General features: G+C 44.2%; 32 protein-coding genes and 1 pseudogene. 10 read left to right on the top strand and 23 right to left on the bottom strand.

Annotated features, from left to right (window positions below):
* Both BMY70_RS30405 and BMY70_RS30400 read right to left on the bottom strand, forming a co-directional pair.
* Positions 1–353: pseudogene (locus BMY70_RS30405) on the bottom strand (transposase); the annotation flags it as partial.
* Between the two features lie 559 nt (positions 354–912).
* Complete coding sequence (locus BMY70_RS30400; protein ID WP_090342467.1) at positions 913–5,052, bottom strand: hybrid sensor histidine kinase/response regulator transcription factor; 4,140 nt, start codon at positions 5,050–5,052, stop codon at positions 913–915.
* Positions 5,053–5,139: 87 nt separating this feature from the next.
* On the opposite strand from BMY70_RS30400, the gene BMY70_RS30395 reads away from it, so the two are divergent.
* From BMY70_RS30395 to BMY70_RS30375, 5 genes are all read left to right on the top strand, one after another.
* Positions 5,140–8,226, top strand: a complete 3,087-nt coding sequence (locus BMY70_RS30395) for a SusC/RagA family TonB-linked outer membrane protein (protein WP_229209836.1) — start codon at positions 5,140–5,142, stop codon at positions 8,224–8,226.
* 21 nt (positions 8,227–8,247) lie between these two features.
* Complete coding sequence (locus BMY70_RS30390) at positions 8,248–9,753, top strand: RagB/SusD family nutrient uptake outer membrane protein (RefSeq protein ID WP_090342464.1); 1,506 nt, start codon at positions 8,248–8,250, stop codon at positions 9,751–9,753.
* A 243-nt stretch (positions 9,754–9,996) separates the two neighbouring features.
* A complete protein-coding gene (locus BMY70_RS30385) occupies positions 9,997–12,540 on the top strand; it encodes a hypothetical protein (protein WP_090342462.1) in 2,544 nt (847 codons plus the stop codon).
* Positions 12,541–12,625: 85 nt separating this feature from the next.
* Positions 12,626–15,586 (top strand): glycosyl hydrolase 115 family protein, encoded by a 2,961-nt coding sequence (locus BMY70_RS30380; protein ID WP_090342458.1) that lies wholly within the window; start codon positions 12,626–12,628, stop codon positions 15,584–15,586.
* Positions 15,587–16,012: 426 nt separating this feature from the next.
* Positions 16,013–16,897 (top strand): alpha/beta hydrolase family protein, encoded by an 885-nt coding sequence (locus tag BMY70_RS30375; RefSeq protein WP_090342454.1) that lies wholly within the window; start codon positions 16,013–16,015, stop codon positions 16,895–16,897.
* Between the two features lie 20 nt (positions 16,898–16,917).
* On the opposite strand, the gene BMY70_RS30370 is transcribed toward BMY70_RS30375, so the two are convergent.
* The 13 genes from BMY70_RS30370 to BMY70_RS30310 form a co-directional block, all read right to left on the bottom strand.
* Positions 16,918–17,121 (bottom strand): hypothetical protein, encoded by a 204-nt coding sequence (locus BMY70_RS30370; RefSeq protein WP_090342449.1) that lies wholly within the window; start codon positions 17,119–17,121, stop codon positions 16,918–16,920.
* Entirely contained in the window at positions 17,099–18,175 is a 1,077-nt protein-coding gene (locus tag BMY70_RS30365; RefSeq protein WP_090342446.1) for an NADH:flavin oxidoreductase/NADH oxidase, read from the bottom strand. Before BMY70_RS30365 ends, BMY70_RS30370 begins: the two co-directional genes overlap by 23 nt.
* Before the next feature lie 73 nt (positions 18,176–18,248).
* Positions 18,249–18,638 carry a nuclear transport factor 2 family protein gene (locus BMY70_RS30360; RefSeq protein ID WP_218148694.1) on the bottom strand — a complete coding sequence of 130 codons (390 nt, stop codon included), beginning with the start codon at positions 18,636–18,638 and terminating at the stop codon, positions 18,249–18,251.
* 1 nt (position 18,639) lies between these two features.
* Positions 18,640–18,999 (bottom strand): nuclear transport factor 2 family protein, encoded by a 360-nt coding sequence (locus tag BMY70_RS30355; protein ID WP_090342442.1) that lies wholly within the window; start codon positions 18,997–18,999, stop codon positions 18,640–18,642.
* Positions 19,000–19,371: 372 nt separating this feature from the next.
* Positions 19,372–20,415, bottom strand: coding sequence for an NAD(P)-dependent alcohol dehydrogenase (locus BMY70_RS30350; RefSeq protein WP_090342437.1), 1,044 nt, complete (start codon positions 20,413–20,415; stop codon positions 19,372–19,374).
* A gap of 91 nt (positions 20,416–20,506) precedes the next feature.
* Positions 20,507–21,151 carry an NAD(P)H-binding protein gene (locus BMY70_RS30345; RefSeq protein ID WP_090342434.1) on the bottom strand — a complete coding sequence of 215 codons (645 nt, stop codon included), beginning with the start codon at positions 21,149–21,151 and terminating at the stop codon, positions 20,507–20,509.
* A gap of 18 nt (positions 21,152–21,169) precedes the next feature.
* Positions 21,170–22,033 (bottom strand): AraC family transcriptional regulator, encoded by an 864-nt coding sequence (locus BMY70_RS30340; RefSeq protein ID WP_090342430.1) that lies wholly within the window; start codon positions 22,031–22,033, stop codon positions 21,170–21,172.
* A gap of 209 nt (positions 22,034–22,242) precedes the next feature.
* Positions 22,243–23,151, bottom strand: coding sequence for an alpha/beta hydrolase (locus BMY70_RS30335; protein ID WP_177197172.1), 909 nt, complete (start codon positions 23,149–23,151; stop codon positions 22,243–22,245).
* Between the two features lie 16 nt (positions 23,152–23,167).
* The gene (locus BMY70_RS30330; RefSeq protein WP_177197171.1) at positions 23,168–24,130 is read right to left on the bottom strand and encodes an alpha/beta fold hydrolase; all 963 of its coding nucleotides are present in this window, start codon (positions 24,128–24,130) and stop codon (positions 23,168–23,170) included.
* A gap of 90 nt (positions 24,131–24,220) precedes the next feature.
* Positions 24,221–26,419, bottom strand: a complete 2,199-nt coding sequence (locus BMY70_RS30325; protein ID WP_229209835.1) for an alpha-galactosidase — start codon at positions 26,417–26,419, stop codon at positions 24,221–24,223.
* Between the two features lie 26 nt (positions 26,420–26,445).
* Positions 26,446–29,088 carry a PQQ-dependent sugar dehydrogenase gene (locus BMY70_RS30320; RefSeq protein ID WP_177197170.1) on the bottom strand — a complete coding sequence of 881 codons (2,643 nt, stop codon included), beginning with the start codon at positions 29,086–29,088 and terminating at the stop codon, positions 26,446–26,448.
* A 95-nt stretch (positions 29,089–29,183) separates the two neighbouring features.
* Complete coding sequence (locus tag BMY70_RS30315) at positions 29,184–30,494, bottom strand: serine hydrolase domain-containing protein (RefSeq protein ID WP_090342411.1); 1,311 nt, start codon at positions 30,492–30,494, stop codon at positions 29,184–29,186.
* Positions 30,495–30,627: 133 nt separating this feature from the next.
* The gene (locus tag BMY70_RS30310; protein ID WP_229209834.1) at positions 30,628–31,767 is read right to left on the bottom strand and encodes a glycoside hydrolase family 26 protein; all 1,140 of its coding nucleotides are present in this window, start codon (positions 31,765–31,767) and stop codon (positions 30,628–30,630) included.
* Between the two features lie 490 nt (positions 31,768–32,257).
* Between BMY70_RS30310 and BMY70_RS30305 the strand changes: the two genes are divergently transcribed.
* The 4 genes from BMY70_RS30305 to BMY70_RS30290 all read left to right on the top strand — a co-directional run bounded on the left by BMY70_RS30305 (position 32,258) and on the right by BMY70_RS30290 (position 36,185).
* Entirely contained in the window at positions 32,258–32,617 is a 360-nt protein-coding gene (locus BMY70_RS30305) for an XRE family transcriptional regulator (protein WP_229209833.1), read from the top strand.
* 603 nt (positions 32,618–33,220) lie between these two features.
* Positions 33,221–33,787: an ABC-three component system protein gene (locus BMY70_RS30300; RefSeq protein WP_090342403.1), complete on the top strand. Its 567-nt coding sequence runs from the start codon at positions 33,221–33,223 to the stop codon at positions 33,785–33,787.
* 3 nt (positions 33,788–33,790) lie between these two features.
* Entirely contained in the window at positions 33,791–34,297 is a 507-nt protein-coding gene (locus BMY70_RS30295; protein WP_310590666.1) for an ABC-three component system middle component 5, read from the top strand.
* Entirely contained in the window at positions 34,284–36,185 is a 1,902-nt protein-coding gene (locus BMY70_RS30290; protein WP_090342395.1) for an AAA family ATPase, read from the top strand. The genes BMY70_RS30295 and BMY70_RS30290 overlap by 14 nt, the downstream gene beginning before the upstream one ends.
* 85 nt (positions 36,186–36,270) lie before the next feature.
* Here the strand turns inward: BMY70_RS30290 and BMY70_RS30285 are convergent, their stop codons facing one another.
* The 8 genes from BMY70_RS30285 to BMY70_RS30250 form a co-directional block, all read right to left on the bottom strand.
* Positions 36,271–36,480: a JAB domain-containing protein gene (locus BMY70_RS30285; protein ID WP_090342391.1), complete on the bottom strand. Its 210-nt coding sequence runs from the start codon at positions 36,478–36,480 to the stop codon at positions 36,271–36,273.
* Positions 36,481–36,582: 102 nt separating this feature from the next.
* Positions 36,583–37,233, bottom strand: coding sequence for a DUF1349 domain-containing protein (locus BMY70_RS30280; protein WP_090342388.1), 651 nt, complete (start codon positions 37,231–37,233; stop codon positions 36,583–36,585).
* A gap of 12 nt (positions 37,234–37,245) precedes the next feature.
* Positions 37,246–40,845 (bottom strand): VCBS repeat-containing protein, encoded by a 3,600-nt coding sequence (locus tag BMY70_RS30275; protein ID WP_090342384.1) that lies wholly within the window; start codon positions 40,843–40,845, stop codon positions 37,246–37,248.
* 118 nt (positions 40,846–40,963) lie between these two features.
* Entirely contained in the window at positions 40,964–42,493 is a 1,530-nt protein-coding gene (locus BMY70_RS30270; RefSeq protein WP_177197169.1) for a RagB/SusD family nutrient uptake outer membrane protein, read from the bottom strand.
* Between the two features lie 25 nt (positions 42,494–42,518).
* Positions 42,519–45,701 (bottom strand): SusC/RagA family TonB-linked outer membrane protein, encoded by a 3,183-nt coding sequence (locus tag BMY70_RS30265; protein WP_090342377.1) that lies wholly within the window; start codon positions 45,699–45,701, stop codon positions 42,519–42,521.
* Between the two features lie 79 nt (positions 45,702–45,780).
* Entirely contained in the window at positions 45,781–48,843 is a 3,063-nt protein-coding gene (locus tag BMY70_RS30260; protein WP_090342371.1) for a glycosyl hydrolase, read from the bottom strand.
* A 473-nt stretch (positions 48,844–49,316) separates the two neighbouring features.
* The gene (locus BMY70_RS30255) at positions 49,317–51,083 is read right to left on the bottom strand and encodes a sensor histidine kinase (protein WP_090342368.1); all 1,767 of its coding nucleotides are present in this window, start codon (positions 51,081–51,083) and stop codon (positions 49,317–49,319) included.
* 28 nt (positions 51,084–51,111) lie between these two features.
* Positions 51,112–51,558: a helix-turn-helix transcriptional regulator gene (locus tag BMY70_RS30250; RefSeq protein WP_090342364.1), complete on the bottom strand. Its 447-nt coding sequence runs from the start codon at positions 51,556–51,558 to the stop codon at positions 51,112–51,114.
* Positions 51,559–51,609: 51 nt separating this feature from the next.
* Here BMY70_RS30250 and BMY70_RS30245 point away from each other — a divergent pair.
* Positions 51,610–51,808, top strand: a 199-nt coding sequence (locus tag BMY70_RS30245; protein ID WP_218148693.1) for a hypothetical protein, incomplete at its 3' end; no start/stop codon positions are given.

The following is a 51,808-nucleotide window of genomic DNA, read 5'->3' as shown; positions in this document are numbered from 1 at the left end:
CAACTTCACACAGCGGCAAGCCCTCTGGATCGAAACACGATAATTGGATACAAGCCAATTGGCCATTTCCTTCTTATACGGCGGCTTCACAATTTTTTTTTAATAACGTCCTGAAGCATCTGCTTGTCCAAACTCAGATCCGCCACCAATTTTTTTAGCTGTATATTTTCCTCCTCTAACTGCCGTAATTTTCTGAGCTCAGTAACTCCAAGCCCGCCGTACTTCTTTTTCCAGGCAAAAAATGTTGCCTGTGATACACCCATCTGCCGACAGATGTCTTCAACCCGCGTTCCTGACTCAGATTGTCTGAGTGCATAAGCGATCTGGACTTCGGTAAATTTCGATTTTTTCATAGTAACAAATTACGTTTTTGATCTGTATTTGCCACCAAAAATCTCTAGTTTTAAACTGTCTCGTTTGCCGGGGGGAGGTCAATTAGTCACAGATCCCAAAGCAAGACAAAAAAACCAGAGAATTCGTAATTTCAAAATTGCAGCTTACGTACCCAAACTTGTTAACAAAAAATATCGAGTTATTATTTGATTGACCCTATGCCACCATTTCTCCCTGTACACTACTTATCAAAAATAAATTAATTTGAGTTTAAAACCTCGGTTGCTGACTTTAAAACCATACTTGCCTTATCCACAATCTGTTAGATTTATTCACGAAATTAGCAAATAAGCCATCCAAGCATTTGTCCAAAGACTATTTAACCGAAAAATTTTAAAGTTATTATACAAATATAAACAAAAGTGAGCTCTACTAACATATTACAGCTTCAAAGAACGCTATTCGCTGTTGGCGCTTCCTGCACGCTTTAATTTTGCAAAAACGCTTCCCGATTTACAGCAAATCTCCATTTCGTTTCCTGCCATTAAAAAACAGGTATTCATTCGTCAGCCTTAAAAATCAAATCTGCTCAGTGTTAAATGTCTTACCTGCCTTCTTGATATACTCCTTAGGGCTTATACCAAACTCTTCCCGAAAACACTTTGAAAAATAAGAAAGATTGGAAAATCCGACATCATACATCACCTCTGAAACATTACCCTCCTTGTTTTCTAAAAGCAGCGAAGCTTTCTTAATCCGGTACTTTTTAATAATTTCATTAGCCGAAAACTGCGTCAGTGATTTAAGTTTTCTGGACAAATGCGCCGAGCTCATACCCACCTCAGAGGCCAGTATTTCTACATTAAATTCAGGATCAGCGATATGAGCCTCCACGCTGCTCATGACTCTTTTCACAAACTTTTCATCCACATTCTCTTTCCCATCTTCACCCGTCGGTGTCACGATCAGCTTATGCTGAAAATAAGCTGCCAGCTCCTGTTTTCTTTGCAGAAGATTGTCGATCTGTGCATCCAGCAAATCTATCTCAAACGGTTTGGTGATGTACGCATCGGCTCCTGTTCTGATCCCTTCAATTTTCTGAGAGGTCAGACTTCTTGCGGTCAGTAATATCACAGCCGTCCGGCTGGTTTTAGGATTCGCTTTGATCATTTTACAAAACGTCAGACCATCCATCACGGGCATCATCACGTCCGAAATAATTACATCAGGCAGATACCTGACAGCCATTTTCAGACCTTCTTCTCCCTCGCCTGCGATCACAAAACGGTATTTCCTATGGAGTGTCAATCGGATAAAATCAATCATATCCGGATTGTCTTCTACGATCAGCAGAAGTGGCTTATCCAATCCGGAATTCGTTATTTCCAGTTCTTTTGGGTGGATCGGGGCAGCCTGGAACATCGGGTAAGCGCCAGTATCATTTATTTCCCCAACCATTTGCTCAGCATTGCCTTTTGGCAACCAAACTGTGAAGACACTTCCTTTTCCCGGTACGCTTTCAAGGTTTATTTCGCCTCCATGCATTTTCACATATTCCAGTGTAAGAGCCAGTCCGATACCTGAACCCATTTCCCTTTTTCTTGACTCGGCAGTTTGATAAAAACGCTCGAAAATACGCTTCTGATCTTCTGCTGAAATACCTGTTCCAGTGTCGAAAACGTGGATTTTCACAGCATGGTCAGCAGGCTGAGCGGTATTTATGATTTCAACATCTAGTGAAATAGTACCTCCTTTTGGTGTAAATTTAAACGCATTTGAAAGCAGGTTCAATACCATTGTCTCCACCTTTTCTGCATCCGCAAATATCTCAAATTGTGCTGTGCTGCTTGCGAATGTATAACAGACCTCATGCCTTGCTGCCTTGTCTGCAAAATGAGAATACAGCTCCCGCAACAAGCCGACAATTTCAACCTTGGATGTGTTCAGATGTAATTTATCATCCTGCATTTTCTTAAAATCCAGTACCTGGTTCACCACCCGCAGCAATCGGTGCGAATTCTTTTCAGCCAGCGAGATAAGTTTAAAATTAGCATCATCCAATTTCCCGTTTTTCATAATCTGGTGAATCGGGGGGAGTATCAGACTGATAGGCGTGCGCAGTTCGTGGGAAATATTCGTAAAAAATTGTTCCTTGGTCTGCTCGATTTCCTCAGCATGCGCTATTTCCAGTCGGCTTATTTTCAGTTCATTTTCCAATTTAATTCTGGCTGAATATATTTTAAAAGCAAAATAAACTCCGGCGGCTGTTAACAGCGCATACAATGCCAGGAAACCTTTGCTCAAATAAAATGGGGGATTAATGGTGATCCGGGTTGCGCTGGTTTCGTGGCTCCATATTCCGTTATTGTTCGTACCTCGTATTTTGAATGTGTATATTCCGGGCGAAAGATTAGAATAGACGGCAAAATTCTTGTTGCCTGAAGTAGTGATCCAGTTTTCGTCAGCACCTTCCAGCTTGTAGGAATACGTATTTACTTCGGGCTGCCAAAAGTGCAATGCAGCAAATTGCAGTTCAAGCGTTCGCTGGCTGTAATCAAGCTCAATCCGTGGTGTGAAGGAAACAGCGCTGTCCAGGATCACCCGGTTATTGACTTTTTCACCAATTTCGATCAGCTTGTTATTTAATAATAAACCGGTGAGAACAACCTTTGGCTGATAACCATTTGCAATCGCTTTATCAGGCGAAAACGAGATGTACCCATTATCTCCACCAAAAAACAGTTCGCCTGAGACTGACTGCGCAACGCAGCCTGCATAAAAACTTTTGAGCGGCAGGTTTTTATTCAAAGGATAGAATTCGACCTGCTGACTCGCAGGTTTAAATTTTTCGAGGGCAGCATTGGTAGCAACCCAGATGTTTCCATTCCGATCCTCAATGATAGAAGACCTGGCCGTGTTATGATTTTGAATCGGGTGGAAAGATGATTGGTTGGAAGCTGGATTATATGATACCAGGCCATTCTCTGTCGCAGCCCAAATAATACCGCTTTTGGCCATAAAGAAGCTGTTGACCGTTTTACGATCAGCGATCCGGGCAAATGAAATAATCCTTTTCTTGATACGTGTTTTCAGATCTAACCTGAAAAGCTCATCAAATTCAATCAGCCAGAGCGATTCTTTTCCGTAAACAAACTTTTCCGTTTCTACTTTCGAGATCAGCTCAAATTGAACGTCCTTAATTACCTTTAAGCTATTGGTGGCCCGAAAAATACCACCCTCCCAGGTTCCTACCAGCAGTGTCCCGTCCGGTGTTTCTACAAAGTTATTAATGTAATTGGAAGAAAGCCCGTTGCTCTTGTTTGCTGTAACAGACTGCATAAATTGCTTTTTGTCATCCCAAACATTAATCCCTGCAACGGTACCAATCCAGATTCGGCCGTCACGGTCCTCATGCAGAACCGTTACATTGTTGATCAGAATCCGGCTTTGAGAAGGAGAATCAATATTAAAATTTCGACTTTGTCCGGTCCTGGGATCAAAACGGATCACTCCATGTAATGTGCCGATCCAGTAAACACCATCCTTACTCACCAGAAAAGACTTTACCTGATTTCCGATTGTTTGCCCTCCAACCTGCTGGGTTACATGGTGATACTGGTATAGATTATCCAGCTGATTTACCTTGCTGATCCCGTTAGAGGTAACTAGCCAGAGCACACCAGCCTGATCTTCAAATATTTGCCAGATGACATTGTTAGCTACGGAATAAGGTGATTGCGGGTTGTGAAAATAGCGCTGGTTGCTGTTCGTATTCGGATCATAGATATTAAGTCCAAAATCAGTTCCAAGCCAGACCTTGTGATCTTTGCCGGAGTAAATAGTTTTGACTACGTCGTTGCTCAGTCTAACCTGATCACTTTTATTTTCACTTTTCCCGGTTATCGTGTTGAAGCGGCAAAGGCCGGTATCCGTCCCGACCCAGATCATAGAATCATTATCTGCAATAGCTTTGATATCACAAATCAGATTATTTTTAAAATCCGGTGTACTTTTTCTTTTCAGATTAAAGACTGTAAAAGTCCGGGTTACCGGATCCAGCCTATTAAGCCCATTGTATGTGCCTACCCAAAGTGTTCCTCTTTTGTCCTGAAATATTGAACGAACCGTGCTGTGGCTGAGACCGCTGTTTTTTGGTGTTAGAGTGATGAAAGAACTGTTCATTCGGTTGTATTTAATCAGGCCCGTCATCGTACCGATCCACAGATTACCTCCGCGGTCTTTTGAAATGCACCGTATGTTTGTGTTACTTCCCGTGTAAACCCGTGTTACTTTAAAACTAACCGTATTAATCTTGCACAATCCATTGACGGTACCTATCCACAGATCGTCTCCGTCAGCATAGATGGTTTGTACGCCATTGCTGGGAATGGAATGTACCGAGGTCGCTTTTTTGAAAACCCTGAAATCATATCCGTCATACCGGGCCAGACCGTCTCCTGTAGCGATCCAAATGAAGTTTCTTTGATCCTGAGCAACGCCATTTATCAGGTTGGTCGGCAAACCTTCACGAATGGAAAGCGTGCTGAAAAATCTTTCCTGCGCCTGCGAATGCAAGCAAGTCAGAACTAAATAAAAAACAATTACCCACTTCGCGCAAATCTTACCGTCCCGAAACATTCCTTTTGAAGTAAAAACTGACTTTTTAAACAAAAAATATAATAAATACCAGACAAATGTCGGAAAATTATCGCTTTTCATCAGATTATTTCTTATCCAATCTGCATACTAAAACTACCTTGCAACCACAAATTTTAATGTTTAATATAAACTTAATCCATCTATTTTATGAAAATAAAATTACTGCTTTTGCAGATTTTTCTGATGGCTATCTGTACAACAGTGTCAGCACAGCAGACGGTCATAAAAGGAAAAGTGACAGACAATGCCGGCGGCGGCCTGCCCGGCGTAAACGTGGTTTTAAAGGGAAACACGAATGGAACCTCGACAGACCAAAATGGTGATTACTCCCTAACCCTTTCAAATGCAGTTGCCGGCGATCAGATTTTGGTGTTTTCTTTTATAGGATATGTTAAACAGGAAATAGCGATCGCTAACCGGAATGTTATAGATATTAAATTACAGCCGGATACGCAGAATTTGGATGAGGTAGTGGTTGTAGGTTACGGTACTACTGCGAAAAAAAACTTAACCACAGCAATTTCCAAGGTAGATCCCGCCAAAATTCCGACATCGGCTAATAATAATATTTCCGAACTATTATTTGGCCGCGCGGCAGGTTTGCAGGTGACACAGCAAAGTTCACAGCCGGGTGGAAATATCTCAGTTTCAATTCGTGGGAAAGGAAATCCCTTGCTAGTCATCGACGGCGTGGTATATCCGGGAAATAGTATGGAGCCCAGCAACGGTTCAGTGGAAATTCAAGGCGTTAACCGCGGTGGACTGGCGGGCTTGAACCCGAATGACATTGAATCCATTGAATTTCTGAAAGATGCAAGTGCGGCCATTTATGGTGTATCGGCGGCCAATGGCGTAATGATCATTACAACAAAAAAAGGGAAAGCGGGAAGGATGAGTGTAAGCTACGACGGCAGCCGTTCTTTTTCAAGAAATATGCCTTATCTGAAGCCATTGAATGCGTCGGACTACATGCTCTATTTCAATCAGTTGAACAAAGACAAATACCAGTCGGACCGGAATATGACGCCATTTGGACCGGTGGCTGCTGATCTGAGCGGCTACACGCAGAAATTCACCGATGAACAAATACGGAACGCGGGAGAAGGAACGGACTGGCTGGGACAGGTTTTACGGCCGGGAAGCATTGATAATCATAATATAAGCGTCAATGGCGGCACTGAAAAAGCGACTTACTTTTTTTCCGGCAACTATTTCAATCAGGTAGGATCAATGAAAAAGTCCGATCTGACGCGGTTTTCGGGCAGGCTGAATGTATCGTTTGTTTTGAGCAAAATATTCAGACTTAATGTAAATGCGAACGCCAACCGGAATGCCTACTCCAATCCGCAGGCGGGCTGGCAAACGGGCGGTTCGGGCACGCAGGGCTTCAATGCATTACAGGCAGCCCTGGCCTATCCGTCATCCGTTCCCGTGTACAATGCCAACGGCACATACAGCCAGTTCGCTCAGACTGGTAATCCGGTTTCCCTGTTGGATATCAAGGATAAAACAAAATCACAGGGCTTGCTGGCCAATACCTCGCTTGATATCGACATTATCCCGAATACGCTGACCGCCAAATTATTATACGGAAACAACAGTGAATATTCGATTCGCGACTTTTACATTCCGGTAACAGTTTTCTGGGGGCAACTCTACAAAGCAAGAGCTTCACTAGCTGAAACACGCAGACAGAACCAGACGATGGAAGCGACCATGTCGTACAAAAAATCATTCGGCGACTGGCTTAATCTGGATGTAGTTACCGGCGTGGGTCAATATCTCGAAGATTTTTCAGGTTTCAGTGTAGAAACTTCGGATATGCAGGATGCGATCAATACCGACAACCTCGCCTCTGCTACGGGCCCTAAAATAATCGGATCTTACAGAGGCGTTAACAAGTTGCGCTCATTTTTTGTCCGCAGTAATTTCGACTTCCTGGATCGCTACCTGCTCTCGCTGACCGTGCGCCGCGATGGTGCTGATAAGTTTTTCCCCGACAATAAATATCAATACTTCCCCTCAGTATCTGCGGGCTGGAAGATTAATAATGAGGCATTTATGCAAGGAATTCAGACGATCAGCACATTGAAGCTACGTGCCAGTTACGGTATGACAGGCGAACGGCCGGGCAGCGTTGCGTATGGTGCTTATGGCGCTGATCCGAATGCCGTGACATTCAACAACGGCTCGGTGGTATACTTCCCTTATCGTCTCACCGCATTTGACAATCCAAACCTGCGCTGGCCGATTACGAAAACATTCAATGCCGGTCTGGATTTTGGTTTGTTTAAGGAGCGTATAACGGGTTCTGTCGATGTTTTTACTGAAAACCGTACCCGACTGCTTAGCAGTGCGACCACCCAGCAATTGTCTATCATTTCGACTTCTCCGATCAATGGCGGGCATCAGCGGCGCAAGGGTTTTGAATTCAGCATCAATACTGAAAATATCAAAACCAAGGATTTTAGCTGGAATACCACATTGAATGTAACGCATTTCAAAAACCGTTGGGTTACACGTTTCCCGAACGATCCTCCGGCTCAGTATGGCAATGTAAACGATCCTGTCGGTGGCGATATTATTTATGTGTATCAAACAAACGGCATCCTGCAGGCAGGACAGGAAGTGCCTGCATGGCAACCCACAACCGCAAGGAAACCTGGAAATCCGATTTTTGTGGATAATAACGGCGATGGAAAACTGGATTTCAACGATGTAAAAAGCTACTCGGGAATTCCCAAAGCGATCGTCGGATTTGGTAACAATTTCACTTACGGCAAGTTTGACCTGAGCGTATTCTTTTACGGACAGTACGGTGCCTGGGGGAATGATTTCACCACGCTGTGGGGTGACCCGGTAAGTTTGCTGTCCAGCAACCAAAGTGGTACCGAGCGGATCAAAGATGCATGGAGCACGTCAAATCCTACGGGTACTTTACCTGGCGCGGCATACAATGAAGGTGCAATCGCATTGGACGCCGGCCTCGACACGCGGCTTGTAAAAAGAGACTTCCTTCGCTGCCGGAACATTACGCTGGGTTACACCATCAATTCCGGTGGCCTGACCAAATACGTTAAAAGCCTTCGTGTTTTCGCTGATGTACAAAATGCGTTTATACTGACTGGCTTTAAAGGCGTTGATCCGGAGATTCAGGCGAGCTCTATCAAGGGCGGCCCGGCTCCTTATCCGATGGTAAGAACCGTATCCCTTGGTTTGAGAGCTAATTTTTAACATTCCGATATTCAGAATTATATGAAAAAGATATTTATTGCCGGTATACTGGCTGCCAGCTTATCCATTACCAGCTGCGAGAAAAATTTCGATCCGGTGATCACCGGCGTACTCTCCCCCGCCAACTTTCCAAAAACGGAGGCAGATTTTAAACTTTACGCTTTGCAGGCCTACAAACCCTTCGGTTCCAAATGGGGGTACAGCGATGTAGCGTACCAGAACATGTTTTTTAGTCCGGAATATGGTCACCTGGCCATATTTGATCTCCCAACGGATCAGATGAATGTATTTACCGAATGGGGCGGACTCTGGGAATTTTTTAGCAAAGGAGATTTTACATTTCTCAGAACGCAGGGCAAGCAAAGCCATTTTGAAAAAGTGCGTTACGTAACCCGGATGACACAGGTTATTTCTGATATTGAAAAAGCAACAATCAGCGATGCCGCAAAAAACAGGTTCATCGCCGAGGCCAGAATGGGCCGTGCCTGGACAATGTACTACCTGCTTCATATGTACGGCCCGGTCCCTGTTATATTTGATGCGGCAAAAATTAACACCGATGCCGAAAGTGAACTGACCCGTCCATCAAGAGAGACTTATGTATCGCTTATTGCCGCTGATCTTAATTTTGCGGCTGCAAATCTGGAATTAAGTCCGTCGGAATATGGCAGGTTCAACAAAGGCTTGGCACTGGGTATGCTGACTCGTTTATATCTTAATGAAAAAAATTGGGCGGAGGCCGAAAAAGCGGCGCGGGCAACAATTGCATTAGGTAAGTACAGCCTGGTGTCCGATTATGCCGGCTTGTTCCGCGAATCGACGGAAGTGAATACGGAAACAATCTGGGCTGTCAACTGCGATCCGATTGCACCCACGAACGGCGAAGGTGGCGGCAATTTTAATGCAATGGCACTGTATTGTCTTCCAAACGATTTCAAAAGTATCAAACTTGGAGGTGGCTGGGCTAATCCGAGCGGCGTATTTTGTCCTACCTGGGCATTTTATGATACGTTTGATGCGGCTGACAAACGCAGAAACCTGTTGGTTGCAACTTATACAGACAAAACAGGAAAAGAGCGAAACCGCACCAATATGCGGGGCCCGGTTTTGAGAAAATATCCTGACGAGTCGTCTCCGGGTGCTGATGTACAGGGAAATGACATGCCGGTATTAAGGTATGCCGATGTATTGCTGATGCTGGCTGAGGCGATCAACCAGGTATCAGGTCCGACGGCAGAAGCAATTGCGCTTGTCAATGAAGTAAGAACCAAACACGGTGGGGTCGCTGCATTATCTGCCACGGCTACGGCTTCGAAAGCTGCTTTCAACGACGCCATTCTTCAGGAAAGAGGATTTGAATTTTATTTTGAAGGTATCCGTAAGATCGACCTGGTTCGTCATGGAAAATGGGCTTCGGCCCTGGAAGCAGCCGGGAAAGTCAACCACGGCCCATCTGAGCTTTTTCCTATACCACAATATGTGATTAACGTCGGTGCAGGGAAAATTGAACAGACGAAAGGGTATTGAAGAGCGTGGTCATTTGTTGTCATGTTTGGTCAGGAATTGTCAGGTATAATTTTCGGCATGAGTTATGCTAAATAAAAGTATGTTAGTCATTTGTAGTCAGGAATTGTCAAGTGTTGTTTCTAGCACGAATGACAAACCCTGAAAACAAATGACCATACCTGACTAACCCTGACAAAAACTGACAACAAATGACCACACCTGACCACAAATGACTAATCCTAAACACTTAACTTTTCCATAAACATGAAGCTTGCCATTACCTTTCTGGTATTCATTTTTTTTGTTACACCAGTCGCTTATTCTCAAAAGTCGAATGATGTGTATGTTGATAAAGATGGCGTGATGCGCTGGGGTAACACGAAGGAGGAAGTAAAAGGGTTTGGGGTCAATTACACCGTTCCCTTTGCATATGCCTACCGCGTGGCGAAGCAATTGAATGTATCTCCGGAAAAGGCTATTGATGATGATGTTTACCACTTTTCCAGGCTGGGTTTCGACCTTTACCGCGTTCACGTCTGGGACACAGAAATCAGCGATACGCTGGGTAACCTGCTTGTAAATGAGCATTTAAAACTGCTGGATTATGCATTAAAAAAAATGAAAGACCGCGGTATCAAGTTTGTGCTGACGCCCATCGCCTACTGGGGAAACGGCTGGCCGGAAAAGGATGAAAAAACGCCGGGATTTTCAAGAAAATATGGCAAAGCAGCTTGTCTGACAAATCCGGATGCCATTAAGGCACAACAAAATTACCTGTATCAGTTCCTGAATCATGTCAATCCTTACACCGGCATTGCCTACAAAAACGAACCGGACCTGATTGCCTTTGAAATTAGTAACGAGCCGCAGCATGGCGGAAAAGCCAGCGACGTAACAGCATTTATCAACGGAATGGTAAGCTCCATGCGGAAGACCGGCTGTAAAAAACCGGTTTTTTATAACATCAGCCACAGCATCCATCTCGCACAGGGTTATTTTGATGCTGACATTCAGGGCGGTACATTTCAATGGTATCCCACAGGTTTGCAGGCTAAACACGAAATAATGGGAAATTTGCTGCCAAACGTGGATGACTACAAAATTCCATTCGCCGCCAATCCGAGGTTTAAACAAATGGCGAAGATCGTTTATGAATTCGATGCTGCGGATGTAGGGCGGTCTTACATATACCCCGCCATGGCGCGCAGTTTCAGGACAGCCGGTATGCAGCTCGCCACGCATTTTGCCTATGACCCAACATTCTTCGCCTATGCCAATACAGAATATGACACGCATTACATGAATTTGATTTACACGCCCCAGAAAGCGTTAAGCCTTAAAATCGCATCGGAAGTTTTTCACAATATTCCGCTTTATAAAGACTTCGGCAAATTCCCCGCAGATACATCTTTCGGTAATTTCAGGGTCAGTTACGGGCAGGATCTGGCAGAAATGGTTACGAAGGAAAAATTTATTTATACCAATCATACCGCAACTATTCCTTCAAACCCGGGAGCTTTGGAACATATCAGTGGTTCGGGAAATTCATCGGTTGTAAAATATGAAGGGACAGGCGCTTACTTCCTGGATAAACTTGATAATGGTGTCTGGCGACTGGAAGTTTTACCTGACGCGATCTGGGTGCAGGATCCTTTTGGCTATAATAGTCTTGATAAAGTTCTGGCCGTTGTCAACTGGCGTCAATGGCCCATGTCTGTGCGTCTACCGGATTTAGGAGATGATTTTGAGATCAGACCATTGAATAAGGGAAATGATACCAAAAGTTTCAAGACAAAAAATCAGACTTTCAACATTACACCAGGCGCTTATCTGTTGGTAAAAAAAGGTGTTTCGGGTAAAATGACTGCGAGCAGCAAATGGAAGAATATTACATTGAATGAATTCGTGGCCCCCGCTACGACACTAAAAAAAACGTACGTACTTAATTCTCCGCTAAAAGAGATTTCGGCTGGCGAAGATGTGCGTGTCAAAGTGCAGATCGTTTCCCTGAAACAGCCGGAAGCTGCCCACATGAAGCTATTTGTTAAAGGTGAAAAGCCTGTGGATCTGGCGCTGGAGCACACTGGTGGTTATTCTTACTCGGGAACGATCCCGCCGGAATTTTTAAAAGGCGATGCAGTAAAATACTGCATTTTAGTAAAAGAGAACGGAGTAGAAAAATCGTATCCATCCGAGCAAGAAAATACGAAGGATCTGAACAATGAACAGGAGAATCTGTTCGAAATACGTATTCTGCCAAAATCTTCACCAGTAACCTTATTCAGTGCGGCAGCGGATCATGAGCAGTTGCTAAGACCTTATCTGAAAACCTCACGGCTGAATACAATACCAGAAATGGGAACTTCTGAATTGGGCATACAACCCGAAAAAGCGGAAGACTACGCAATGCGATACAATTTTAAAAACAACATCGCGGGACGCACATCGGATATACCAACCAAAACAAAGCTGGTCTTTCACGGCCGCGCACTTAATGAGAAGCCTTGCACCATTCAGCTTGCTTTAATCGGTAAGGATGGTTCCGTATATGGCGCAACATTGAATGTAAAACCGGAAAGCAGTGCGTATGCTGTGTTGCTGGAAGATCTTAAAAAAGTTGATTTCATCAGCCTCCCGCGCCCGTACCCTGGATTTCTACCCTACTCTTTAAACACCACCCCGGAGCCCGGTAAGCTTGATTTAATGAACATAGAGACTTTGCAGATTGTCATTTTCCCAACGCAAACCGCTGATCAGAATCAAAAGCTGCTTGCTGGTATTGCGATTCGAAGTGTAACATTGGAATGACTCAACGTGTTAGAAAACATTGCGTTCAATATATTTTACACTTTGGAGTGATAGGATCCATCTCATCGCCTTGAAAAAACGATTCATGAAACAAATCTTCTTAAAGCGTATTACAATTCACATTCTCATTGCGATGTGCCTGCCACTTGTCGCAAGCGCAGCACAGTTTGAATTGATAACGGCGAAAGACAAAGTCACGATTTACTATCAAAAAGGGGAATCCAAACTTGATTCCATAACCGCCCATTTACTTGCCTCAGACATTGAGCTCGCCAGCGGGTATCAACCCAAAGTTCTCACTGATATTTCAAATGCCAAAGGCAATATCATTATCATCGGAAGGGCTGAATCAGCGCTGGTTAAGAATTTTGGAAACAAAGCTTCCGATCCCGAGATTAAAGGAAAGTGGGAATCTTATTCGCTGCGGTTTTTATCGAAACCGTCGGCGAACATCGCCAATGCACTGATAATTGCCGGAAGTGATGCCCGCGGAACGGCGTACGGCGTTTTTTCCGTGTCAGAAAAAATTGGTGTGACGCCTTGGTACTGGTGGGCCGATGCACGGCCGAAAATGCAGAAATCTCTCGTCATAGATGGTCTTAATTTTACCTCTAAAACGCCATCAGTAAAATTCAGAGGTGTTTTTATCAATGACGAAGATTGGGGGTTACAGCCATGGGCTGCAAAAACCTTTGAACCCGAGACAAAAGACATAGGTCCGAAGACTTATGCGAAGGTTTTCGAGCTGCTTCTGCGCCTGAAAGCCAATCTGATCTGGCCTGCGATGCATCCGAGCACAAATGCTTTTTACCATTATCCCGGCAATATCAAGGTAGCGGAAGACTATCAGATCGTAGTTGGTTCTTCACATGCGGAACCGATGCTCAGAAATAACGTGAGCGAGTGGAATCAAAAAGAAATGGGGCGCTTTAATTACCTGACAAATAAGAAAAAAGTAGACGAATACTGGGAATCCCGCATTAAAGAAAGTAGTAAGATCAATGGCATTTACACGACCGGAATGCGCGGAATCCATGACGGCGCGATGGAAGGTGTAAAAACTATGGAGGAAACAGCGCCTCTGATGGACACCATCATCCGGGCCCAGCGGAATATGCTTAAAAAATATGTGAATGAGGACATTACCAAGATTCCGCAGGTATTTACACCTTATAAAGAGGTACTTGAAATATATGATGCAGGCCTTAAAGTGCCTGACGACATTACGCTGGTGTGGCCTGATGACAATTACGGGTACATTCAACGGCTGAGTAATGCTCAGGAGAATAAGCGATCAGGTGGTTCCGTTGTTTATTACCATGCTTCCTATTGGGGCAGGCCTCACGACTATTTATGGCTTAACACCACACATCCCGCGCACATGCGTGAGGAAATGACAAAGGCTTTTGCCATGAATGCGAAGCAGCTCTGGGTTCTGAATGTGGGTGATATCAAGCCTGCTGAGTACGCCACGCAGCTTTTTCTGGATATGGCTTATGACATCGAGCCATTCGAAAAGTCAGCTTTTTCAATGACGCATTTGCAGAATTGGTTATCAACGATTTTTGGGGATAAGCAGTCAGCATCAGCAGCAAAAGCGCTTTGGAAGTACTATGACCTTGCTTTCGAGCGTAAGCCGGAATACATGGGTTGGAGCCAGACGGAACCTACTACCGGAATTAAATTCACTGCCTATAATCATTTGTTTTACAATGATCAGGCGCAGCTGAGAATGGACGCCTATGACCAGCTGCTGGCACAGGTAAAGGACATCGGGACAAATATTGCAGCCAGAGACAAGGATGCTTTTTACGAGCTGGTGGAATACCCTGTAAAAGGTGCGGCGTGGATAAACAAGAAATTTCTTTTCCGCGACAAGGCATACATTTATGCCAAACAAGGAAGACTAAGCGCTGCGCATTATGCTTCGCTGTCAGGCGGGACTCAAGAGAAAATTGCCGCAGAAACCCTTTATTATAACACAAAGCTTGCCAATGGCAAATGGAATGGGATGATGGACATGTTTCCCCGTAAGCTTCCTGTATTCAATGTACCGGACTTTAATTTACCTCAAAAGAGGGATCTGCCCGCTTTTTGTGCAGTTCCGGAAGGATACAATCAAGCTGATTCTACGACTGATCCCGAACCGGCCCGTGCAACGATACTTCCTGAATTTAACAAACGGAACAAGCAAAAATATTTTATCGACGTTTTCCTGACACAAAAAATAAAAAGAACATTCATGGTCAATGTGTCTGAAAAATGGATAAGCGTAAGCATTAGTCAGGGTGCCCTGACACCAGACGGGCTTAACAGCCAGCAGCGCATTTGGGTAGAAATTGACTGGAACAAAGCACCGGTACAAGAGTCTTTGAAAGGGACTATCATTGTTGAAAGCGGTGATGATCGATATACCTTTGCTGTTACAGCCAACAACGCCCGTGTGAAGGAGCTAGAAAATTTCAAAGGACATATAGAGGCTGCCTATTACCTATCCATTCCGGCTGCGGACTACACTGCGGTAAAAAACATCAAATCGCGGCACTGGAATGTCATTGAAGGATTGGGTTCCCACGGCCGATCGCTGGAAGCATTACCGCTGGTTGAAGAAGCCGGAGAAGGCGATTTGGATACGCTTAAAGTGAAAAATTATCCTGTTGTCGAATACGATTTTTATACTTTCAGCCAGTCGCCGGCAAACATTACCGTCAGCACGTTACCTACCTATCCGATCAACAAAAACTTTGAACTGCGCTACGGTGTAAGCATTGATGACGGTCCTGCAACAATTTTCAATTTCAGAACTGTTGGACGAAGTGATGAGTGGAAAAAGAATGTACTGAGCAATTCGGCGCAACGTACTTTTAAGGTACCGGACCTGAAAGCGGGCAAACACAAGCTGCAAATTTACATGGTCGATCCTGGCGTGATACTCACGCATATATTCATTGATTTGGGTGTGGCGCAGCCATTCTACGGATCACTTTCGTTAAAGGATGTAAATGCAATGATGAAACCTGATGGCGTTCCCAAAAAGATCAAATAAAAACCACTGGTAAATACTTTTAAAAGTTCATTTTCAGCCTCTTATTTGAAAACAGGCTCGTCACCTGCTTGAAGAAGCTATGATAGCGTAGCGCATTTCTGGGCGCCAACTGCTACCATACTGTCTTTTGCTTACGACATAACGAGTAAGCAAGGGCTAAAGGTGTCTGATGTAATCAGCCAGAATGCTGTTGGCATCGGTACAGCGGACACTACTGGCAGATTTTGTTCATTAGTGAACGTTTTGAAATTTCAAATGCATCATTCCAGCGTTAAAACGCAGCTTTATCATATTGGCAAAATATTTTTACTACTTTAATGACATCCGGATTTAGTCTGGAAATTATCAATGCCAGACAGTGGTCAGCCTTGAATTCAGGCGTCACTAATGAAACAGATTCAAAACAATTTTGCCAAATAAACTACAATGAACAGTAAATTTTACCCCAACTTATTACTTTGGTTATCGTTAATAATTTCGCCCAAAATGGCGTTTTCTCAATCAACTGATTTTACGCTTAAAGATATAAAATTTAAAAGTCAGGGTATCACTCTTTCAGGCTCAGTTTTAATCCCTGAAAATCCGCTGGCGGCAGTTGTAATTGTGCACGGGTCTGACCCGGTAAAAAGAGAGATGCAGTTCGCAAAACGTCTTGCCAAAGAAGGTATTGCTGTGTTGACATATGACAAGCGTGGAGTTGGAGAGTCGGAAGGTGTGTACGTTGGACCGTCTGTTGGTACCAATAATATTGACACCACTAATCTCAATTTATTATCTCGCGATGCCAATGCTGCCGTAAACGCATTTGGGACTTATTTAAAAAATAAAAAAATATCAATTGGATTAATCGGTTTCAGTCAGGCGGGATGGATCATTCCAATTGCTGCGCGTAATAATCCAAAAATAGGGTTTATGGTTTTATTTAGTTGCCCTACAATTACAACCTTGGAACAACTCAGATTTCAATTTTACACAAATGGAAATAATAGTTTTTGGGAAAATCATACAGATTCAGATGCTCGTGAGCATACTAAAAATGACCCAAATAAGTATCAATTTGTACCGACTGACCCAAAAATATCTCTGCATACTCTTTCAATTCCCGGACTTTGGCTATTTGGAGAAAAGGATATACAGATTCCCGTGAAGTTGTGCATAGAGGAGTTAAACACACTCAAAGCTCAGGGTAAACCCTACGAGTATACGCTATTTCCAGCTTTGGGACACAATACTGTATCTGCCAGTAATACAACACCATTCGATATTTCAGTTCAATGGATAAAACAAAAAACTTTTATTATTAAAAAATGACTTCCTACTGACCAGAGCGGTTAAAATAGCAAATCTCCTGCTTTATCCGGGAGCTCAATCAGGTGAACCGAAATCTGTATCAACCCTCCCCCTGCTACCAACGCTTCAATAAAGCCGGCTACAAATTTCAGCGTGCTTAATGATAAAATTAAGATCAACGAATAATCTTTCCTGGAAGAACTTAGGCCGTTCCGGATAAGTTTATTGTATAAAAGCCAGTTCATACTGTTTTGGTACCGGAATTTCGGATCTTAATTTTTGAGCCGCTTTCAACGGGAAATATGGATTTCTTAAAAACTCCCGGCCAACAAACACAAGGTCAGCATCGCTGTTGGCCAGTATGGTTTCTGACTGTTCTGCGTTCGTAATCATGCCTACCGTACCGACAAACAAAGTATCCCTCATTTCACGTTTGATCGCACTTGCAAAAGGCAATTGGTATCCCGGCCCGGAAACAATTTTAGCGCCGGGAACCGTTCCTCCGCTCGATACATCGATGATATCTATGCCGGCTTGCGAAAGTTTTTTGCTTAACCAAACAGAATCATCGACCGTCCAGCCCTGCTCGATCCAGTCAGTAGCGGATATACGTACAGCAATTGGAAGATCCTTCGGCCACACTTCTTGTACACGCTCAATGACCTCAAACAAAAGTCTGGCGCGGTTTTCACGGCTTCCACCATATTGATCGGTACGCTGGTTAGGAATTGGAGATAAAAACTCATTGATTAAGTAACCATGCGCAGCGTGAATTTCAATCAGTTCAATACCGGCTTTCAAAGCTCTCAGTGCTGCATCGGCAAATGATTGTTTAATTTCATCAATATCCTGTTGGGACATCTCGCGGGGTGTCTGCATTATGGTCGAGAACGGAATCGCGGAAGGCGCTATGGTTTGCCAGCCATCTTCGTCTTCCGGCATCAGCGCTCGACTTTCACCACCCTGCGCCCAGGTACTGCCTTTTCTGCCCGAATGTGCCAGCTGGATCGCTGCTATACCTCCACTATTCTTGATAAACGAAGCGATTTTTGCAAGTGGGGCAATATGCTCATCTTTCCATATTCCCAGATCGCCAACTCCTATCCGACCGTCAGCACGAACTGCTGTTGCTTCAAGCATCACTGCGCCTGCACCTCCCATCGCCCTGGATCCATAATGTACCAAATGCCAGTCGGTCGCAAAACCATCTGCTGCGGAATACATGCACATCGGCGAGGTTATAATCCGATTTCTAAACGTTATTGATTTGATAGTTAGGGGACTAAATAACTTTGACATAATATTACTTTAATAAAATAAAAGCATTATTGGCAGTGAATCACCACCAATAACGCTCAATAAAATTTACTTTTTATTTGCTGTACAGGTGGAATAATTTTGCAACGACTTTCCACGCTCCGTCCACTTTAATCAATGAGTGGTAATCTGTAAAGTCTTCACCAGCAGCATCACTTTCCATCTCAACACGGACAACAGCTGTGGTTGGTGTTTTATGCAGTACCGACAGATGTGTCTTGATGTAAGAAGCTGCACCGAATTTCTCTATATAGGTATAAAGGTTTTCAATGCTGCCCTCAGACAAACCTTCCGGTAAATGTCCGTACATGACAGCATCTTTATGGAATGTCTTTTTCAATAAATCCACATCGCCGGTTCTGAGTCCTTCAACGTATCCTTTTACTACCGCCAATACTTCGTCGTAATCCTGAACTGTATTGATATTTTTATTTTCTGACATCATTTTACTTTTTAACGTGATAAACTTTACTTACAATTTTCCACAGCTCACCATCTTTGACCAATGTAAACATATCAGCAAATTTGCTGGGTCCGAATTGTGACTCGATCCGGACAATAGCAACATCTTCTGCTACATCCAGTGTGGTCAGTTCGTAACTCGCTTCCGTAGGCTCCCAACTATCGAAACCATCAATTAACACCTGTATCGGTACACTTTTTAATTTACCTTCCTCGTTCCAAGACATTGTTGCAGTCGGTGAAAATGCTTCCGCTGCGATTTTTCCGCTGGCTTTCCGCCCACCTTCCACGTACAAATCTATTGCACGTAGTATACCTTGTTTTTCCTCCTGTGAAACTTCCATAATCTGGTTATTTTTAGTTTAGTTCTTATTGATACTATTCGTGCATGATACCCAAAAAAATGGTAATAATGCCAATGCTAAAACCTGTTTGCCCCATGGGTCATACTATATTAATTATCTGCTTAACCATTTAATTTACAGCTATTTTATAGCCCTTATTTGTTTTACAAAATTACATTTAACCATAGCAACTGAGTATTCTATTCAGCTCAAATAATCTTGCTATTTGGTCCAATTAGAGGAGTTAAATAAGGTGTTATTTACGCCTGAGCATGTGATGCTGGCCAGGTCCGATTGAACCAGAATCAAATATCCGGTTATAAAAAAAGCCTCACCAAAATTTGGCAAGGCTTTATGCATCTGATATTTCAATTACAAGGTTGCCATATCAATCACAAACCGGTAGCGAACATCACCTTTTAACATTCGGTCATAGGCTGCGTGAATATCTTTTATGTCAATAAGTTCAATGTCGGAAACGATATTGTGCTCGGCACAGAAATCAAGCATTTCCTGCGTTTCAGCGATGCCGCCTATGCCCGATCCTGCAACACTTTTTCTTCCACCAAGCAAACTAAACGCCGCTATTTCCGCTGGTTTCGAAGGAACACCTACGCAGATCAGCGTACCGTCTGTCCGCAGCAAAGAAAGGTACATATTGAAATCATGTTCGGCAGAAACGGTGTCCAGAATGAAGTCAAAGGTCCCCAAAGCCGCCTTTACCTGAGCTTCATCGCTGGTAACAACAAAATGATGCGCCCCCAGTCTTTTTGCATCTTCTTCCTTTTTTGGTGATGTACTTAAAACTGTTACTTCCGCACCGAAAGCAAGGCCAAACTTTACACCCATATGCCCCAGACCGCCAAGACCAAGTACCGCCAATTTATGTCCTTTTCCCACTTTCCAATGTCTGAGAGGAGAATAGGTAGTGATACCTGCGCACAGCAACGGTGCAACAGCAGCCAGTTCTAGTTTATCAGAAACATGCAATACGAATTCTTCCCGCACCACAATGGTATTGGAATAGCCACCATAAGTTGGTGTTTTCCCATCACGTTCCAGTCCGTTGTAGGTTTGCGTATTGCCTTCCAGACAATATTGTTCAAGATCTCTTTTGCAATTCTCACACTCCTGGCAGGAATCAACCATACAGCCTGTTCCGGCCAGGTCGCCCACTTTGAATTTCTTTACGTGATCACCAACATTGACCACACGACCAACGATTTCATGTCCCGGTACCATGGGGAAAATGCCCGGAAACCAGTCGTTATTGATCTGATGCAGATCGGAGTGGCAAACACCACAATATAAAATATCAAACTGAACGTCGTGCGGGCCAACTTCCCGGCGTTCAAACTCCCAGGGCGCTAAATCTTCGTTCGGACTCTGCGCGGCGTATCCTTTGGTTTCTATCATCTTGGTTAGTCTGTTTAAAATTAATATTGGAGTTTGTTCAAATTTCGTAAGCGCCGCCTTGACTTTACCGCATGCGGTACTATTCGCTAAATTACTTCACCTGTTTTAGTGCTTCCTTGATGAGTGTCTCCCCATCATGCATCGTGATCACTTTGCCAATGGTACTATCATCTTGCAAAATTGCAACAAGCGTATCGACCACATTGGCAATTGAATTTGACAGAGGCTCTTTTACATCCACTGAAATTTTCCCAGTTCCGCTTTCTTCCTTCAATGCGCCGGGCTGCAAAATGGTATAGTTTAGGTTTGTCTGGCTGGTAAGGTATAGGTCCGCGTAATGCTTGGCGATATTGTAATCTGTTATATCTTTCAAGAAAGATTCGTTCCAGTGAATGGGTTCAAGAGCAAATACTGAACTAAGCAAAACAAATCTGTTTACACCTGCTTTCTCCGCAGCCTGCATGGTTTTAACCGCACCGTGCAAATCAATTTGCAGCAAATTCTTTCCTTTTGAACCCGCTACAAAATAAACGGCATCAATATTTCCCGTCATTGCCTCCACCATACGATCCACATCCCATAATAAATCAAAGGCAATGAAGGATATATTTTCCGACGGGGAAGAATTGTTTTCATGCCTTGATCCTGCCAAAACAGTGTAATCCGATTCCGCAAGTTTACTTACCAAAGCCGAACCTACGCGTCCGCCTGATCCGATTACCAATATTTTTTTCATAAGATCTGATTTAAATGTCTAGCTCCGGAATACGGAAGGAGTCTGACCATGGTATTGCTTAAAAATCCTTGAAAAATGGGAAACGTTTTCAAATCCGAGCGTGTAACAAATGTCAGAAACAGACATGAGGGTAGTTTCCAGCATATCCTTTGCCTTTTCCAGCCGCTTCTCTCGTATCCACAAAGCCGGAGACGTATTGTAAACCATTTGAAAATCTCTTTTGAAACTCGACAAACTTCTGCCTGAAAGATAAGCCAGCTCCAATAAGGAAACCGGCGAGGCATAATGTTGCTCCACGACATGACGGATTTCCGCCCGCACCGGTTGATGCAATTGGAGAATCTGCAAAAACATATTGCGGTTACATTCCGCAATGTCGTACAAAAGCTCCATAATTTTCAGCCGTAACTGCCCCGGATGCACAATGGAATCGTTATAAAAATAGGGTTTAAGGGAATGGGCGAATGCCACCAGACATTCATTCATCGGGTACACCGCCGTCTTAATCTCGCCTTCGATTTTGGGGACTTTAACTTCTGATGATGCCAGAAACGTTTTTAGAAGATCATCTTTCAGACTGAACATCAGACTGTCATAGATGTTATCATTATCCGGATTGCCTACTTTATCATATTGCACCGAAATCGCTTTCTTTAAAAGAATCATGTCGTTCTTTCCAAGCGTGTACTGCTGCTTTCCATAAGTCAGCGTGACAGTCCCTTCCAAAACAATCAGCAGTAAATGCTCTTCCAGATACATTGTGCCTTTGGCCTCCATGCTATGTATGCATTGCTCAATGACCGAACAGCCATTCAACATTAAAGCACTCTGTTGCCCCGGCCCGCTTACCAGCGCCGTAGGAACCTTAATCACTTTGTTCATATCAATGCTATCAAAAGTCCGATTTTTAGCAACCTGATTGTGCGGATCAGGCTACCGGCTTATTCCTAATTGAACTAGGATACAAAGATACTTATCATTAAATTCTCTTAATGTTCTATTTAGTTCAAAAAGTTTGCTGATTTAGCTCAAACATGTAAGAGCTGACCACCTGCGATTTCCAGATTGCCGCAAGTCTTTTCAGGCGATGCTTACTTTTTCTGAATCATTCCAATGTCCGTTAACCACGCCAAAAAACTTTCAGGCCAGTATTTCAGGGTTTCCCCTTTTGTAAAATCCATGGCAAATCCATGCGAGCCTTTATTGTAAATATGCATTTCGGCCGAAATCCCTGCTTTCAGCAGCGATGAATAAAACTCAACACTTTTGGCGGCCGTCGTCAGCTTATCGTCGTGGGCATTGATGATAAAAACGGGCGGACAACTTTCCTTATGAACCGAATAATTTTTTAAAAGTGCACCATAAAAAAGACCTGCAAAATTGGGTTTCCAGCTAACCTTGCCGGGGTCTTTGGTTACATCGTCGGTTGCTGCGAGTTCTACCGCCAAGGTTCCACCAGCGGAAAAACCTGCTATGCCGATTTTATTGGGATCAATTTTAAGTTTAGAGGCATCTTTCCGTAAAGTAATGATGGCCTGCTTTGCATCATCGAATGCAGCTTCAAAATAGGTATCTCTGGGAGTTACAAAGTTTTTGGTGCTGTCTCTGGAATTCAGGCGATATTTTAAAACCAGCGATGCCACGCCTCGTTCTTTGAGCCAAAGTGCAAGGTCGGTACCTTCCCGATCAAACCAATTATCGACAAAACCACCTCCCGGACATATCACCACGGCGACCCCGGTTTCTTTGCCGGGCGGTGGCAGATGAAGAACATAAGTAGGGACAGACACTTTGCGAAAAACCCGGTTTTTCTTTGAAATAGACTCGGGATTGACTTCGAAATTTACCATCTCTTCTGCAGTGGTGTATTTCACCGGATTATCTTTGATACCCGATGGCCATAACGGTTTTTCTTCGAATGTCTGGGCATCAGCGGTAAGTCGCAGGGTAAGCGAAAGACCAATTGTTAACAGCGTTATCGATATGTTTTTCAGGTTCATAGCACAGGATTTATGATTATAAACTCTTGAAAAACGCATTCAATACTTCCACCGTTTTCGCCAGCTTGTCGTGATGCAGATTGTGCCCTGCTCCATCGATATGAACTAATTTGCCGTTCTGCATAACGCGGGCCGCTTCTTCATTGGCCTTGCGTACTTCGGGCTTTGCATCTGCTTTTAATATTAACGACGGCACCTTGATTTTTGCCAGGGCATCTGCAGTACTCATCGTGCCTGTCAGGGCCTGAGCTTGTTCGGGCGTATAGGGACCATGGTATTGCTTTTTTGAGACGGCCCAATAATATATATCCACATCGTCCCACAGCGGATTCTGACGCTTCCCTCTCGCTACAACCTCATCAAATGGCGTATTATTCTGGGCAACAAGGGTATCCGGACTTTTGAACATATTGGGTCTGCGGACTGGCGTCTGGCCTGCTGGTGCAGCGGATGCACCAGCAGCCTGCGGTGCCGGGCTGGAAACGCGGTTAGCTACGGAGGGATCAAGCATGATAATCGCTTTTGCCAGGTCTGGATACTGTGCGCCTACCCGCATGACGGTGGCTGCTCCCATCGAATGCCCCATCAGGATCGGCTTTTCAAACTTCATGAATTTGACAAAATCCACGACGTCTTTGATCATCGTTTCGCCATTATCCGTTGCCGTAGGCGGATCAGTCAAGCCGTGACCGCGTGCATCAATCATATAAATATCATAGGCGTCCTGCAATTTTAAAGTGAGTGTAGTCCAGCTAAGTCCAATATCGGTGTAACCGTGCACCATGATCATCACAGGTTTACCCGGCGCAGGCTTGGCGTGATAGTAATGCGAACGTATTCCATTGACATAGGCATATCCATCGGTCCAGCCTTCTGGAAATTTAACAGACTGCGCATTGACGGCAAGCGCGGGTAAGACAAAAAAAAGGATCAGCGTTGCCAAATACTTTTTTGCTTGTGGAATCGTGGTTCTGTTCATTCGTGGTTTAGTTAAAACATGAAAAAAATGGTAGCAGGTTTTATGCCCCGCCTTCGACATTCATTAGTACTGAACTCAAAAAAATAGATGCTACATCGCCTCAATCTCTATCACAACGCTTGTTCTCCTGGCATTCACAACCGGATTAAATCCTGCCGTCATCAGATATTCTCCGGAATAAACCTGATCTTCCCTGATAGCAGATTTCGTCCCGGGATAGAGATTCAACTCCTTCACTTTATAATTTTTGGAAGCATCCAACCCTTCCAGACGAATCGGCGTATCGGAGCCGTCTCCGTTTCTGTTTCCGACCAGATACGCGAATAGAACAGCTTTGGATTTGCTTTTGGTCGCATACATCAGCGCCGCATAATCATTTTTCTTAGGGTCAACCAACCGGAAAAGATCGCCCTGAAATATGACATCTTTCACCGCATTGTAATGGGCAACGGCCTGCTGACTGAATTGCAGATCCTTTTCATTTAAATGACTTACCACAATATCATACCCCAACCGGCCCATCATGGCCACATCCGTACGGAATTTCAAAGGTTGTTTCCCCCAATCTGTTACGTGCGCGCTCAGTGCGATTGATGGAAAGAAGTAAGAATATTCCCACTGCATAAAAATCCTTTCCAAAGGATCCGTATTATCGCTGGGCCAGAATTCCGTGAAATATTTCAGTGCTTCATAATCCACACGGCCACCGCCGCCAGAGCAAAGCATCATCAAAACTTTGGGGTATTTCGCCCGCAGCTTTTCGAGAACTTTATATAATCCTTTCACATAATCGACATAGAGTTTGGACTGTGCCTGCTTACTTTTTTCAAGGTAAGCGGAGTAGGGATTGAATGTGGTTGCGTTACAGTCCCATTTGATGTAGGCGATGTCCGGATTTTCGGTAAAAAGTTTATCCAGAATGCCATACACAAAATCCTGAACCTCCGGATTAGACAAATCCAGCGGAAGCTGATTGCGCATATAGTGTTCAGGTCGCTGGGGTTGTTTGATCACCCAGTCCGGATGTTTTTCATACAGTTCACTTTTGGGATTTACCATTTCCGGCTCAACCCATATCCCGAATTTGATTCCGGTTTTCTGCGCTTCCTTCACCAGATAACCAATTCCATTGGGCAATTTCTTTACATTTTCCTGCCAGTCTCCTAATCCCGACCCGTCACTGTTCCTTGGATATTTATTGGCAAACCAGCCGTCATCCAGCAAAAACAGATCAACCCCCAGCTTCTTGCCATCTTTGAAAAGCTCAGAAAGTTTGTTTTCATTAAAATCAAAATAGGTAGCTTCCCAGTTGTTTAAAAGCGTCATTCTGGTACCTTCTCCATCGAGTATCCGATATTTTCTGGCCCAGTTATGCAGGTTGCGGCTCGCTTCTCCTTTTCCATTTTCTGAGAAAGTGTAGATGAAAGAAGGCGTTTTAAATTCCTGTTTTGAAGCGAGCGGATATTCCGAGGCATAAGGATTGATACCTGCGAGTAACCGCAAATTATGGTAGGAATCAACCTCAAATTCCATTTTGAAATTACCTGACCAGGCCAGTGTTCCCAGTAAAACTTTTCCTTCTGTTTCTGTTGCCGGTTTATCAAATGAAAGTGAAAAAGTAGGTGGCTGGTAGAGATTGGCGCGTGTTCCCAGCTTGGAATCTAATACGCGGATTCCGGCTGTCAGTTGCTCTTCTTCGGGATTCATTTCTTTGGCCCAGGTACCGTTGTAGTGTGTCAGATAATAATCTTTTGCGATAAAATAAAGATTGGCAGAAGCGTATTTTTCAAGCGTAACGGGCTTTTTCTCTTCGCTTTTAATCACACTCCACTGCTCAACGACATTTTCCTGGAAATAGGTTTTGTAAAAAAGGGTTACTTCCACTGCATACACCGGATCCTTCAAAACAATGCTGGTAAGACTCACATTGTCATTTTCCTTTGCGGTATTGTGGCTGACATAGATAAGATCCAATGATTTGTTTCCGTCGCCATGCGTAACTTGCAGCGCGGGCTCGGAGACATTCCATGTTCCCGCAGGCGTGTAAGCCGAGTTGTAAATTCCCGCATTACCGTCAAGTTGACGGCTCTGCGAGAGGATGAGTTTGTATTCTGTTGGCTGACTTAATTTCTTTCCGAAATAAGTAATACCAAGATGATTGTCCTTATCCGTTTGCAAGACCAGCACATTTTGTCTGGTTTCTATCGGAATAATGGTTGGCGCATGCTGCGCAAAAGAACTGGTTCCGATTATTGCAAGTAAAACGCTGTTGAAAATATGCTTATACACAACTATATAATTTGATATGGATTAATTTATTCACCTGTGCCAAACCGAACGGCCTTGATTCTGATTGGTGCGCCGGTAAAAACGAAATAAACGTCTTTGACACCTGATGCCGCACCGGCTGCGATGTCAAGAATCATTTTGTCACTGTATTCACCCGAAAACTTGCCTAAAAGAATTCCGTATGCGCTGCCGGCATGTGCCTCAATTGTTCCGGTTGGAGGTGTCGGCGCATTACGCCCGGGAGCACGGATAATTTCAATATGTTTGATGCCCGCCAGATCAGTTCCTTTAAGTCTGAATGACGCGCCGGAATTTCTGACAAACGCCATCGTACTGTCGTTGTTAAAACTGATTTCTTTAAACTGGTCGCCTAATGTTACGGGCACCATTGGATTTCTAAGAACAACAGTTGCTTCCGATGATTGCGAAGATGCTGTTTTTGTACCCCGATCGGCATATGCGGCGCGGAATATAAAGCTGCCTTCAGTATCACCCTTCGGTACAGCCGTTGTATACGTACCTTTTACAGGCAATGTTTTGGCAGGTTTCGGTGCATCCGACAAGCTCATAATGTAGCGGACAATTCCTTTCACATCGCTTTCTGCCATCGTCGGATGCGCGGGCATAAATGCATCTCCCCAAACACCCGAACCACCGTTTAATATCTTTTTAGACAAACCTGCTACTGCGGATGGATCACCCTTGTACTTCGCAGATATAGCCGTAAACGAAGGACCCAGCACCTTTTCTTTAATGGCATGACAAGCCTTGCAATCGCCATTATTGATCAGCGAAATTGCGGTCGCATATTGCGCAGAAGCGTCTACACTCATTTGTTTTTGTGCAATCCGGGTTAAATTAAAACCCTCAGACAGATAGTTGGTACTGACCGAGACCTGGGAAGGCGCTATTTTTTTGTTTACAAGACTGCCATCTTCCCTATCGCTTACACGCACCTCATACTGAATACTTTTTCCCGGAAAATAAAAGGTTGAATTGCCTTTGGTTATTTTAAATTCTACCACCGGAGGCTCGTTACCAGCTTTCATTTCAACCGATTTGGTATTCTTCTCCCCCGCTTTGTCCGTCACAGTCAGGGTTGCATTATAAGTGCCCGGTGTGGTAAAAGTGATGGACGGATTAGCCTCTTTCAGCGTTTTGAAAACGGCGTTGTTTTTCCTGACCACCCATTCATATTGTAACGCGTCGTCTTCATCAAAATCTTTTGTGCCATCAGAAGACAGCGTAACCTGCATTGGAATTGCGCCTGCCGTTTTGCTGGCTGATGCTTCTACCAAAGGCTTCCTATTTCCGCTGTTGTACTCAATCCGGATCAGTTCTGCCTCCGGGTTGTCTTTGAAATATCCATTTCCATATTCCAGCACATAGAGATCTCCGTCAGGTCCAAATTTCATGTCGATCGGCCCTTTTAGTTTCAGATCGGGCAAAAAACGCTCCATGGATTTGTATTCGCCGTTTTCCTCCATTTCCACCACATTGACCCAGCCGCGCACCCAGTCGGTGATGAACCACTTTCCTTCATAGTAGTCGGGAAATAAACGGGATGCTTTTTTGAAATCCTCTTTTCTGAAAACCGGTCCGCCTACTGCGCTGTTACCGCCGCTTTCCATCAGCGGAAACTCCTGGCTTTGTGCCTTTGAATACCAGATAAAGGCAGGCTGTGCAGCCGGAAGCTCTTTTAAACCAGTGCTGTTTGGAGAGTTGTTGACCGGATGCGAAGGGTCAAAAGGTGCTCCGGAAACTTTGGTGGCGAAGTCATATTTCACGTAAGCCTTATTATTGGCAACAAAATACGGCCATCCGTAAAACCCCGGTCCTTTGGCACGGTTGAATTCATCATAGGACTGTGGTCCGCGTTTTTCGATGTCATCGCGGGAACCGTCCGGACCTACTTCTCCCCAGTAAAGCCATCCTGTTTTCGAATCGATTGTTGGTCGCCACGGGTTTCTGTTGCCCATGGTGTAAATTTCAGGCCGGGTCTGCGGCGTTCCCGGAGGAAAAAGGTTGCCTTTTGGAATGGTGTACGTGCCATCTGGTTCAGGATGGATACGCAGAATTTTTCCTCTCAAATCATTCGTATTGGGAGATGACTTCTGAGAGTCACGGGGGGATTCTCCCGGTCTTTCATCAAGGGGCGCAAAACCATCAGAAGCGCGGGAAAATGTGTTATCGCCCGTAGTCAGATACAGGTTTTTGTCTTTATCGAAAAGCATACCTCCACCTACGTGACAGCATTCTTCACGTTGCACTGCTACTTCCATCACAACTTTTCGGGTGTTTTCCAGAAGCTCCTTACCATGCCACTCGTAACGCACCAGCACGTTTTTAGGATCATCACCAGCGAGTGAGTAATAAATATAAATCCAGTGGTTTTTTTCGTAATCCGGATCCAGAATCACGCCCTGCATGCCATCTTCCCCTTCGGTGACTTCTCCTGCTTTGTTTACATATTTTGTACTGACGGCAAACTCAGCGACCGTCTCCATAGTTTGTGACTTCGGATCATACACTTTCAATTTACCTTTCCGCTCCGCATAAAGTACCTTGCCGTCTTTAAGAATCTGAAACTGCATGGGTTCTTCAAGCCTTTGAGCCAGAACCACTTTGGTAAAACGGTTACTTTCCGGCTTTTTTGGTGTTTGTGCCAATAATGAATGAATTGGCACAAAAGAAACGAAAAATGAGAAAGCCACTAATGAAGGCTTTCTCAAACATTTTGTTAGAAAATTGTAAGTATGGAACATTATTTAAACAGTTGATAAGCTTTACTAAGAAATGGTTTATACATCGGCTCGTGCTTTGGCATATTCAGGTAAAACAGTACAATCATATTGTTCTCCGGATCTATAATGTAATCTGTTCCGTACAATCCTCCCCAGGCAAATGCAGTGTTAGAAACTTCCGGAACCGGTTTTTTGTCGGCATTGTAAAGTTCAAATCCAAGCCCGAACTGAAAACCTTTACCGCCAGAGTTCTCGGCAGGAAGGCGGTTCACCTTGGTCATCAGCTCAATGGTCTCAGGTTTGAGAATACGTTTGCCATTGTATTCGCCTTTGTTAAGCAGCATCTGGCAAAACTTGGCATAGTCACCGATTGGCCCGTTCAGTCCGATAGCACCCTCTGCATAGGTTTGAACCGGGCTGATCGTGGTTTCGCTGAACTTGTTGGATTGTAGCACGAGTTTACCGTCAATGTCACTGTAAGCTTTCACAAACCGGCTAAGCTTTGAGGGTTCATAGTACCAATCCGTTTCAGTCATACCCAAAGGATTCAGCACCGTTGATTTGACATACTCACGCAGACTTTTCCCGGATATGAGCTCGACCATATAGGCCAGCATATTCGTGCTGATATGGTAACTCCACTCGCTGCCGGGATCGAAGCCCAGGGGATATTTAGCCAGGGCAATCATATCATCTTTGAGATATTTCGCCGTGCCGGCCCCGCCGGTACGCTGTCCCGGGCCTGCCGGTGGTGTTGAATTTGCGGTTGTAGCGGCGCTCTTTTTCTCCATTTCGGCGCGACGTGCCTTTCCCACCAGCCCGGCGCTGAGTCCGGAAGAGTGCGACATAAGATGGGCGAATGTCATGGGCGTTTTCACCGGCCTTGTCTCAAATGTTCCATCCTCTTTAATGGCTGTCGCCACTTTGTCGGAGATCTCGGGAAAATATTTAGAAACCGGATCGTCAACCGATACCAAACCTTTTTCCACCAAAGTCATAAAAGCGACTGTGGTCACCGCTTTCGTTTGAGAAAACAGGATATAGTAATCATCCACAGCGGCCGGAATTTTGTTTTCAACGTCTTTAAATCCAAATGCTTTGTTGTATACTACGTTTCCGCCTTTGGCAACAAAACCTACAATGCTGCTGGCTTTTTTCTGATCAATAAAGCTTTGCAGCAGCGAGTCAATGCGTTTTGTTTTGTCTGCACTGGTGCCGGTGACTTTCAGATCAGCCTTGTAATTTAATTCCTGCGGCACTGCCGATTTTTGCTGGGCAATGGTGCTGGTGAATGCTGCCAAAAGCGCAACGCTCAAATATATTTTTTTCATGATTAGTATTTTAAGTTGATAGAGCCTATTCAGCGAAGGATCATTTTTGAAATCAGTACTGTATAAAATAGAGATTACATATTGAAAACTCAAAAAAGATAAAACCTACCTGTTACCAGAAGCCATAAAAGCGCTATTTTCCATAAATATTCTTCAAGTCCCCTTCAAACAATGTGTACTTGTCGTCATAAAACTTCTTAAAATCCGGTACGGCGGGATGCCCCGGGAATGGAGCGTAATAATGGGTCGGACTTTGGGTATCGTTGCGCCAGACAAGCACATAAGCTAAGTTCAACTTATTTTTTTGCAGCACTTTAAGCAGCACATCCGTGTACCACACAGGATTCACAATGGATTCAAGACCTGTCTCGGTCATGGCAGCGAGCTTTTTGTTTTCCAGGGCGAAATCATTTACAATTTTGAGTTTTTTGATCGCCTGTTCCAGGTTATACTTGCCGTCGCGTCCCATGTCTCCGTAATTATCCATTCCAACCAAGTCAACCCAGTCGTTGCCCGGATACCGCTCCGTGAATTCCGCTACGGTATTGAATTTATTGTCAGGCGAAAAAGAATAAATCAGGTTATGGACGTCCAGGCTATCTCTGAGATAACCGGCCGTAAATTGCCACAACGATTTGAATTCATCCGGCGTGCAATGTGCCTTACCCCACCAGAACCAATCTCCGTCAAACTCATGATAGGGTCTGAAAATAAGCGGAATAGCCTCTCCTTCGGCACCTTTCAAACTTTTAAACCAACCGGCAAGACCTTGTAAAATGACCTTATAATCCTCGTGATTTTTACCTCCCGGAACAATGTATTTAACAGCAGGTAATGAAACAGAATCCTTCCAGTAAAACCCACCGCCCGAAACCGGATTGGAGAAATGCCAGGATAGGGTTGTAATTCCGCCACGCGCATAGGTATCAGTGACCAACTTTCTTAGACGGTCTTCACTCTTTTTTATGGATTCGGCAGATCTGCCCGTGAGTGGCGCAATGTCAACACCGATTACTGCGGGGTGCGAACCAACGACTGATTTTACGTCCGATCGTCCCGGTTCGTCACGCCAGCCGTGTCCGTAGTCGGTAGCATCCTGATGCCCAAAAAGTGTATGCTTTTTGGCTAACCCGTGCATATTCCGGTAAAGTGCCGCCGTCTCTTTTGTTGCCTTGGGGTCTATCAGTTTTTGAGCGCAGGCCATTGTCACTGACATTGTCATCAGTGCCGCCAAAGCGATTGCTATTTTGTTTATTTTGAATTGAATGTGCATTTGAAATAAGTATTGCTGTACTAAAATGAACTGGAAAGGCATAAAAAATAGAATTTTTTCTTGCAAAAATAGGACGGATCAGAATGCAGATGGATTATGGAAAACCCTACTTTTTTAAAATTTAGGGTTTTCCCTTGAAGTCAGTTCAACTGTGCTGAGAGTAGCACCAAAGCATTTCCAGCAGGTACGACCATGCCATAGTTGATAGCTTGATCAAGATCGCCATCTGGGAAGAGTCCATTTGCGTTTAATGTTTAGGTGAAAGATTGTTACGAAAACCATGTATTTACGTTTTCTGCAAGTACACAATCTGAAAAACATACCCAACCATCTGCAAATGGTAACTTACATTGCCTGGCCTGTAAAATATCCCTGAACTTCCGGAAGGATTTATAGAAATTGCATTTTTGACAAAAATCGTCCCTGTGAGACACATACTACCTCCAATCCAAAAATCTACGAGAGTCGTAACCTTAAAAGATTTCGAGATATGTTCGGGAGAAAACAAAATTTCTTTGCGTTTGAGCTCGGCGAAGAATGGAACCAGCAAAAAATCTCACTCCCCGAACAAAAAGAGAGGATCGATGCTGATATTTTGGAGCAAGTTGCGGAGATTCTCAAAATCCTGGCTAAGGTGATCCGGAATTTTGATGACGAGAAGGCGATTAATATTATTTCAAATACTTTTACAGAAAATATTATTGGCAATGCTTTCAATTGCGGAAACATTCATTTGCATCCAATAGAGAAGATTGTTCAACTTCATGATAAGAAGATTGCTTTGTGTGAGCGGATGTTGAAGGAAAAGGATGAGATGACGGGGCAGTTGGAGTGGTTGGTTGGGATATAATCATTGTCTTTAATGTGACTAAGAAACCATCTTAAAAATTTATAATACACTGATAATTTGTAGTTACCAAATTTCAAAATTATCGAATCTCATAGATATGCGGTACTTGGATATCATATACCGTTTAATAAGTTACCTAGTGGTTTCTTCCGTTTAATCAATAGTTTCCGTTTTTTGTGCCAAATATATCATCCCTCTCAAAGTTTAAATTGCATGGCTGGACATTCTACACCTAAGTACCTACTTTTTCTACTGAGCAAGTCTGTCAACGCGACCTTCTGCGTCACGCGTGAGTTAAAAATTTAAGTATTATAGACCGAGGCCATAGCTGTTTCAGAAATACGTCTTGTTTCGGATCGAATCAACTGTTATGTGGTAAGCCCTACAAAAAATTTTCAATTAAATAATTAATTAACCAATTATATGGAAAAATGGATTTCAATAATCGCCGACATGTGCGGCGTTCTAGGTTTCGTAACTAGCCTATTCGCAGTGTCGAAAGTAAATAACATAAGGAAAAGCATGTCAAGCAATAATAAGGTCGACATTTCAGGTCGAACGGACATAGGTGGTGATTTTGTTGGTCGGGATAAGAATTAAATTATGCCAGAAAATTCTGTTTCAGTAGACAATGCGTCAATTGGAGGAAAATTCACGGGAAGGGATGACAATTCAATATCCTTTAATCAAACCGGGGATAGGTCAATGTATTTGCATGACCTATATGAGAAATTCAATCAAGAAAAGGAAAATAATCAAGATTTGAAGGACTTCTGTGAAGAACTAGACTACCTAAATTCTATTATCGATGTCGAGGTTATCGGATTGGAACAAAAGTTGATTGATGGAGATCGCGAATACATGTTACTTTATGCAAAAGAAGTAAAAGAGCGCTTTCATAAGAAGCTAATGAGAACTTCACAATACTCATCAATAGCTCAGGACATAAACGTCTTTTTATTGACAAAAGTAAGGCGCGGATTTATGACGGAGATATATGGCTTAATCTGTAAGAAAGGATCAGAAGAGAAAATAAACCTACTGATAACTGAAAGAATCATAAATCCAGTAAAAGCAGATCTCGGAGTAAATCTATTTCGCTACAATGAAGATGATATAATGGGTATGATATTTTTTCTAACAGGCAATTGCCATATCAAGTGGAATTAAAATATGCTAGTTTACCATCCTGCATTTGACATATACAACTGTGCTTTTCGAATTCTCCAAATCATGAATCTTATGAAACAGGATGAAATTGAAGTTGATCGATTAAGAATTTGGGATTTCTATTTAACGTTTCCGAATGAGGCTCGCAAAATAACCTTTCCTAATGATCTCGCAGAATTAAAAAAAGTGTTTAAATCTAAGTCTGAAAATCCATATGAGGACTTGATGGACCCAAAGCGAATTATTGAACGTATGGAACCATATCAGACATCTGCACTCCGATGTCTTGTTTCTTACGGCTTAATTGATGGAAGCTCTTTATCTAAGAGTGTAGTCAAACGAACTGAAAAAGATATCCCTGCTGAATTAGCTGTTAAACTTTCAGATTTAAGCAAGGAAAAATTAAATATCATCAAATTGATTTTGGGATTTCGAGAATTACCTCTCTATGGAAAGGTTGGTTTGAAATTCCGTACCGGCCTTATTGATTTCAAGTATGATGCAAAATAGACCAACATTATTTCTAAATAGACTGATTGTCAGGACACATAACAATTCAATTGCCTACGACGAAAAATTCCATGAAGGGGTAAATATTGTTCGAGGTATGAATAGTTCTGGAAAGTCGACAATTTCCAACTTTATTTTCTATATCCTGGGAGGTGCGTACAATAATTGGACTTCCGAAGCTGCGAAATGTAAAGACGTCATTGCCGAGGTAATATTTAATGGAGCAGCAATCACCTTAAAGAGAGCAATCTCTACGGGTGCTCTGGAACCGATGGGTGTTTATTGGAATAATTATGTGACTGCAAGTCAAGATAGCCTAAATTGGCAATTGTACCCATATAAACAAACCTCTAACCTGATAAGCTTTTCTAACGTTCTATTCAATGCGCTTTCATTTCCAGAAGTCAAGACCGACACAGACAGCAATATTACAATGCATCAGATTTTACGACTGCTGTATATTGATCAAGACACACCCACACAAAGTCTTTTTCGTTTCGAAAGATTCGATCAACCACTAACCAGAGAAGCCATTTCAGAAATCTTATTAGGTGTGTATGATGATTCGCTTTATACTGACAGATTAAATTTGAAGCAAGCCGTCAAAGACAGTGACGAAAAGAAGAGAGAATTCGACAATTTGAACAAGATTCTTAATCAGGCTGGTGCGGTTACAAATATAAATGGTATCGAAAAAGAAATTGCAGAAACCAGGGAATCATTAAATAAGGTTGAGACCGCAATATCGGAACTAAGAAATAAACCCACTATTCGAACTTCCAAGAAAACCGAACTGTCCTCTGAGAAAATCCTGTCTGAGTTATCAAGCACTAAAAATAATATAAGGGTAACGAAGGATTCCATCAATAGATACGAATTAGAAATTGCAGACTCCAAGCAGTTCATCGACACTTTAAAAAAAAGAGTTACAGAGCTTAGCAATTCCCTATTGACCAGAAAAATTCTCGGCGAGTTGCCGTTAACGCATTGTCCTCAATGCCTGAGTACACTGGAAACTCATTCCAATGAGGGCACTTGTCATCTTTGTAAGCAACCGCTATCAGAAGAAGTTGAACGAGCTAATGCTAAGCGCTTATTTCAAGAAATGGAACTTCAAATAAAAGAATCTAGTAGTCTTTTAGATTATAAAAACAAAAAACTTGCCGAACTATCTGGATTATTACCTTCTCAAATTGAAAGGGCGAGACTCTTGCAAAAACAATTGGATGACTCCGTAGAAAATCCGCAAACTACAAGAGATGAAAGAATAGACGCCTTATTGATCACGAAGGGGGGGATTGAAAACAATATTTTATACTTGACTCGTCAAATAAAGGTAGTTGAATTAGTCGAGCTGTTAAGAAGTCAGTTAGCTGATCTGGCCGCTGTAATTAAGACCTTACGCTTAAATATAGAAGAAAAGGAAAATGCGCAGAACAGTAAGTATAACCAGGCAATGAGTAAAATAAAAGAACTTACACTTTACATTCTCAAAAATGATTTGGATAGGCAGGAGGAATTCCGCAGTGGAAAGGTCGTGGAAATTGACTTTCTGCGCGACACTTACTCATTGGATGGCGGAAACAATTTCTCAGCAAGTTCAAAGACTTATTTTAAGAATGCTGTACTTTTTGCAATTTTCTTTGCAAGCTTGGAGCTAGACTTCTTTCGTTACCCGAGGTTCATACTATGTGACAATATGGAGGATAAAGGAATGGAGAAAGCAAGAACCCAAAATTTTCAAGATCTTATTACCGCCATGTCTGACAGTTATGAGCAAGAGCATCAAATCATTTTTACAACTTCGATGATTTCCGATCAGCTCAATAATAAACCTTACTGTGTTGGAAAAGATTACACCAGGACAGAGAAAACTCTCATCCTGTAATTGTATCTGGACTTTGAAAGTTGTAATAGGATATTTTTCAATGGCAAAACCGGCTTAGTGTGGTACCTCCCAATGACATACAACATTAAGTCTTGATATTATATTCGTATAAAGCGCTCATCCAAAAACAAACAAAACCATCCGCCGTCAAGATCAAATGATCCAGAACCCGGATATTCAGCAATTCACTCGCCTTTCTCATATTCTCAGTAATATACTTATCAGCATCACTCGGAACGAGTCGCCCGAAAGGGTGATCATGTGCCAGAATGATCCATGTTGCTTTGGTTTTCAGAGCAGCTGCAAAACTTCAAAAAACCCTAGCCCCCGGCTGGCATTGTTTAGTAGCAGTATCTTGAACTCTTAATAAATCCAAGTGCCGTGGGGCTTCACCCTGTCAGCGCTTACCCTGAACGATCTCAACATTTCTGACGATTGCTTCTTCTACTTTTTCCGGATTGTGGGAACAGATATACAAACCTACAAAAAGTGGGGCAGATAAATCGGGCATGTAATGCGAACCGACGGTCTTTAAGGCTTCCCCTTTTTTTGCCACCCGCATGGTATACGCATCGCCCTTGCGCTCTACCTGAATGGTCTGAATATATTTTTGGGGACTAAAAATTTCGTCTTCAGGATCACGCATGGACATGCCTTTTTTAACTCGCCACTGAAGCACGGCCAAGCCATCGCCATGCGCTACGGCACTGATGTGCGCGGCATCGTCGGTCAGGGATTCACGAACCATCCAGCCTACTTTTCGATGCGGATCAGTACCGGCGCCAACAAATTCAAAATCAGCCGTTACAGTAAAATCGCCGCTTACTTTTTTGAACAAGAACTGAAATTCATCCCGAGCAAACCAGATGTTATATCCGGAACCTCTCAGCCTATATTCCCTGGTCGCCGCGTTATATGTTGACGAGCCGGCCAGTTTGGGCTTGCCAATGTCCTGGCTATGCTGGAAAACACCAATTGGTTTGTCGGCGGTGAAGCTGAAAGAAATACCAATGGCTGCGATTAAGAGTAATAAATTTGCTGTACGCATTGATTATAATGTTTAATGAATATTAAGATTAGTGCCAACCTGGTAGCTTTCTGCCAGCCTTTGATGCCCTTTATAGTCTGTTATTATGACTTTCTTTACATCTTTGGCCATTGTGAGAAAACGGCCGGATTGCGATAGGAATGAGGATCCATAAGTAAATTCCTGTTTCAGAATTTTTCCGTTTTTGTAATGTATCTGGGCGCTCATATCTGTCGGTTCTAAGAGGATATTTTTGACATTGCGTTTCAATTCAAAAGCCTTAACTATGTCTCGATTCTGGCTACTAAACATCATATAGCGTCCCTGGCTGCTTCGTAATTTAACCAGCGCCTTTCCGTTGCCCGGAATATAAAGGCCACTTTGCAGAATCGACTGAGGATTAAAACTGCCCTTGCCATCGCCTAGTAATACCAAACCGTTCAGCGCATCGTACCGGCCTATAGAAACGTCAGTGCCATAATCGTTGCCCGTTATTGCTACATCCAGATTGCCATCCCCGTCATAGTCTTCGACTACCATACCGTTCAGGATGGATATTTGCGCCTGTTTCGGAAGAGGAATCAGTGTGAATTTTCCGTTGCCATCATTTCGCAGAAAACAGGATTGCAGCATGTTCGCTTTCATGCGAATGGCACCCTTTCGCTGTTCGACAGAGAGCAGCTCCTCCATCGTCGTTAAAGCAAAAGATCGGAAGTTGCCGTACTTCTTTTTGAAAATGTTCATTTGCTTGATCAAATCCTCCCGACCGTGCATGGGAAACTCCTTAAGTTCTCTGTTCTGGTCGGGTAGGAAGAGCGACGGAATAGCCGAGTAATTGCCGCTATTGTCAAAATCTTTGGCCGTTACGTACACCGGATACTGATCACTCGCCTTAAACAATGTGTTCAGGCCCGCATTACCCACGATATAATCCATCCGGCCCGTGTGCCTAAAATCACCTGCTACAATACTATTCCACCAGCCTGGTTTGTCACCAACACCGGTTTTTTCGGTAACGGAATTAAATCGACCATGCTTATTCTTAAAAAATGTAATGGGCATCCATTCGCCGACCAAAATTAAATCCGGCCAGGTATCGTTATCAAAATCAGTGACTATGGCGTCGCAAACCAAGCCAATATGTTTCAACGCAGGCGCTATCTCATCTGTAACGTCCGTAAATTTGGTATATCCATCCTTGCTGTCGTTTCGGAGCATAACGCTGGACACTGGTTTTGGATAATTCCAGGGTTCGACCCGACCAGAAACAAATAAATCCAATTTCCCATCGCGGTTGAAATCGAAGGCACGAACACAAAATTTGCTAATTAAATTACTGGGTAAGGCGTTCGAAGTTTCGGCAAAATTTCCCTTACCATCATTCATGTAGAGTTTGTCCTGATAACCGGGCGAGTTAGGTGCATTTTTGTATCCCCCGCGGGCAATGTACAGATCTAATGCAGAATCGCCATTGGCATCAAAAAGCAGAAGACCTTCGTCTTTGTAATCACCTTGAACATGTTGTTGCGGCACAGCATTTCGCTGTATGAATTTCCCGTTTCGCCCCTGTAAAAAAATTTGGGCGGGATCGTGCGCATTCCCTCCGATTACCAGATCATCCGTACCATTGCCATCTACATCGCCAACTGCCAGTCCTGGACTATATTCTGATAATTTATGCGGCAGAAGTTTTTGAATGTTAAAGTCGATGAAGTCAAATTCTTTATGCCGGTATGTCAAACCAATTTCTTTTGTTACATCGGTGAACAGCGCGTTAATGGCAAGTTTTGGCACTGACCAACCATAGTTTACTAAGGCATTTTTGCTGGACACAGTTAATCGCTGATCGGCTTTGACATTTTGCAGGATCTGCTTTTTCCCATTGGGCCATTTAATGACAACAGAATCAATGTCTACAACTTTGCCCAGACCAAAATGAGCAATCAATTGGTTTGTAGACAGATAGCCACGATAAGGCGTATGTTCATACACCTGCTGTTTATTTCCGGCGTAGTAAATAGATACAAATGTACCCAAACCAGCAACGTTCAGGCTATCGCCCACTATTGCCAGTTGCAGATAATGTGCGTTTTCCTTATCCCGTTCGCGGGCGTTATTTTTATAAATAAACGCTTTATCGTTGATGTTGTTTATGACGATATCCAGCGCACCGTCGTTATCCAAATCGGCGTAAACCGCACCATTGGAAAACGTCGGCTTGTCAAAACCCCAATCCGAGGTAACATCCCGGAAGGTAAGATCACCCGTATTTTGATAGGCATAATTGTGAATTTTGACGACCGGTATCTGGGCTAAAATATCCGATTTTGTGGTCGTTTCGTTGGGATGATCCCGGTATGCGATGAAATCATGATCAGTAACGTCTTTCGGATAGCCATTTGTAACGATCAAATCCCGGAAACCATCGTTATTAAAATCAGTCAGTAAGGGCGTCCAGCTCCAGTCGGTCTGGGCTATGCCGCTCATAAAACTGATTTCGCTGAAGGCTGGGCTACCAATTGAATCTTTTGGCCCAACGCGCGGCCCCTGATTGAGTTGTAGTGTATTCCGGACGTATTGATACTGATATCCGTATAAATCAAAATTGAGATAACTGGCATAATTGTTGGCCATCATCATCATTTTCTTGCGGTAATTGTCTTCCGGATTCATGTCCAGCTCCACCAGATCAGCTAATCCATCATTGTTAATGTCACCAATGTCTTGTCCCATTGCGTTGAGTGAAGTGTGTTTGAAATACGCACGGGAGCGGTCGGTAAAAGTTCCGTTCTGGTTGTTGATGTAGAGAATATTACTGGACAGAAAATCATTCGCAACAGATATATCTTTCCAGCCATCCTGATTCAGATCAACCACTGTTGCCGTGTGTCCAAAGCCATCCAGGGACATGCCGGACTGCAACGATACGTCGCTGTAACGGGCATGTTTAAGCTTAGCATCCCACTCGTTACGAAATAAACGCCCCATACTGCGCCGGCCTTCAAAACGGATTAATCCAAACTGATTTGGATTTTGTTCTGGCGAGGCTTCATTAACCGTAAGGTACATATCCAGATCGCCATCGTTGTCATAGTCAAAAAAGTTCGCCATTGTTGACTGCACATGGATGTCTACGCCATATTCAGCGGCCAGTTCCTTAAAAACCGGAATGCCGTCATTTGTTTCCTTTTGATTAACATACAGTAAGTTACGACGCTGCAGCGAATCTTTTGAAAGGGTATTACAGACATAAATATCTTCCCACCCGTCATTATTGATATCAACAATAGCCACCCCTCTTCCCCATCGGCCCTTGCCATCGACACCGGCTTTTTCGGTTACGTCGCTAAATTCAAATGCTGCTCCCTGCGCTCCTTTATTCAGGTATAACCGACTTGAAACCCGGTTGCCTACGAAGTAAATATCCGGCCAGCCATCATTATTAAAATCGCCGATTCCCACGCCCCCGCCGTTATAAATATTGACCATATCCAGTGGGTTAACCGAGTCATTTTCAACGATAAGATTATTAAATTCAATGCCCGACTTTGACGATGAAATGGCCTCAAATAACGTATCGTCTTTGCAGGATGCCAGAATAAATACCAAATAAATGACGTAGTAAAATTTCATGACTATGTTAATTCAACATCGAATTATAATTGTGACCAACCACCCTGTATTGGATTTAACCCACTTCCCGAAAGCATGCAGCTGCCGTGAGGTGGGTTAAATAAAAAGACAAAATGGATCAGTACCCTGGGTTTTGTACGAGCTTTTCGTTGGTCGCAATTTGTTTTTGCGGGATCGGCATTAAGTCTTTTCCGGGCGGCACTGCAATAGCATACCGTTCTTTCACATAGTTGGCTTGCTCACCTGACCGACGTAATAGAAACCAGAGCGAGAATTCACCCGCCAGCTCATGCCGGTATTCTTCCAGTAGAATCTTCATAACGTCTGTTCCGGCGGCAGCGCCAAGACCAGCGCGTTTACGAATTTGTCCGTTAATGATGGCCAATGAACCGGCAGCATTACCGCTTTTGAACAGGGCTTCGGCTTTACTCAGCAGCACCTGCCCGTAACGCATCAGAATCAGGTTTTGACCGCTGAAAATATAAGCGGGATTACCTGAATTACCCGTCGCAGCAGGGTCACGCCAGGTTTTCGCGCCATAGTAGCCCGACCGTAGTCCGTCGGATCCTTTCCACGGTTTCGCTACGGTTCCCAACGTGTTCATGCCAGGGTAGTTTTGTTTTACCAATGGATAATCGCTAATCCTGATTGCCGGACTGGGATGAACATCGCCGGGACCAAGGACGGTTGATAACTTCCGTGTGTCACCCGCTTCAAACGAATCATACAGTCTTTTATCTGCGAAGGAGTATCCAAACTGCGACACTTCTTCCGGCATTCCAAAGGTTGCCAGCCAGTGGGAGTCGTTTGCATGGCCCCACGTCATATCGCTGCCGGCAATGTACTGAATCTCAAAAATTGACTCTTTACCGTTTTGATTATTGAACTCATGAATGTTGACGAACTTATCTTCCAGCTGGTATTTACTGGTTAACTGCTCATACGTAGCGGCAGCCTCGGCATATTTCTTCAACCACATCTGCGCATCACCAAGGTATGCTAAGGCTGCTCCTTTGGTAGCCCTGCCAATATCCGCAGCGGCCAGATCCTGCCGCCAGGGCAGTAAGTCAGCGGCTGCTTTCATATCCGCGGCCACAGCGGTGAACACTTCATCCTGCGTATTCCGGGGATGACGACCGTCGTCTGTAACGGTCTGCAACTCCAGTGGAACGCCACCAAAATTAGATGCCAGATAATAGTAAAAAACACCTCTTAAAAATAATGTCTCACCCGTTAGCCGATTAGCCAGCGAGTCCGAAATTACCTTATTGGTTTTCATATTTTCAATAATCGGAATGGCCGAGTTAGCGCGTGCAACGCCCTGGTACGCTCTCGACCAGAAAATATTCAGTGCGTCAAAACCGGTGGGCACTTCATACGTTTCAAAGAACGTATCGGCTCCAAAATTTTTGAAATCCTGTGAAAGGAAATTGGCCTGATACCACAAAGCTTTCAGCGTAAAATCAACGTCGTGGAATGTATCATAAATACCTGTTACAAGGGCAATCCCGTCCGCAGGTTTTTTAAACAGCGCGTCTTCGGTGATGCCCTGTGTATTTTTTTGTTCCAGGAACGATTCCTTACAGCTCATCGGCAACAGTACCACGGCCAGAAAACCGATCAGACCTATTGTTTTATATAATTTCATAGTCCGTTTTGTATTTTGATATAAATTAAAACTGCACATTGAGGCCTAGTGTAAAGAAGCGTGAGGTTGGGTAATTGCCCACATCAACACCTTTCACCGTCGCGCTCGTGCTGCCATTGTTCGGATCGCTAACCTGCCCGATTTCAGGATCTAAGCCTGTGTATTTGGTGAACGTAACCAGATTCTGCCCGCTTACATATACCCTAACCCGACTAGACGTAATTTTGCGTACCAATGCAGCTGGCAGTGTGTAGCCGATTTGCAGGTTCCGCAAGCGCAGGAAAGAGCCGTCTTCGACATAGGCATCCGACACCCGCGTGTTCCCGCTCTTATCATCCCGAACAGCACGCGCGTAGGTTGTTGAGCGATTGGATTCCGTCCAGCGATTCTGATAAAACTCTTCGCTGACGTTCTCTACGCCTACGCCGCCATTGGTGGCCAGACTTTGCAGATTCCGTTTCGCATAGTTCAGAATGTCATTCCCGACAGATGCATACCAGAACATGGAAACGTCGAACTGTCCATAGGAGCCATCAAAGTTTAGACCTCCAAAGAATTTCGGTATCGGGCTGCCAATGATCACCCGGTCGTCGTCGGTAATACGACCATCTCCGTTAATATCGACAAAGCGCCGGTCGCCGGGCGCGGTAGAGGATGCCTGATAAAAAGTACCAGCGCCATTTTTTGCAGCTGCAGCTGCATTGAGGGCATTGATTTCATCCTGCGCCTGAAAGATTCCCGCTGATTTGAAGCCGTAAAAGGCACCCACTTGCCCGCCGACCTGTGATTGGGTAAACGTTGTCCAGAGATTACCGCCAAAGGTCGGAAAACCCAGATCGGAGAAGTTACCGACTGAGGTGAGCCCGTCGGCAAAGCTTAGAATCTTATTGCTAACCGTCGTGACGTTTGCATTAATACCCCATTTAAAAGGTTTACTCGATTCACGGTATTCCAGCCCCAATTCCAGACCACTATTGCGAATGCTACCCACGTTCCGGGTGGCTGTACTAAAACCCGTCTGGCTAGGCACGTTTACGTTCAGCAGAAAACCGCTCGATGAGCGCACGTAATAATCAGCTGTGAAATTGATACGGCCACTAAGGAAAGATGCGTCAAGACCAATGTTCGACTGCGTCTGGTTTTCCCAGGTTAAATTCGGATTCGGCAATGCACTCAGGACAAGGCCATCGTAATACGTTTTCGTTTGTCCAAACACATAACCCCGATTGTCGTTGCGGCTGCTTCCTGAGCTATAGATGCCCTGGTACTGAAACAGACCGATATTCTGGTTGCCCGCTTTCCCCCAGCTACCGCGTAACTTTAAGTCAGTCACCTCATTCACTGACGCAAGGAAAGGTTCATCTTTCAGACGCCACGCTACCGACAGAGACGGGAATACGCCGTACTTATTACCCGGGCCAAAACGTGACGAGCCATCCCGCCGTACCGTACCGGTAATGATGTAGCGATCACGCAACTTATAACTCAAACGGCCAAACTGGGAGGCTAGCGACCAGGTCTGCTGATTACCATATGGGGTTACGGTCTGAATGGACCCTACGTTGCGCAGTTCGTCGCTGATTAGTCCGGAGCCGCTGGCACCACTCTGGCGGTACCTATTTTCCTGGGCTGATACCCCGCCCACAAAATCAATCGAATGGATGCCAAATGTTTTGCTATACGCGATTGTGTTTTCCCACAACCACTCAGCCGTGTTGCTGGCATTCTGAGAATAAAAGGCCAGTGGCGGTGTTAGCAACCGGTCATTTGTCGGCGTGAAATAATAACCCGATCCGTCACTGGTGTTCCAGCCAAAGTTTGTTTTCAGACGCAAACCAGTAACAGGCGTAATTTCCAGATAAGTTGTGGTCAAAAGGTTATTGGACTCCTGCTCGCGATCGGTGGTTTCCAGATCAGCAATGACATTGGTACTTCCGGAAACCGCCGTGGCACCTTTGGTATAGTAGCCATAATTCCCATTGGCATCTTTTACCTGGTTTGTCAACGGGTTCCCCGTCATTGTAGATACAAGTTTGGTCAGGTTACCAACACCATTCTGACCGGAACCAAAACCAACGAAACCACCCGTGCGGGTATACTTCATGCTGGTTGAGACTTTGATCCATTTGGCAGGCGTGTAATCCAGGTTTAGACTACCGTTATAACGCTTAAAATTCGAAAATTTAATTGTTCCGCGCTGATCAAAATAGCCCAGAGAAAGGGAGGTCTGCACCTTGTCGCTGCCACCGCGTAAGGCCAAGTTATAGTTTTGCCGGTAGCCCGTTTGGTACACTTCTTTTTGCCAGTCAATGTTCCTTAATGTCGATGGATTGCGCCATTCCGGTAAAATCGGATAGGACTCTTTGTCAGCGATCTCCGTGGCAAACGAAGCAAAATCCTGAGCATTCAGAACCTTATATAATTCGGGAATCGCCTGCACCGATCCGTAGGCATCAAATGACACCTGCAATGCGCCTTGCTTGCCGCGCTTGGTTGTCACGATAACGACCCCGTTGGAAGCTCGGTTGCCATAAATGGCCGTTGCCGACGCATCTTTAAGGATTTCCATCGACGCAATATCATTGGGATTTAAAGTATTGAGACCGCCGGAGATAGGATAGCCATCCACAACGTAGAGGGGTGAATTGTCACCAAACGTACCTGTTCCGCGAATTTGAACGGAAACACCACCACCCGGAGAGCCGTCGTTATTCGTCACCTGAACTCCTGGTGAACGGCCCTGAAGTGCCTGATCCAAGGTAGTAACCGGTACTTTTTCAATCTGCGCCGCACTCACTGAGCTGATGGCTCCGGTAATGTCTTTCCGCTGCTGAGTACCATAACCAACTACGACAACTTCATTCAGGGCTTTGGTGTCCGGAACCAAATCGACATCAATCACCGACTTTGTACCCACCGCAATATCCTGACTGGTATAACCGACGCTACTGAATACCAGCGTTGCGTTGTTATCCCTAACGGTAATTGTATACGTACCATCCGCATTAGATACCGTACCGCTCGTGGTGCCTTTGATGGTAATGTTGGTGCCTGGTACAGCACTGGTCCCCTGGCTTTCGGTTACCTTACCCGTAATCTGCCGGTCCTGGGCAATGGCTGTGCAAACAGTGAGCACGACCAGAAAAAGTGAACCAAACGTCAGCGTTTTGTACTGATTGATTCTGTCAAATAATACAGTTTCTTTCATATTTAGATTTAGAATTGATTTGGTAAGAATTGATAAGAATTAACCCTTACCCCAACGGATGCATCGGTTGAGGAAAGGGTTACGGTTTAATAATTTTTACGGTTGAAGACTCGTTTAGCGTATTGACACGCAGTAAATAAATGCCGGTGCTTTTGCCCAAAGGGATTAACTGACGCTCTGTAACGCTGGCCATGTCTACCTTTTTTTCAAATACAGTTGTACCGTTTACTGTTGTCAGCGACATCCACACCTCAGCTCCCGCGGCACCCCGAATTTCCACCTGCGCATCTTCTCCAACCACAGGATTTCCCAGAACTAAAACCTGTAAGGAAGTGGTTTTTTCTTCAGTGGCCATACGTGCGCTGCTAAGCACAGCCGGTTCAGTTCCAAATATCAATTGACCTTTGTAATAGATTGTCACATGGCTGTTTGTATCCATTGCTGCCGCTGGCTTGTATGAATAGTCATTGCTCTCGTTAAATTTGGACCAGTCTGCCTTGGCAATCCGATATTGAATATTGCCGGTATTGCTTGCCGGGTATAGCATGCCCGCTGTTGGCTTAACCTTTAGCTGCAAATAAGTATCGCTATTGCTTCGAATTCCTTTGCGTAAAAATTGACCTGTCACGTTGGCGTTGCCTAGCTTGGCGTAGTCGGTGAAAAAATTCAGAACCTGGGTGCCTTCGGCCGTAAACCAGTAGCATACCGATAGATCACCGTAGGAAATGGGTACATTACCCTCATTTACAATACTCATAAATGTACTGATCGAGCTGTTACTTGTTGCAATGTTCCGGTTCTGGGTTAATGCTTTCAGTTTCACGACCGGCGGAACCACATCGGGCTCAATACCCCAAACCAATTCCGGTACACCGTCAGAACCAGTTCGGTATAATGTGATGCGGTTGTTAAGGGTAAAATTCGTTGCTGCCTGATAGGAATAGTCGTCTGTTTCGCTCAGATTTGTATAATCGCTGTTGACAAACCGTGATTGGATTACGCCTGAATTGCCGACCTGCAGATTTCCGGCGGAAGGCTCAAAGCTGTATTCAAGATATCCAGTGGCGCCGTTACGTGGATTGGGCAAGGCCACATATCTGGTTTTGATTTTATTTCCGCCTAGTTGGGCATAATCAATAGAGGCATTAATTCCCGCGTAATTTTCGGCCGTGAACCAATACCGGACCGTAAGCTCACTATATGGAACTGGCGTTGATCCTTCATTCACGAGCATCAAATTTGGCCGGATCACGGAGTTGTTGGCATTGCCTTTGTCGGCATCCTGGTACTGCACTTTTAGCGTAGCAAGTGGCCGCCAGTTCGGAAGCTCATCCCGCGTAATCACATCCTTATCGTTATAAACCGCTATCAATCGGTCAACCGGCTGTTTTTTGATGTAATCCGTTCCGGTCCACACTGCAAACCAGGACCACCAGGTAGCAAATCCACGAACTTTGTCAGGGTTTGGTAAATTACCCGTTTCGGTTAATGCAATCAGTTTTTTGCCGTTGAACAGGTTTTGCGCATTAGACCAGTTGCCACTCAGGTTGGCCGTTGGGTCCGTATAAATATCTTCGCCAACGACATCCACATATTGATCGCCAGGGTACCAGTCGGGATTGATCGTATCGGTACCCGTATATACCCAGATCAAATTATGCAACTGATGGTAATTGGTTAATCGATTGTACATCAATCGCCATAGTTCCTTGAACGGGCCCGCTCCTTTCGCTCCCCACCAGAACCAGCCGCCCGGAGCTTCGTGCAGCGGACGCCAAAGAACGGGTACGTCAGCCGCCTGAAATTTTTTGAGCTGCAGGGCAATGGCGTCAATGTCACTAAGCAACAGTTGATAACGGGTGCCATTTTTATCTGCCAGGGCAGCCGCCAGATCGAAGGTGGTAGCCTCGGTATAAAATCCCCGCCACCAGAGTTGATCAGGTGCCTGATTGATCAGATCGGTCGGCGCATTCCAGTGCCACAGCAGACTAATAATTCCACGGCCTTCGCCTTTCTTGGCCCAGTCAATTATGGCTTCGCTGCTGCGCATGGGTGAAGTGCCGAACTGAACCCGGCTGGGCGAATAATCCATCAGGTCGAACGATCCAATAGCAGGTTCTTTACCCGTTTTTTCTAAAACATATTCGACATCATCCTGCTGGCCTGACAATACTTTACTGCCGTATTGATCAACCAGATATGAAAACAATCCTTTTGTTGACAACGTAGCCTGCGCATCGACCAGAATTTTTGAAGGCTTATTGGGTAGGGAGGCTGTTGTTGGAATCAGTTGAATGTAGTCAATATCGAAGTAACCCCAGCCTCTGTAGATGGTAATGGTATTTAGTCCGGCGGTCAACAGAAATTTCCCGGTGCCAGAGCTGCTAAATCCTCCCTGCGTCTGTTTTAACGTGCTACTTCCCTTTTCATCATTTACCTGAAAGTCAACCCCTTTGTCGCCACTGGGCGATGCGTAGCCGATGGATAAATCATATAACCCCGCGGTAGCATTAAATGTAATACTTACCTGATCTGTCGCATTGTCGAAGCCCGTTACGTAGCCAGTTCCCGAAAATCCGGGATTAGCTCCTGACACATCCACGCCTATAAGATCGCCCGCTTCGGCTTCGGCCCGCCCATTGATCAGTGGGACAACCGTGGGTGGTTTGACCGATGCTGGCGTCAGCACAATGAAATCGATGCCATAGTAGCCCCAGTTCTTGTGAATCGTAATTGAGTTCTGTCCGCTGAGCAGTTGAAACGAACCTATTATGGCGGCTCCAAAATTCGTACTGGTTAATTTTAAATCGTGTTCGGTGCTGGCACCGTTCACTGTCAGCCGGGTCTTTTTATCCCCGTAAGGTGAGTAGTAGCCAATGGTAAGCTGATAACTACCTGCCGGAGCTGAAAAGGTGAAAACCATGTTATCGCCCCCGTTGCTGTCGTCATCAAACCCCCAGGCATACCCCGTGCCGGAATACCCAGGTTGGTCATTCACAATCTGCACACCGTTAAGAGCGACACCTTGAGTAGCTTCGGCTTCCAGTTTAATTGGATCAGCCCCAAACATCGTTGTACTATTGCTTAACAAAGCAATCAGAATAAGAGTGAGAATCGCTGTCAGCTTTCGAATTTTCGACATAAAATTTTTGGTAAAACTGTTTGTATAATATTTGAAGGTAAAATTGGAAGTAGAAAGAATGTAATTTTATCCAGCAAAAATAGGACGATCTACATAGAGATGAATTAAGGAAAACCCTACTTTTTCAAAACTTAGGGAAAACCCCAGAGAAGGGGGCAACATTCAATTCCTGCTATGAGACTTAAAAAAGATAGTACCCTACGATGATGTGCACGACTAGGATAATTTCGAATTTATCAGATGCTGTAAGATGGTTTACTGTTTTTTTGCCATTTTGATGTGCACACCTGTGTTAGGCCAACTGGCTAAATAGAATATTCTGTTTGGTCAACCAATCGCCCTGAAGATAGGCGTGGCTGGGCGAAGAGGTCAATCGGAACACCAGAAAATTAGCAAGCGGTTTCCCATCCAGCCGTTATTGGGGTAAATTTTAGCAGACTACCCTTCCACTGCATGCCATTTTTCGGATTAATTCAGCTTACTTCTTCTGCTTTTTGCAGCTTTTGCATGGGCAACGAAATCATAACTGATGTTCCTTTTCCAATTTCGCCTTGCCACATGACGTGCCCGCCAAGGTAAGCAATACGAGACTTAATGTTAGCAATACCATTTCCTTTCGATAGCAGATTATCAAAATCAGCCCCCACGCCATTGTCATCTACACTAATAAGGGTGGTTTCTGCATTGACCATAAGCTGGACCATCACTACTTGAGCGTGGGCGTGTTTCAGCGCATTATTTAACAACTCTTGCACTACACGGTAGATCATCACGGACGCTTCATCACCCAAAGCTGGAATTTCGCCGTAGTGGTCTAATATCATATTTGTTTTATTAACCAGATTTAGTTTTTGTACCAGATCTTCAAGTGCCGGAATGAGACCAAAAGTTGACAGTGCATAGGGACGAAGATCATTTGAGATCAGCCGGGTTTCAGTGCAGGCTTCATCCAGAAACTGGGTCAAGGGTTCCCTGACGGATGAAGGCAATTCTTTTTGATGTGCTTCGATAAATAGTTTAATTCGCGACAGTTGAATCCCTAAACCATCATGCAGATCACGGGCAATCCGACTCCGTTCGCCTTCTTGACCTTCAATCATGGCACGGAGCGATTTAAGCTCCAAATCCCGAATTTGTTGCTGGGCGATGACTGTGTGCTGATGATCAATTAATTTTTGCTGGCGTCTCAAATATACAAGTGCAAACACGCTTAAAATACTGATGATCAGCCCAACAAATAACACAGAATTTATTACGTTTTGATTTCGACTTTGTTCTTCAACCAGTTGTTTTTCAACAGCCAGCGTTTTAATCTGGCTATCCAGTTCCTGCAAACGGATACTTTTTGTTTGTTCGGATGCGTAAAACTGGACCGTAAAATCGAGCATTCTTAATGACCATTCGTATGCATTTTTATAGTCGCCCATACGGGAGTAGCTATCCGCTGTGTGCCGCGACAATTCCCGCATCATGCCCAGACTATTTTCAGCCTTCGATAAGTCGTAGCTCTTCTGGTAGGCTTCAATAGCAGCCAGACTATGATTTCTAAACTGCTCAACCAGGCCGAGGTAAAAGTGATTCAACGCAATTAACCAGTTAACTTTTAACCGATTTGATATGATCAGACTTCGACTGGCAAAATAGTACGCAGAATCGGGCTGCTTGGCTCGAGAGTAAGCATTAGCCAGCAGATTAAGTGCATATGCCCGAGAATAAGGTTGTTTGTACTCTATGCAAAGCCTCTCTGTTTCGCGCAGGTGGGTTTTTAAACTGGGTGGCATAGGTTCAACATGTTGAGCGATATTGTCAAAACCCAATCGGCACTCGATAACTTTGGGCATGTTTTGAGTTTGCTCAAAATACTGCTGCGCTTTTTTCAGATATTGTTTGGCATAAGCCTGCATGAAAGAGTCCTGGGTGTAATAGTCTCCTATCACCAAATACTGATTATAATACCCCAGTGAGTCGCCCACCAGGCTGTAGTATTTCAGGCTACTGAAATAGGAGTCTATCGTATATTTATTGTATCCGTAATGCCGATGGTATAGCCTGCCTAAAAAATCGTAAGCCTGTGCAGCCTTTCTGTAATGCTGATCCTGAACCAACAGTTTAATCTGTTTTTTCAGGCTATCAACAGAGGTCGTGTCCGACTGCGCCTTAACAGATTGAAAACCGTCTGTTAGGATAACTAAGAAAAGAAGAATGATCCACCAACCAGATCGAGGAGAACAAAATTTCATGGACAATACGTGTAATGACAAAATAGAACTAATCAATCATTTGCATTTCCATAGCCGTCTTTATCAGTAGAGCTGTATTAGGAACACCGAACTTCATGAGCAGACTGCTTCTGTGGAATTCGATTGCTTTTGCGCTCACAAACAACTGAGTGGCCATCTGTTGCGTAGTCAATCCCTGTGCAATGCGGTTTAGCACTTCCGATTCACGAGGACTAAGGTTTGGCTTTAAGCCTGTACCGGTTATTGACCTTCTGGCTCTTGGGCTATCGTTCAGTAGAATTTGCGTAATCGATTCGTTAAAATAATGCTTATCGTGGTGAACTGCCTGGATAGCCTGTAATAGCTCTGCTTTGGTAGTATTTTTTAACAAATAACCCTTAGTGTGATCGGTAAATAACAATGCACCACGATTGGTAAATAAGAGTGCACCATAATTGGTAACAAGAATGCACCAGATAGAAAGCTTTGGGGGCATGCCCCCAAAGCTTTCTACACCTAAATTGCCGGCTTACCAACCCTGGCATTTATGAATGTGTATTTAGCCAAATTTATGACTTATTTCGAAATCCACCGAATGCACCGTGAAGGTCTGTCCGTCCGGCACATCAGCAGTTACCTGGTACTGAACCGGCGCACGGTTATCAAGTATCTTAACATGAGCGAACAGGAGTACGAGTCTTTTTTGATCCAGCAGGCGGATCGTAAAAAGATCCTACTTCCGTATG

The organism is Dyadobacter koreensis, from assembly GCF_900108855.1.
Lineage (GTDB): Bacteria > Bacteroidota > Bacteroidia > Cytophagales > Spirosomataceae > Dyadobacter > Dyadobacter koreensis.
This window is presented reverse-complemented; position numbering and strand designations above follow the sequence as displayed.

What these genes read in the sequence shown, in the direction of transcription:
- BMY70_RS30400 (WP_090342467.1), bottom strand. Translation starts at nt 5,052, where the DNA reads ATGAAAAGCGATAATTTTCCGACATTTGTCTGGTATTTATTATATTTT.
- BMY70_RS30395 (WP_229209836.1), top strand. Translation starts at nt 5,140, where the DNA reads ATGAAAATAAAATTACTGCTTTTGCAGATTTTTCTGATGGCTATCTGT.
- BMY70_RS30390 (WP_090342464.1), top strand. Translation starts at nt 8,248, where the DNA reads ATGAAAAAGATATTTATTGCCGGTATACTGGCTGCCAGCTTATCCATT.
- BMY70_RS30385 (WP_090342462.1), top strand. Translation starts at nt 9,997, where the DNA reads ATGAAGCTTGCCATTACCTTTCTGGTATTCATTTTTTTTGTTACACCA.
- BMY70_RS30380 (WP_090342458.1), top strand. Translation starts at nt 12,626, where the DNA reads ATGAAACAAATCTTCTTAAAGCGTATTACAATTCACATTCTCATTGCG.
- BMY70_RS30375 (WP_090342454.1), top strand. Translation starts at nt 16,013, where the DNA reads ATGAACAGTAAATTTTACCCCAACTTATTACTTTGGTTATCGTTAATA.
- BMY70_RS30370 (WP_090342449.1), bottom strand. Translation starts at nt 17,121, where the DNA reads ATGAACTGGCTTTTATACAATAAACTTATCCGGAACGGCCTAAGTTCT.
- BMY70_RS30365 (WP_090342446.1), bottom strand. Translation starts at nt 18,175, where the DNA reads ATGTCAAAGTTATTTAGTCCCCTAACTATCAAATCAATAACGTTTAGA.
- BMY70_RS30360 (WP_218148694.1), bottom strand. Translation starts at nt 18,638, where the DNA reads ATGATGTCAGAAAATAAAAATATCAATACAGTTCAGGATTACGACGAA.
- BMY70_RS30355 (WP_090342442.1), bottom strand. Translation starts at nt 18,999, where the DNA reads ATGGAAGTTTCACAGGAGGAAAAACAAGGTATACTACGTGCAATAGAT.
- BMY70_RS30350 (WP_090342437.1), bottom strand. Translation starts at nt 20,415, where the DNA reads ATGATAGAAACCAAAGGATACGCCGCGCAGAGTCCGAACGAAGATTTA.
- BMY70_RS30345 (WP_090342434.1), bottom strand. Translation starts at nt 21,151, where the DNA reads ATGAAAAAAATATTGGTAATCGGATCAGGCGGACGCGTAGGTTCGGCT.
- BMY70_RS30340 (WP_090342430.1), bottom strand. Translation starts at nt 22,033, where the DNA reads ATGAACAAAGTGATTAAGGTTCCTACGGCGCTGGTAAGCGGGCCGGGG.
- BMY70_RS30335 (WP_177197172.1), bottom strand. Translation starts at nt 23,151, where the DNA reads ATGAACCTGAAAAACATATCGATAACGCTGTTAACAATTGGTCTTTCG.
- BMY70_RS30330 (WP_177197171.1), bottom strand. Translation starts at nt 24,130, where the DNA reads ATGAACAGAACCACGATTCCACAAGCAAAAAAGTATTTGGCAACGCTG.
- BMY70_RS30315 (WP_090342411.1), bottom strand. Translation starts at nt 30,494, where the DNA reads ATGAAAAAAATATATTTGAGCGTTGCGCTTTTGGCAGCATTCACCAGC.
- BMY70_RS30310 (WP_229209834.1), bottom strand. Translation starts at nt 31,767, where the DNA reads ATGCACATTCAATTCAAAATAAACAAAATAGCAATCGCTTTGGCGGCA.
- BMY70_RS30305 (WP_229209833.1), top strand. Translation starts at nt 32,258, where the DNA reads ATGTTCGGGAGAAAACAAAATTTCTTTGCGTTTGAGCTCGGCGAAGAA.
- BMY70_RS30300 (WP_090342403.1), top strand. Translation starts at nt 33,221, where the DNA reads ATGCCAGAAAATTCTGTTTCAGTAGACAATGCGTCAATTGGAGGAAAA.
- BMY70_RS30295 (WP_310590666.1), top strand. Translation starts at nt 33,791, where the DNA reads ATGCTAGTTTACCATCCTGCATTTGACATATACAACTGTGCTTTTCGA.
- BMY70_RS30290 (WP_090342395.1), top strand. Translation starts at nt 34,284, where the DNA reads ATGATGCAAAATAGACCAACATTATTTCTAAATAGACTGATTGTCAGG.
- BMY70_RS30280 (WP_090342388.1), bottom strand. Translation starts at nt 37,233, where the DNA reads ATGCGTACAGCAAATTTATTACTCTTAATCGCAGCCATTGGTATTTCT.
- BMY70_RS30275 (WP_090342384.1), bottom strand. Translation starts at nt 40,845, where the DNA reads ATGAAATTTTACTACGTCATTTATTTGGTATTTATTCTGGCATCCTGC.
- BMY70_RS30270 (WP_177197169.1), bottom strand. Translation starts at nt 42,493, where the DNA reads ATGAAATTATATAAAACAATAGGTCTGATCGGTTTTCTGGCCGTGGTA.
- BMY70_RS30265 (WP_090342377.1), bottom strand. Translation starts at nt 45,701, where the DNA reads ATGAAAGAAACTGTATTATTTGACAGAATCAATCAGTACAAAACGCTG.
- BMY70_RS30260 (WP_090342371.1), bottom strand. Translation starts at nt 48,843, where the DNA reads ATGTCGAAAATTCGAAAGCTGACAGCGATTCTCACTCTTATTCTGATT.
- BMY70_RS30255 (WP_090342368.1), bottom strand. Translation starts at nt 51,083, where the DNA reads ATGAAATTTTGTTCTCCTCGATCTGGTTGGTGGATCATTCTTCTTTTC.
- BMY70_RS30250 (WP_090342364.1), bottom strand. Translation starts at nt 51,558, where the DNA reads ATGCCCCCAAAGCTTTCTATCTGGTGCATTCTTGTTACCAATTATGGT.